Annotated in this window: 50 protein-coding genes and 1 riboswitch (1 of these 51 running past the window's edge); of the genes, 11 read left to right on the top strand and 39 right to left on the bottom strand. The window is 40.4% G+C overall.

Translation table 11 applies throughout. From position 1 onward, the window contains the following. The first annotated feature begins 78 nt into the window (after positions 1-78). The 4 genes from ku (at position 79) to ligD (ending at position 3,877) form a co-directional block, all read left to right on the top strand. The gene (ku, locus tag KJS58_RS13000; RefSeq protein WP_213532914.1) at positions 79-990 is read left to right on the top strand and encodes a non-homologous end joining protein Ku; all 912 of its coding nucleotides are present in this window, start codon (positions 79-81) and stop codon (positions 988-990) included. Positions 991-1,128: 138 nt separating this feature from the next. Further along, positions 1,129-1,998, top strand: coding sequence for a VOC family protein (locus KJS58_RS12995; RefSeq protein WP_213532913.1), 870 nt, complete (start codon positions 1,129-1,131; stop codon positions 1,996-1,998). A 29-nt stretch (positions 1,999-2,027) separates the two neighbouring features. Beyond that, on the top strand, positions 2,028-2,987 hold the full coding sequence (locus KJS58_RS12990) for an ATP-dependent DNA ligase (RefSeq protein ID WP_213532912.1): 960 nt from the start codon (positions 2,028-2,030) through the stop codon (positions 2,985-2,987). Then, on the top strand, positions 2,987-3,877 hold the full coding sequence (gene ligD, locus KJS58_RS12985; RefSeq protein ID WP_213532911.1) for a non-homologous end-joining DNA ligase: 891 nt from the start codon (positions 2,987-2,989) through the stop codon (positions 3,875-3,877). The genes KJS58_RS12990 and ligD overlap by 1 nt, the downstream gene beginning before the upstream one ends. Positions 3,878-4,005: 128 nt before the next feature. On the opposite strand, the gene KJS58_RS12980 is transcribed toward ligD, so the two are convergent. Beyond that, positions 4,006-4,896, bottom strand: a complete 891-nt coding sequence (locus KJS58_RS12980; protein WP_249717256.1) for a YitT family protein — start codon at positions 4,894-4,896, stop codon at positions 4,006-4,008. A 180-nt stretch (positions 4,897-5,076) separates the two neighbouring features. After that, a complete protein-coding gene (gene cls, locus KJS58_RS12975) occupies positions 5,077-6,522 on the bottom strand; it encodes a cardiolipin synthase (RefSeq protein WP_213532909.1) in 1,446 nt (481 codons plus the stop codon). A 306-nt stretch (positions 6,523-6,828) separates the two neighbouring features. Here cls and KJS58_RS12970 point away from each other — a divergent pair, with 306 nt between their 5' ends. Next, positions 6,829-8,181, top strand: coding sequence for a hemolysin family protein (locus tag KJS58_RS12970; protein ID WP_213532908.1), 1,353 nt, complete (start codon positions 6,829-6,831; stop codon positions 8,179-8,181). A 110-nt stretch (positions 8,182-8,291) separates the two neighbouring features. Here KJS58_RS12970 and KJS58_RS12965 read toward each other — a convergent pair whose 3' ends face one another. The 4 genes from KJS58_RS12965 to KJS58_RS12950 all read right to left on the bottom strand — a co-directional run bounded on the left by KJS58_RS12965 (position 8,292) and on the right by KJS58_RS12950 (position 11,512). Continuing rightward, positions 8,292-9,371: an AI-2E family transporter gene (locus KJS58_RS12965; RefSeq protein WP_213532907.1), complete on the bottom strand. Its 1,080-nt coding sequence runs from the start codon at positions 9,369-9,371 to the stop codon at positions 8,292-8,294. Positions 9,372-9,467: 96 nt separating this feature from the next. Further along, positions 9,468-10,253, bottom strand: coding sequence for an ABC transporter permease (locus KJS58_RS12960; protein ID WP_213532906.1), 786 nt, complete (start codon positions 10,251-10,253; stop codon positions 9,468-9,470). Beyond that, positions 10,246-11,130 carry an ABC transporter ATP-binding protein gene (locus KJS58_RS12955; protein ID WP_213532954.1) on the bottom strand — a complete coding sequence of 295 codons (885 nt, stop codon included), beginning with the start codon at positions 11,128-11,130 and terminating at the stop codon, positions 10,246-10,248. The genes KJS58_RS12960 and KJS58_RS12955 overlap by 8 nt, the downstream gene beginning before the upstream one ends. An 88-nt stretch (positions 11,131-11,218) precedes the next feature. After that, on the bottom strand, positions 11,219-11,512 hold the full coding sequence (locus KJS58_RS12950) for a hypothetical protein (protein ID WP_213532905.1): 294 nt from the start codon (positions 11,510-11,512) through the stop codon (positions 11,219-11,221). Positions 11,513-11,805: 293 nt separating this feature from the next. Here KJS58_RS12950 and KJS58_RS25650 point away from each other — a divergent pair, with 293 nt between their 5' ends. Further along, entirely contained in the window at positions 11,806-11,931 is a 126-nt protein-coding gene (locus KJS58_RS25650; RefSeq protein ID WP_283771279.1) for a hypothetical protein, read from the top strand. Positions 11,932-12,041: 110 nt separating this feature from the next. Here KJS58_RS25650 and KJS58_RS12945 read toward each other — a convergent pair whose 3' ends face one another. The 19 genes from KJS58_RS12945 to KJS58_RS12855 all read right to left on the bottom strand — a co-directional run bounded on the left by KJS58_RS12945 (position 12,042) and on the right by KJS58_RS12855 (position 31,467). Further along, positions 12,042-12,533 (bottom strand): hypothetical protein, encoded by a 492-nt coding sequence (locus tag KJS58_RS12945; protein ID WP_213532904.1) that lies wholly within the window; start codon positions 12,531-12,533, stop codon positions 12,042-12,044. A 58-nt stretch (positions 12,534-12,591) separates the two neighbouring features. Then, a complete protein-coding gene (locus tag KJS58_RS12940; protein ID WP_213532903.1) occupies positions 12,592-13,065 on the bottom strand; it encodes a VanZ family protein in 474 nt (157 codons plus the stop codon). A 50-nt stretch (positions 13,066-13,115) separates the two neighbouring features. Further along, positions 13,116-14,060, bottom strand: a complete 945-nt coding sequence (locus KJS58_RS12935) for an LCP family glycopolymer transferase (RefSeq protein WP_213532902.1) — start codon at positions 14,058-14,060, stop codon at positions 13,116-13,118. A 62-nt stretch (positions 14,061-14,122) separates the two neighbouring features. Continuing rightward, entirely contained in the window at positions 14,123-15,448 is a 1,326-nt protein-coding gene (locus KJS58_RS12930) for a UDP-glucose dehydrogenase family protein (protein WP_213532901.1), read from the bottom strand. 14 nt (positions 15,449-15,462) lie between these two features. Beyond that, the gene (locus tag KJS58_RS12925) at positions 15,463-16,833 is read right to left on the bottom strand and encodes a sugar phosphate nucleotidyltransferase (RefSeq protein ID WP_213532900.1); all 1,371 of its coding nucleotides are present in this window, start codon (positions 16,831-16,833) and stop codon (positions 15,463-15,465) included. After that, positions 16,830-18,038, bottom strand: a complete 1,209-nt coding sequence (locus tag KJS58_RS12920; RefSeq protein WP_213532899.1) for a glycosyltransferase family 4 protein — start codon at positions 18,036-18,038, stop codon at positions 16,830-16,832. The genes KJS58_RS12925 and KJS58_RS12920 overlap by 4 nt, the downstream gene beginning before the upstream one ends. A gap of 6 nt (positions 18,039-18,044) precedes the next feature. Next, positions 18,045-19,544, bottom strand: coding sequence for a murein biosynthesis integral membrane protein MurJ (gene murJ / locus KJS58_RS12915; RefSeq protein ID WP_213532898.1), 1,500 nt, complete (start codon positions 19,542-19,544; stop codon positions 18,045-18,047). Continuing rightward, positions 19,528-20,751: a glycosyltransferase gene (locus KJS58_RS12910; RefSeq protein ID WP_213532897.1), complete on the bottom strand. Its 1,224-nt coding sequence runs from the start codon at positions 20,749-20,751 to the stop codon at positions 19,528-19,530. Before KJS58_RS12910 ends, murJ begins: the two co-directional genes overlap by 17 nt. Next, positions 20,741-21,883: a glycosyltransferase family 4 protein gene (locus tag KJS58_RS12905; RefSeq protein WP_213532896.1), complete on the bottom strand. Its 1,143-nt coding sequence runs from the start codon at positions 21,881-21,883 to the stop codon at positions 20,741-20,743. The genes KJS58_RS12910 and KJS58_RS12905 overlap by 11 nt, the downstream gene beginning before the upstream one ends. A 64-nt stretch (positions 21,884-21,947) precedes the next feature. Next, positions 21,948-23,102 carry a glycosyltransferase gene (locus KJS58_RS12900; RefSeq protein ID WP_213532895.1) on the bottom strand — a complete coding sequence of 385 codons (1,155 nt, stop codon included), beginning with the start codon at positions 23,100-23,102 and terminating at the stop codon, positions 21,948-21,950. After that, a complete protein-coding gene (locus tag KJS58_RS12895; protein ID WP_213532894.1) occupies positions 23,083-24,015 on the bottom strand; it encodes an O-antigen ligase family protein in 933 nt (310 codons plus the stop codon). The genes KJS58_RS12900 and KJS58_RS12895 overlap by 20 nt, the downstream gene beginning before the upstream one ends. 609 nt (positions 24,016-24,624) lie before the next feature. Next, positions 24,625-25,818 carry an O-antigen ligase family protein gene (locus KJS58_RS12890; protein WP_213532893.1) on the bottom strand — a complete coding sequence of 398 codons (1,194 nt, stop codon included), beginning with the start codon at positions 25,816-25,818 and terminating at the stop codon, positions 24,625-24,627. 75 nt (positions 25,819-25,893) lie between these two features. Further along, complete coding sequence (locus KJS58_RS12885) at positions 25,894-26,859, bottom strand: GDP-mannose 4,6-dehydratase (protein ID WP_213532892.1); 966 nt, start codon at positions 26,857-26,859, stop codon at positions 25,894-25,896. Between the two features lie 26 nt (positions 26,860-26,885). Then, positions 26,886-27,545, bottom strand: coding sequence for a sugar transferase (locus tag KJS58_RS12880; protein ID WP_213532891.1), 660 nt, complete (start codon positions 27,543-27,545; stop codon positions 26,886-26,888). Then, positions 27,542-28,453: a UTP--glucose-1-phosphate uridylyltransferase GalU gene (gene galU, locus KJS58_RS12875; RefSeq protein WP_213532890.1), complete on the bottom strand. Its 912-nt coding sequence runs from the start codon at positions 28,451-28,453 to the stop codon at positions 27,542-27,544. Before galU ends, KJS58_RS12880 begins: the two co-directional genes overlap by 4 nt. Positions 28,454-28,709: 256 nt before the next feature. After that, positions 28,710-29,399: a CpsD/CapB family tyrosine-protein kinase gene (locus tag KJS58_RS12870; protein ID WP_213532889.1), complete on the bottom strand. Its 690-nt coding sequence runs from the start codon at positions 29,397-29,399 to the stop codon at positions 28,710-28,712. Beyond that, positions 29,380-30,129 (bottom strand): YveK family protein, encoded by a 750-nt coding sequence (locus KJS58_RS12865; protein WP_213532888.1) that lies wholly within the window; start codon positions 30,127-30,129, stop codon positions 29,380-29,382. Before KJS58_RS12865 ends, KJS58_RS12870 begins: the two co-directional genes overlap by 20 nt. Positions 30,130-30,165: 36 nt before the next feature. Next, the gene (locus KJS58_RS12860; RefSeq protein WP_213532887.1) at positions 30,166-30,924 is read right to left on the bottom strand and encodes a tyrosine-protein phosphatase; all 759 of its coding nucleotides are present in this window, start codon (positions 30,922-30,924) and stop codon (positions 30,166-30,168) included. 117 nt (positions 30,925-31,041) lie between these two features. Next, positions 31,042-31,467, bottom strand: a complete 426-nt coding sequence (locus KJS58_RS12855; RefSeq protein WP_213532886.1) for a hypothetical protein — start codon at positions 31,465-31,467, stop codon at positions 31,042-31,044. A 221-nt stretch (positions 31,468-31,688) separates the two neighbouring features. On the opposite strand from KJS58_RS12855, the gene KJS58_RS12850 reads away from it, so the two are divergent. Then, the gene (locus tag KJS58_RS12850; protein WP_213532885.1) at positions 31,689-32,057 is read left to right on the top strand and encodes a helix-turn-helix domain-containing protein; all 369 of its coding nucleotides are present in this window, start codon (positions 31,689-31,691) and stop codon (positions 32,055-32,057) included. Positions 32,058-32,189: 132 nt separating this feature from the next. Here KJS58_RS12850 and KJS58_RS12845 read toward each other — a convergent pair whose 3' ends face one another. The 7 genes from KJS58_RS12845 to thpR form a co-directional block, all read right to left on the bottom strand. Then, on the bottom strand, positions 32,190-32,339 hold the full coding sequence (locus tag KJS58_RS12845) for a hypothetical protein (protein ID WP_213532884.1): 150 nt from the start codon (positions 32,337-32,339) through the stop codon (positions 32,190-32,192). A gap of 252 nt (positions 32,340-32,591) precedes the next feature. Then, positions 32,592-37,190, bottom strand: coding sequence for a glutamate synthase large subunit (gene gltB / locus KJS58_RS12840; protein ID WP_213532883.1), 4,599 nt, complete (start codon positions 37,188-37,190; stop codon positions 32,592-32,594). Between the two features lie 481 nt (positions 37,191-37,671). Further along, a complete protein-coding gene (locus tag KJS58_RS12835; RefSeq protein ID WP_213532882.1) occupies positions 37,672-40,134 on the bottom strand; it encodes a YhgE/Pip domain-containing protein in 2,463 nt (820 codons plus the stop codon). Between the two features lie 331 nt (positions 40,135-40,465). After that, on the bottom strand, positions 40,466-41,053 hold the full coding sequence (locus KJS58_RS12830; RefSeq protein WP_213532881.1) for a TetR/AcrR family transcriptional regulator: 588 nt from the start codon (positions 41,051-41,053) through the stop codon (positions 40,466-40,468). Positions 41,054-41,280: 227 nt separating this feature from the next. After that, entirely contained in the window at positions 41,281-41,964 is a 684-nt protein-coding gene (locus KJS58_RS12825; RefSeq protein WP_213532880.1) for a metal-dependent hydrolase, read from the bottom strand. Positions 41,965-42,041: 77 nt separating this feature from the next. Continuing rightward, positions 42,042-42,941: a cell wall hydrolase gene (locus KJS58_RS12820; protein WP_213532879.1), complete on the bottom strand. Its 900-nt coding sequence runs from the start codon at positions 42,939-42,941 to the stop codon at positions 42,042-42,044. A 324-nt stretch (positions 42,942-43,265) separates the two neighbouring features. Continuing rightward, positions 43,266-43,838, bottom strand: coding sequence for an RNA 2',3'-cyclic phosphodiesterase (thpR, locus tag KJS58_RS12815; RefSeq protein ID WP_213532878.1), 573 nt, complete (start codon positions 43,836-43,838; stop codon positions 43,266-43,268). A gap of 496 nt (positions 43,839-44,334) precedes the next feature. Between thpR and KJS58_RS12810 the strand changes: the two genes are divergently transcribed. Next, positions 44,335-45,291: a D-2-hydroxyacid dehydrogenase gene (locus KJS58_RS12810; protein ID WP_213532877.1), complete on the top strand. Its 957-nt coding sequence runs from the start codon at positions 44,335-44,337 to the stop codon at positions 45,289-45,291. Positions 45,292-45,357: 66 nt separating this feature from the next. Here the strand turns inward: KJS58_RS12810 and KJS58_RS12805 are convergent, their stop codons facing one another. Together KJS58_RS12805 and KJS58_RS12800 are read right to left on the bottom strand one after the other, a co-directional pair. Next, a complete protein-coding gene (locus KJS58_RS12805; RefSeq protein WP_213532876.1) occupies positions 45,358-46,344 on the bottom strand; it encodes a TRM11 family SAM-dependent methyltransferase in 987 nt (328 codons plus the stop codon). Between the two features lie 49 nt (positions 46,345-46,393). Next, positions 46,394-48,103 carry a methyl-accepting chemotaxis protein gene (locus tag KJS58_RS12800; protein WP_213532875.1) on the bottom strand — a complete coding sequence of 570 codons (1,710 nt, stop codon included), beginning with the start codon at positions 48,101-48,103 and terminating at the stop codon, positions 46,394-46,396. 245 nt (positions 48,104-48,348) lie between these two features. Between KJS58_RS12800 and KJS58_RS12795 the strand changes: the two genes are divergently transcribed. Together KJS58_RS12795 and KJS58_RS12790 are read left to right on the top strand one after the other, a co-directional pair. Further along, entirely contained in the window at positions 48,349-49,491 is a 1,143-nt protein-coding gene (locus KJS58_RS12795) for a glycosyltransferase family protein (protein WP_213532874.1), read from the top strand. 73 nt (positions 49,492-49,564) lie between these two features. Then, positions 49,565-50,656: a glycosyltransferase WbsX family protein gene (locus tag KJS58_RS12790; RefSeq protein ID WP_213532873.1), complete on the top strand. Its 1,092-nt coding sequence runs from the start codon at positions 49,565-49,567 to the stop codon at positions 50,654-50,656. 26 nt (positions 50,657-50,682) lie between these two features. On the opposite strand, the gene KJS58_RS12785 is transcribed toward KJS58_RS12790, so the two are convergent. The 5 genes from KJS58_RS12785 to KJS58_RS12765 all read right to left on the bottom strand — a co-directional run bounded on the left by KJS58_RS12785 (position 50,683) and on the right by KJS58_RS12765 (position 57,427). Then, complete coding sequence (locus KJS58_RS12785) at positions 50,683-51,111, bottom strand: hypothetical protein (RefSeq protein WP_213532872.1); 429 nt, start codon at positions 51,109-51,111, stop codon at positions 50,683-50,685. Positions 51,112-51,235: 124 nt separating this feature from the next. Beyond that, positions 51,236-52,186 carry an MsnO8 family LLM class oxidoreductase gene (locus KJS58_RS12780; protein WP_213532871.1) on the bottom strand — a complete coding sequence of 317 codons (951 nt, stop codon included), beginning with the start codon at positions 52,184-52,186 and terminating at the stop codon, positions 51,236-51,238. 195 nt (positions 52,187-52,381) lie between these two features. Next, positions 52,382-54,679, bottom strand: a complete 2,298-nt coding sequence (gene metE / locus KJS58_RS12775) for a 5-methyltetrahydropteroyltriglutamate--homocysteine S-methyltransferase (RefSeq protein WP_213532870.1) — start codon at positions 54,677-54,679, stop codon at positions 52,382-52,384. Between the two features lie 244 nt (positions 54,680-54,923). Continuing rightward, a riboswitch (cobalamin riboswitch) is annotated at positions 54,924-55,125 on the bottom strand. 83 nt (positions 55,126-55,208) lie between these two features. Next, the gene (locus KJS58_RS12770) at positions 55,209-56,621 is read right to left on the bottom strand and encodes a deoxyguanosinetriphosphate triphosphohydrolase family protein (RefSeq protein ID WP_213532869.1); all 1,413 of its coding nucleotides are present in this window, start codon (positions 56,619-56,621) and stop codon (positions 55,209-55,211) included. 365 nt (positions 56,622-56,986) lie between these two features. After that, a complete protein-coding gene (locus KJS58_RS12765) occupies positions 56,987-57,427 on the bottom strand; it encodes a VOC family protein (protein ID WP_213532868.1) in 441 nt (146 codons plus the stop codon). Between the two features lie 199 nt (positions 57,428-57,626). Between KJS58_RS12765 and KJS58_RS12760 the strand changes: the two genes are divergently transcribed. Then, positions 57,627-57,671, top strand: partial view of a 5'-nucleotidase C-terminal domain-containing protein gene (locus KJS58_RS12760; RefSeq protein ID WP_213532867.1) — the 5' portion only. It continues 1,764 nt past the right edge of the window; only the first 45 of its 1,809 coding nucleotides appear in the window; the start codon lies at positions 57,627-57,629; its stop codon lies beyond the right edge, outside the window.

Genomic DNA, 57,671 nt, shown 5'->3' with positions numbered 1-57,671 from the left:
TCGGGCTTTTTTTGACCATAATAGCAGTAAAACAGGATTGATAAATGATGTAATGATGTAGAAGGAGGAGGAGAAATCATGCATACCGTCTGGAAGGGAGCCATCAGCTTCGGACTCGTTCATGTTCCTGTCAAAATGTTCTCAGCTACAGAAGATAAAGATATCTCGATGCGTTACATTCATAACGTGTGCGGAAGTCCGCTTGCCTATATCCGTAAATGTCCTTCGTGTGATATTGAAGTGAAATGGGAGGAAATCACAAAAGGATACGAATACGAGAAAGGCAAATTCGTCCTTTTTGAAAAAGAGGAACTCGAGCAATTATCAGATCAAGCTAATAAAAATATTACCATTCTTGATTTTGTAAATTTAACCGATATTGACCCTATTTATTTTCAGAAAACATATTATCTGTCCCCCGATCAAGCGGGTGCTAATGCCTATCAGCTCTTGATGTCCGCAATGAGGGATACAGGGAAGATTGGTATTGCCAAAATCTCGATTCGCTCGAAAAGCAGTCTCGCTGCCATCCGTGTATTAGATGAATGTCTTGCGATCGAAACGATTTTTTATCCTGACGAAATACGCCCCATCTCTCAGGTTCCGAATCTTCCGGAGAACACCCTAGTGAATGATAAGGAGCTCACGATGGCTAAGATGCTGATTGACCAGCTGTCTACTCCTTTTGAGCCTGAAAAATATACGGATGACTATCGATTGCGCCTGCTTGATGCGATTCAGCATAAAGTGGCGGGAGAAGAATTCAAAGTCGCTCCTGCTAAACCAGAGACCAACGTTGTTGATCTAATGGCCGCTCTTCAGGCAAGCATTGAAGCTACGCAGCCGATACCAACCGACCCAGGGAAACCGCCAGCCAAGAAACGGACGCGGAAAACGGCAGCTGCAGCTAAATCAGAAGAAACGACTCCTGTCATTACGCCAAAACCAAAAAAACGCAAAACTGCAAAAACCAAAGAATCGGGAGCGTAACAAAATAGAATTTATCTATCATAAATTCTTCTTATTGACGTAAATCGGTTAACACTTTATACTTACTTACACAAAGTAATTAAGTATATTTATTTTAGTTAATCTAAATGATTTACTTACATAAGGGGGATTTATCATATGACTTATTCTATTCATCCAAATACCGTACTCGGTGAAGTAAAACTTCGTGTAAGCGACTTGGAACGGTCCATTCTTTTTTATGAACAAGTGGTTGGTCTCACCTTGTTATCCCGTACCGGAGAACATGTTGCAAGCTTTACAGCGAAGGGCGGATCTGCGCCGCTTCTTATTCTGGAAGAGATTCCGAATGCGAAAAAGGTTGCACCAAGAAGCCATGCAGGACTATACCATTTTGCCATTCTACTTCCTGATCGTACTTCCCTGGGGATTGCACTACGACATCTTGCAGAATCGGGTATTGAGATAGGTCAAGGCGATCATACGGTCAGTGAAGCATTATACATTAATGATCCGGATGGACATGGTATTGAGATTTATGCCGATCGTCCAAGAAGCACTTGGAAGAAAGATGAACATAATAACTACATCATGGGAACTGATCCTGTCGATGTACAAGGCCTGCTGCAACTTGCGGGAGTTACACCTTTTACAGGTCTGCCTGCAGGAACGATCATTGGGCATGTACATTTTCATATCTCTGATCTAGAAGAAGCACGTCATTTCTATAATCATCTGCTCGGTTTTGATATTGTGGTAGACGCTTCCCGCTATATGCATGCCCTCTTCGCATCCGCAGGCGGATACCATCACCACATTGGTCTTAATGTATGGGCAGGCAAAGGTGCACCGAAAGTTCCTTCGGATGCTGTTGGAATTGATTATTTTACAATTATCTTTGAGAATCAGGCCGTGTATGAAGAAGCTCTCGTAAGACTTGAGCAGAACGGAGTCTCTGTCAGCCGCAAAGCGGAGGAAGCTAGAGTAATGGATCCCTTCGGTATCCAGATCCGCATCACTCACGCCTGATCTCTCTTACACATAAGGAGAAGCGATATATGAAGCTTACACCCGTCATTCCTTTTGAACCCGTTCGAACCGAACAGTTTCCTTCAGGACATCCCTGGATTGCTCAGGTAAAATGGGACGGTGTTCGAATGCTCACTTACTATGATGGTGAGGAAGTACGCCTCGTGAACCGCAAGCGAAACGATCGAACAATACAATACCCGGAACTCGGTCAGGCGGATGTATATTCATCCGCTTCTTCTTTTATTTTGGATGGAGAACTCATCGCGTTTACGGACGGTAAACCCTCTTTTCATGAGATCATGCGGCGGGACAGTCTTCGGAGCGAGCGAAGTATACGGCAAGGATTACGAAGTGTACCTGTTACCTATATGGTATTTGATCTTCTCTATCTGAATGGAGAATGGATTACTCATCTCCCGCTGTCTGAACGCCAGGAACGGCTAAACCAGATCATTAAACCTCAGTCTCTTGTTCAACTCGTGCAGAATTTCCCGGACGGAAATGCTCTCTTTGAAGCGACCAAAGCGCAGCAGCTAGAAGGGGTTGTGGTCAAAGATCTGACGAGTGCCTATGCGCTGGGCGGAAAAGATAACCGCTGGCAGAAGCGCAAGAAAAACGGTGACCTGTATGCGGTGATTGGCGGCGTTACGCTCCGTGACAATATCGTCAACTCTCTGCTTGTCGGATTATACCGTGAGGATGGAGTACTTTCATACATTGGTCATGCCGGAACCGGAAGATTCACAGCTCAGGAGTGGCGGGATCTTACAGAACGCATCCAGCCCCTTCTCACCCGCGAAATGCCTTTTGATCATTTGCCAGGCCGATATCAAGGGGCTCTGTGGATCCGTCCTGAGATCGTCGTTCGCATCACCTATCTTGAATGGACACCTGGGGGGACGATGCGTCATCCAACTATCGAAAGCTTTGCCCCTCATATCCAGCCAAAGGACTGTACTTTATCACAGAAGGAGGAAAATTCGTAATGGCTAGAACGGTAAAAGGAAGTATTCAGATTCAAGGCCAGACCCTGACTATTACGAATCCCGACAAACCGCTGTGGCCAGAGGCTGGTGTAACAAAGGCGATCTATTTACAGAAACTAGCCGAGCTTTCGCCTTACCTTCTGACTCACTGCAGGGATCGGCTATTAACTACAATTCGTTATCCGCATGGGGTACATGGTGAATTCTTTTATCAGAAAAACGCTCCCGAACCGCTGCCGCCCTTTGTTCAGACAGCTGTACATGAGAAGATCAATTACGTTGTGCTGAACGGCCTGCCAGAACTACTATGGCTTGGCAATCTGGCTGCGTTGGAATTTCATCCCTCTCTTCATGCGGTAGGAAGCAGTCTGCCATGTGAATGGATGATTGACCTTGACCCTACGCTTCAAGAAGAACCAAGAATCATGGAAGCCGCGCATATTGTAGGCCAGGTGCTCTCTTCACTCGGAGTTCAATCTGTTCCCAAAACATCCGGTGCAACCGGTGTTCAAATCATTGTTCCGATCAGCAAAGGGATTACATTTGAACAACTTCGAATGCTCGGCCATTTTGTCGGCAGGTATGTATGTGAGAAACATCCGAAGCTGTTCACCCTAGAGCGACTCAAAAAAGATCGCGGTGACAAAATTTATTTTGACTATTTACAGCATTATGGAGGGAAAACACTTGCTGCCCCCTACACGCCGCGAGCAAGAGAACAGGCAACCGTCTCTACCCCTCTCTTATGGGAAGAAGTAGCACGTGATGTATCGCCCAAAGATTTCACGTTACTAAACATCGGAGCGCGCCTCGCCGAAAAAGGGGATCTGATCGCAGCCCTCCCTGCTCAGCCACTAGAACCTCTCCTCGCTCATTTGGCCAAGACTTGAGATCCTATGTAATGTTCTTATTCTACTAAAAACAAACAGCCCAGCGTTCCTATAAACTTAGGAACAGCCGGGCTGTTATTTATTGAATCCATCTCATACACATGGAAACTGTGAAATGGATTCATATATTAATGAATTCCTTTTTTCTTAAAGCGTCCACCTTTTACATCGTGAATGTTACCGATCGCAAGAAATGCATGCGGGTCCCAATCTTCAACAATACTCTTCAGTTTGGCTTCTTCTAGTCGGGTAATTACTACAAAGATTACTTTCTTCTCTTCTCCGCTAAAACCGCCCTCACCATCGAGGTATGTAACGCCGCGTCCCAATCTGTCGGTAAGTGCTTCACCGATATCTCGGAACTTGTCGCTAATGATCCATACCGATTTGGATTGATCCATACCTTCGATCGTGATGTCGATCATCTTCATCGCAATATAGTAGGCAATGATGGAATACAGTGCATTCGGCCATCCGAATACAAATCCGGCCATAACGAAGATGAATAAGTTAATGAACAGAACAATCTGTCCAACGGAGAAGGGGGATTTTTCACTAAGGAGAATAGCAACGATCTCAGTACCGTCCAGCGATCCGCCAGAACGAATAACAAGACCTACACCAATTCCCAGGATAACACCGCCAAATACAGCACCAAGCAGCGGTTCATTCGGCGTAAGCGCACTTACATGGTGCAGCAATTGTGTGCCGATCGACATCACTACAATGCCGAAGAAGGTACAAATCGCAAATGTCTTGCCGATCTGCTTATAGCCGATGAAGAGAAAAGGCAGGTTAAGTACGGTGAGCAGGATACCCAGCGGCATACCGGTTATTTTGGATAACATGATCGATATCCCCGTAATCCCCCCGTCAATAACGCCATTTGGAACAAGAAAAATTTCAAGACCTACTGCCATTAATGTAGCTCCCACAATGATTAAAAATGCTCGTTGCAGAAGCTTCAGACTTAGCGGAGAACTGCTTGCCTTCGTCTGTTTACTTTGACTTGGCACCATTTCTTTGGTTGTCATCTCTGACATAGAACTCCCCCTTTTCTTTTCACTTTTTCTATGCCATAAGACATACTGGATACCTCTATTATAACATATCAAAGTTACAAAAGTCACAAAAACGACAGCTAAACAGAGATAAACGATTAGAAACTTGTTTTTCTTTTAGAAATCCGGTAAATACAATCAAAGCAGCGGAGATAGTAACCTACATACGACTTCAGCGCACTTGGAGGCCCGAGAACGTTGCTTGAACTCACCCAATTCAATTCGTTTACTATTCTGTAAATCTTGTTCAAAATCAGCTGTCAGCTGGTCTAACGCACTACGAGAATACATTACTGCTGTCAGTTCAAAGTTGCTGTAGAAGCTGCGCATATCGAGGTTTGCTGATCCTACCGCTGCGAGTAATTGATCCACGATCACCACTTTGGCATGAACAAACCCTTTCTGATAACGGTAGAACGTAACCCCCGCTTCCATTAACTCTTCAAGATGAGACAGTGATGCAAGCAGCACAATCTTGTAATCCGCTCTCCCGGGAATAAGCACCCTTACATCCACCCCGCTTCGGGCTGCTGTTTTGATTGCCGTCATCAGCGCTACATCCGGAATAAAATAAGGGGTTGTAATATACACTTTTGAGTTTGCCGTTGCAATGGCATTAAAACACATCTCTTGGATGGGATGCCTAGTCTCATCAGGACCGCTCGCAATCACTTGTATCTGCTCCGTCCCCTTACAATGATGCTCAGGAAATAAAACGGGAACTAATGAAGAGCATAGGGTCTGTCCGCTCACGAGCCTCCAATCTTTAATAAAAGCCATCTGCAAATAGTACACAGCATCTCCGTGCATACGCATATGAGTGTCACGCCAGAATCCCAATTTGAGCGATTCGCCTTTGTACTCATCACCGATATTCATCCCGCCCGTATAGCCAATCTTGCCATCAATCACTACGATTTTTCGATGATTTCGATAATTTATTTTCCTAAGTTTTAAAGCGTGTAGCGGCGGTAAAAAGAAATGAACTTCTACCCCTGCATCCTTCATCCGCTGTATGAAGGGTTTCGACAGACTTTTGCTTCCGAACCCATCACATATGATTCTCACTTGGACCCCTTCCTTCGATTTCTTGATCAGCAGATCTTGAAATATCGTGCCCATAATATCATGCCGAATAATATAGAATTCGAGATGGATATGTTTCTTAGCCTCTTTGATATCTTGAAATAAAACCGTAAATAACGGATCTCCTTCCGCATAATAATCCGTATGATTGCAGTTCGTGATTGAACTATTAGGAATTTCTGATAATAGATTGTATAGGCGCATGTTGTGTGCAAACTCTTTGTTCTCCATGCCCTCTATGGAGGTAACCTGATTTACTTTCCCAGAAATCTGTGAATGCATCTCATTCCATACCATCCGCTCTTCTCTTGTCATAGACGCACTCTTGCCATAAGGTCTTCCTGCAACCCTATACAACCATATACCAATCAGAGGCAGACAGAACGATATGAAGATCCACACAGCGGCTTTTTCTGGACGCTTATACTCCAGCAATAACAGCAGCATCGTCTGAACCAAATACAGCAGGATAAGAAAAAGGATAACCGTCCCTATCATCGCTAAGCTCCTCCTCTGATCTGATAAAACCGACTGAATACAGTCATCTATACAGTTTGACAATCTTTAGTGTATTTCATGCACCCATCTGTATAGAATTCTCTTTTCGGCCACCTATGATCGGTTTCGGAACCCAATAAAATGTTTCAATAATATATATAAGTCTATACATATCGTGTTGGAGAGTTATTTTTCTTAAGAACACTGATTTGGCTTTATGTCAAGTTGGTCATAAGAGGGAAGATGCGATATAATATTCGTTAAACTTTTATATACTTTAAAATCATGAAGGAGAAGAGATGTGAAATGGACGAAGGTAGTAGGTACGCGTTAAATTTAGTAATGGTGGCAGTGCTCATTGGATTCTCTGCTTTTTTTGTAGCCATTGAGTTTGCCATAGTACGTGTAAGAACAAGTCGGCTGGATCAATTAATTGCGGAGGGCAATAAGAAAGCAGCCGCAGTAAGGCAAGTGGTTGCCAATCTGGATGGTTATCTGTCTGCTTGTCAGCTGGGGATTACCATCACTTCACTCGGACTAGGATGGCTCGGTGAACCAACGATTGAGAAAATTCTGCATCCGCTGCTCGTAGAAAGCTGGGGAATACCCGAATCCGTAGGATCGGTGATATCCTTCGTACTTGCTTTCATGCTGATTACTTACTTACATGTCGTTGTAGGGGAACTGGCCCCTAAGACCGTTTCGATTCGCAAAGCTGAAACCGTGGCGATGTGGACTGCGGGACCCATTATCTGGTTTAACAAAGTGATGTACCCATTTATTTTCATCTTAAATAGCTCTGCTAACCAGCTTGTTAAATTATTTGGTGTAAAACCGGCTTCGGAACAAGAAGAAGCTCACTCGGAAGAGGAACTGCAGATCATTATTAATGAGAGTTTCGAAAGCGGCATGATCAACCAAAGTGAGTTTGGATATGTGAGCCGAATCTTTGCTTTTGATGAGATGTTAGCCAAAGAAATTATGGTTCCACGTACGGATATGGTATGTCTATACGCCAGTAAGTCGGTCGAAGAGAATCTCGCAATCATTAAAGAAGAACAGTATACTCGTTTTCCTGTCGTTAATGAGAACAAGGATGATATTATCGGAATCATTCATACGAAACAATTCTTCCTGGACTATTACGGCAACGATTCTAATAAGATTGATATTCAAAGTTTGATTCACCCGATTCCAGCAGTACATGAAACCACACCGGTCAAAGACCTGCTGAAAAAAATGCAGCAAGAAGGCAATCATATTGTAATCTTGGTCGATGAATATGGCGGTACATCAGGTATGGTTACGATTGAAGATGTGCTGGAGCAGATTGTTGGTGAAATAAGAGATGAATTTGACGCCGATGAGGTAGAAGAAATCCAAATCATGGATGAGAATCATATCCTTTTTGACGGCAAAGTGTCTCTCTCGAAAGTAAACGATCTCTTCTCCGCTGCGCTTGATACGGATGAATGGGATACCATTGGAGGATGGCTGTACAGTCATCAGCCAGAAATGGAAGTACAAGAAGAGTTTGAATTTGAAGGACTTACGTTCACTCTTATTGAAAAAGAGAAGAACCGCTTCCTCAAAGTTGCGATTACAACGAAGGCTCCTATTGCCAGTACACTGAATGAACAAACCGTTATGGCTGAGTAATCCTTTTGTTATATAGAATAAGGCCCGCTTCCTCTGTAGTGAGGATGCGGGCCTTATTTTGCTTTATTTTCAAGCAGAGATTGTTGAATTTTAGTTTTCTTACAATTCCTCTATGCTTTTTCCCAGCGATCTTTAAAGAACACGTTATATACACGGCCTACAATGATCTTTACCGTCATGTAGACGGGGATCGCCAGCAGCATACCGATTAGGCCTCCGATATCTCCACCCACGAGTACAACAACAATCGTCGTGATTGGATGGATATCCAGTGTCTTGTTCATAATGTATGGTGCCAGTAGATTATCCTGAATTTGCTGTGCAACAAGGATGATAACCAGCGCCCAGAATGCCATCATAGGTTCCTCTGTGAAGGCAATAATCACAATCGGAATGGAAGATACAATCGCTCCAATGAACGGAATGAAATTCATAATTATGGAGACGACGGTAAGAAGTAACGCATAAGGTAGACCAATAATAAGAAAGCCAATGTACATGAGTACACCTAATGCAATGTTTGCAATGACACGGCCTACAATAAATCCACTGAGTGAGTTATCAATATCATTCAGCAAGTCTGTACCTTCATCCCGAAAACGTCTTGGCAGGAAGCTGACAATGTTCTCCCCAAATTTACCGCCCTCTTTGAGCATGAAGAACAGCATAATCGGTGAGACAAAAAGTACGACCACAAAGGAGGAGAAGAAGGAAACGAGGCCCGACAAATAGTTGGCGGCCACCGTAAATCCCTGATTGATAATATCAGTCACCTTAGATAGTATATTCGTACCTTCCGGGAAAAACTCGGCAAGAACGCCGCTCTGTTCTAATTCCTTCACTTGCTTCCCAAGCATATTGAGCAGATCCGGTGCACTCTCGATGAATGCGAGGAACTGCGCCCGAAGAGACGGCCATACGCCTAGAATAAATCCAACCAGTATAAGAGCGATTGCCAGAAAAATAATTAGAACGGCAATCGTACGATTGAGTTTCCGCTTCGTCATGATTTCTACTAATGGCCGAAGCAGATAATAGAAAAATGCAGCCAGCATCAGCGGAACAAGAATAATACTGACGAACGAGATGATCGGGTCAAAAATAAAGTTTACTTTTGAACCCAGGTAAATCACAAGAAAGACCAGAATAATTCCGATCAAAAATCGGAAAAATCGGTTTGTTTGAGTCAATGCCAGACCCTCCATCCACATAAATTTTGTCTACGATATGCAGCGAAGCTTCTGTATGGATATCTTTAAGCGTAACTACGATCCGGTCATGCTGCTTTACGCAGCCACATCTCTTTTATTAAATACGTACCAGGAGATTCCCATAAAGATGACATAATACACGGCAAGAATCATCATCGAGAAACCAAGACTCATACCTCCGAGGCCATCCCCATACACATACAGATACTGACTAAGATCCATATTCGTAAATAGTATGTACTTCGCCCATCCATAACGTTCAGGATTAAAGATCATTCCGAAGATTCCCTGAGTAAATAGGATAAATAGAGACAAGCCAATCGCAAGCGCACCCGAACGAAATACGGTTGATACCATAAAAGCAATCGCAATCGTAATAAATAGATCTACATATTCAAATACCCAACTAATCACTGCATAACTCGCGGGAGTCATATTTTCAGGTATCATTCCCACATCTGCTGTAGAAGATAGGAGCAGATACGATGTACCAAGAGCAAGCAGAATCATAGTAAGTGTACTGAGTATGCTGAATAGCAGAACAGAAAGATACTTGGAGAAAAGAATCTTACTCCTCGTCCAAGGACGGATCAGCAAGAGCTTAATCGTCCCCCAAGAGAACTCCCCTGCTACGGAATCTGCTGCGATCACGACGGCAAAGATCGTATTCAGGAAGCTGACAAACGTAACGGAGAGCATCGCTCCCTCCCAGAAGGAAGTCGTCTCTCCTCCCCCGTTGCCGGAAAAGAGATAGGGAATGATGATCGACATAAAGGCCAAAATGCCCAGCATGACCCATGTCCGCATACGCCGGTATATCTTCATATTCTCATTATGGACAAGCATCATAAAATTACTCAATCGATTCACCTCCCGTAAGGGCTAGGAACCGATCTTCTAGAGAATTCCTTCTAGCACGAATTCCATATACCTGTATACCACTCTGCACTAGAAGAGCATTCATCGCTGCAGCCTCATCTCTCGTTCCAGACAGATATAACATCCCTTGTTCTACTCTTCCTTCACCCTTAAGGAGCTTGTACGCCATATCCACGTCACTCACCTCAAAGACATATTCCGTAGCCGTTTGTACTCCTTCTTCTTTTACGCTTCTCACATCGATGAGGTTTCCATTTTGTATGACAGCCACCGTATCACACATCAGCTCCATCTCAGATAACAGGTGACTGGATACGAAGACGGTCGTTCCTTCTTCATCACATAGTTTGCGGAGATAGTCGCGCAGTTCACGAATTCCCTGAGGGTCCAGTCCATTCGTCGGCTCATCTAGAATAAGTAACTTGGGACGATGCAATATTGCCTGTGCCACGCCAAGTCGCTGCCGCATTCCTAGAGAGTAATTCTTCACCTTATCATGGATACGCTGCGTAAGTCCGACGAGTTCAATCGCTTCCTGAATTCGTTCTTTGGTTACACCTGGTGACATAAGGGCAAAATGTAACAGGTTCTGGTACCCGGTCATAAACTTGTACATTTCCGGGTTCTCAACGATCGCCCCTACCTCGCGAATCGCATCTTCAAATTCATGTTTTATACTATGCCCCGCAATATGTATATCGCCTTCACTGATCGAAATCAGTCCAACCATCATACGGATCGTCGTCGTTTTTCCCGCACCATTGGGTCCTAAAAAACCAAAGACCTGGCCTGGATGGATATCCAGAGTCAGGTCTCGTACTAGATAGCGGGAAGAAATGACTTTGCTGACCCCTTGCATTCGAACAACCGGTTCTTGATGCACGGACAAGTTCACTCCTTATTTATCAAATATCGTACAGATTCGTACCGAAACTTAAGCTCAGAAGCTAGTGTACCATACAACCTGTACCACATTCGAGAGGTGAAGCACTCTTCTGAGAAGAATACATGGAAGGAAGATGATGACTTTCCTGCTGCACAGCCTGCTCCTGATCTTGCAGATGATGGTGAATTTCACGGCAGTGACCACAATATCCTAGCGGCATTTCATTTCGATAGAATCCCGTCCGGAAGATAAGATCGGCAGTAATGCGATCTGAGTCAAAAGTACGTACAGACTCATTCTCGACCCACATAATTTTCTTGCAGGCCACACAATAAAAACGGCGAGTACCTATCACTAAAAATCCCCTCCCATTCAAGTAACGTGTAACACATTCTTGAACTACAAAAATCGATCTAATTCGATACATTTTGTATCTCGAACATAATGGAGTCCTATATCTTTGTCAAGAATAATCACTCCATATTACAAATATAACCTGTATTTTAGGGGTTAAATCGCGTTTTTTCTGAAAAAAAGGTTAAATCACATCATATTTACGAAAACGAGTCATTTTTCACATTCACACGATCACGGACAAATGATACAATTTGTATTGTAGAAATATGGTTGTTATTAGGAGGAATGATGATGAGAAGAACAGTGAAAAAATGGAGGAGGAATGCATCGAGGCACATCAGCCTCGTACCTGTACTGGTTATTGTAGGCGCACCCATCTTGACCTACTTTATTGTACGCTTACTGCTTGTACGTTAGGACAACTTTGCTTAGAAATCTCGAAAAAAGTAGGAATGAAAAGCAAAAAAAGCCCCTCTATTGCACAGGATTTCTTCGTGCATAGAGGGGCTCTTCATATGTATACAACATTAGAAATCTTCCGATTTCTGAAATGACCATAGTACCCGCCAATCGCCTGACTCTTCAGCAGCATATACGGGCTGGACGATCTTGAAATTACCGAAGGAAGAATGATAGATCTGTGTTACTGTTATGAGGTAAACTTCCTTCAAGGCTTCTGTTCCTTCAACCAATTGTACATCAAATTTCCGCTCTGGTTCGCTCCGTTCATACTGGAAGGTGTTCGTACCGAAGTGCTGCATGAACACATGCGCCCGGGTCTGAACATAGTCGGGTTTCTTATATCGTTCCTTCATAAGCGAATGAAATAGTTCCCATGAACTTCCGAAGTCCCCTTCTTGCTCATAATCATAGAATTGTTCTACGATCTTAACGGCTTCTTCTTCATTTGTTGATTTAACCATCCCACGTACACTGAAGAACAAAAGAATAATCAAGCCCACCACCAGGACGGCAGTGAGCAATTTGATAAGTCCATTCCCTCGGCGTCTGCGCAGCATGATGCTCCCTCCCTCTTGTCCTTTGTATCTTTCTCAGGTTATGAGCGAGGAGTAATCTTTAGACCTTTCGTCTACGTGAGAAACTTTCAATCAGGATCATGAGTAGTAGAGCGATGCATCCACCGGTGAAGTCTAGGAGAACGTCATAGGGAGATGACGTTCGATCCACTGAATATTTCTGCAAGGTCTCATCAATACTTGCCACAATAACAACAAAAACGAGCGGGATAATATAGCTGTATAGACTTCTCCCCCACTTTTTCCGAATCAGATAATGGGCTAGTAGTGTGAGTACAGCATATACAAATACATGGGCACTTTTGCGAAAAGTAAATTCAATGAAACCATAGGGATTTGACTGAAGATCGTAGTTATTTCCCGCATAATGAACCTTAACATTAGGTAAAGGGATATCTATATTAATCTGATTTGCGATTTTAATAAGAAGAGGGCGAATGGTCTGTTGTTGATAAGATCGAGTGGACATAAACAAGATGAATACTGCCCATACAAGAAGGATGCCAATAAGCAAATAAATCCATTGCTTCTTTTTTCTATTCGCCCTTTTTCTCTCAAGTCTACTCAAGGAGTATCAACCCTTTGCAAATGTTCCTTCATTAAGTTCTGTGCTCGTTCCCGTTCTTGTTCGTCTACAATGTAATAGTAGATTCCATTAATACGCTGACCGTGACCTTGTATTTCTATCGTCTCGATGTTTTTTAGATCTGAACGATAATCCTTAATAAATTGCTTCATTTCATCAAACGTAATATCCGTCTTTACATTATTGCCTACTTCACCTAAGATATTTTGGATTTTGGTTACGCTAGAAACCTGGAGTGCATTATTCATCAACTCTTGGATAATCTCACGTTGTCTTGCGTTACGTCCGAGATCGCCGCGAGGATCGTCATATCTCATACGGGAAAATAATAGTGCCTCTTCCCCCGTTAATTGTATCGGACCTTTAGCAAATAATTCTCCATCAATAGTAAATTCAAATGGGTTATCTACTTCAACACCACCCAATAAGTCTATGATTGATGTGAATCCCTCCATATTAACCTTTACATAGTAATCAATTGGAGAACCTAGAAATTTTTCAACTGTTTGTACAGACATGTTTACACCACCAAAAGCATAGGCGTGATTAATTTTGTCTTCTGTTCCTCTTCCTACGATTTCTGTACGAGTATCTCTAGGAATATTAAACATGAGAATAGAATGTTTAGCAGGGTTCACGGTAAGAACAACCATCGTATCCGAGCGTCCCACATCGTTCGCTCTCTCATCCACTCCTAATAGTAGTACGGAAAAGGGCTCTTGATCTGCTATTTTCTCAGATATGGCATCTGTATCTGTTTGTTGTCCACCATCTATATTAGTGACTGCAGGAATAGGATCTCTAGGTTCATATATACTTTCCGCAGTCGATTCAATAGATTTGTATAAATAAACACCGTATCCAACACCAAGAACTATAAATAACGAAGCTATGCTAAGTGTGACCTTCGCCCATCTTTTCATCTATAATATTCCCCGATCTGTTATAGGGTAGTTTTGGAACCTAAAAAAAGAAGCTATGTCCATTAGGACATAGCCTCAGTATAAGTATTAGCTGTATGAGGACGACCAACTGAATAATAAGTGAACGATGCATCCTTTACTTTCTCTGGATCATAAACGTTTCTTCCATCAATTAATACTGGATGAGCCATGGTTGATGCTAAATCAAACAAATCAATCTCTGCGAATTCAGACCATTCAGTCAAGAGACATAGAGCATCACTATCTTTTGCTGCCTCGAGTGCAGTTTCACACCAAGAAATAGATTCATGATTAAGTTCTTTTTGAAAGTTAGCAGTAGCAATTGGATCGTATGCTTTCACATTAGCTCCCAACTTAATTAACTCCTGAATAATACTGTGTGCAGGAGCGTCTCGAATATCGTCTGTATTTGGTTTAAAAGCCAACCCCCAAATTGCAATGTTCTTATTTTTAAGAGATCCTAGTGCCATTTCAAGTTTTCTAATAATATTAAAGCGTTGATCCTTATTAACTTCAACGACTGATTTTAACAATCTAAATTCATAATCCACATTCTCCGCGATTTGAATTAATGCTTCTGTATCTTTAGGGAAGCAAGAACCCCCATAACCGATACCAGCTTGAAGGAACGAACTTCCTATCCGTTGATCATATCCCATTCCTTCTGCTACTCTAGTTACATCAGCGCCTACTTTCTCGCAAATATTAGCAATTTCGTTTATAAATGAAATTTTTGTTGCCAAGAATGCATTAGATGCGTATTTAATCATTTCTGCTGATCGAAGATCAGTTGTAATGATATTAGTAGTTAACGGCAAGTGTAGTTCTACAAGAGTTCGTTGTGTTTCATAATCATTAGAACCGATTACAATGCGGTTTGGATTGAGGGTATCATAAATTGCTGAACCTTCTCTAAGAAATTCAGGTAATGAAGCAACCGAGAATGGATAATGACTGTTTGACTTAATAATACTAGCTACATATTCATTTGTACCCACAGGAACAGTACTCTTTGTCGCTATAATTTTGTACCCATCCATTGCTTTCGCTACATCTATTGCTGCTTGTTTTATATAGCTTAGATCAGCTTCTCCACTTGGTAGAGGCGGTGTCCCTACAGCTAATATAACTAGATCAGAACTCTGCACTGCACTAGTTACATCAAAAGTAAAAGACAGCCTTCCGGCTGCCTTGTTTTTTATGATTAACTCATCAAGTCCTGGTTCGTAGATTGGAACTTCACCCTTTTCCAACATCTCTACCTTTAATGGATTATTATCTACACAAATAACTTCGTTACCTATCTCAGAAAAACATACTCCTGAAACCAATCCAACATAACCTGTACCTATGACAGCAATTTTCATTATAAATTTCCTCCTTATTTTATACAGAACTTAATGATTTCGGACCAATCAGTACTAAGCCTAATAATGTCTTCTTCTATCAGATTTGATCCCATTTGTACTTCAATGATCTCAAGATCTGAAATTGCCTTTACACTATGCATTGTTTTAGGAGGAATTCTTATTAAATCACCTTTTTTCAAAGTTTGGATTGAATTATTTAACACTAACTCTCCCTCTCCAGATACAATAGTCCATAGTTCCTCACGGAATATATGATACTGATAGCTAAGGTTATTTCCGGCTGTTATACATATTTTCTTAGTTAGAATTTGATCTTTCTCTTTATTTTGAGAATAATCAACAACCTGATAATATCCCCATCTTCTTTCTTCAAACATTGGTCTGGATGTATCCGACTTTAAAATCTCTTTGATCCGTGGACTTTCATCCTTATCACTCACCAAAATTCCGTCAGGACTTACGGCTACTACAATGTTAGAAAGGCCTAACACTGTTACAGGAAGATTCAGTTCGTTAATAAGATGAGAATTAATAGAATCTTCAGAGATGTAGCCTTTACCAACAATAGGGTTAGTCATTTCATCCGTTAATGTATTCCAAGTTCCTAGGTCTTTCCAGTACCCATGATATGGGCTAACTACAATATTCTTAGCATTCTCGACTACTTTATAATCAAAGCTAGTGGAAGGCATTTGTCCATATTGACTCAACATAGTTTCATACTGGATAGGTAAACCCAATTCAATAAGCAAATCAATTAAATAGTTTAGTTTAAATGCAAAAACCCCACAATTCCAAAGAGCGCCTTGAGAAATCATTGACACTGCTTCAGAATGATGAGGTTTTTCAACGAATGTATTAACATTTGTATAGAATTGATTGTTATCAATTTGTTCTGGAATAATATACCCGTATTTCTCAGAAGGATAAGTTGGCTTAACACCAATAAGCGCGATATCTGCTCCTGAATCATTTAATACTTGATCAAGATTTTTGACATTTTCAAAAAATTGGTCTTCTACATATGGATCAACCGGTAAAATTACAATTGTTTCATCTAGACTCACACTTGACATACTATATAAGTAAGATGCTGCTAAAGATATTGCAGGGAATGTATCCCTTCTTTCAGGCTCAACTACTAATCTTATTTCATTTTCCAATTGATTATTTAGAATCTCGACCTGACTCTGACTTGTCGAAATATAAGAATCATCTGATAAACCGTTTTTTTTCAGCTGTTCCCATACTCTCTGTACCATAGATACTTTTTCATCTTGACCATCCATATCTAATATTCTAAGAAACTGTTTAGATCTTGCGTCATTAGATAGTGGCCAAAGTCTTTTCCCTGATCCACCAGATAGCAATATTAATTTCATATTACACCTCTTTTCTCAGGACGCTCAACCATCAATTCTTCTCTATATTCAGTTTGTATTTCATTTAAATTAGATTCAGTACTACTGTTAAACAGATAGCTTTGTACTAATTGGTTAAATTCCTCACGAAAACGTTCATTAGAAAATTTCAATGCGTGTTCTCTGCAGTTCTGAGGGAGAATTCCATTCATGATACTTTCAAATCTTTCAACCGCATCTATTAAGGATTCTGTAGTCTGTTCATAAAAAAACAACCCAGTAAGTTCCTTTTCTATCTCCGGATTTCCTATAACCGTCTCAAGAGCTCCACCTTTACCAAAAGCAATAACTGGTGTACCGCATGCCTGAGCCTCTACTGGAGTAATTCCAAAGTCTTCTTCCGCTGCAAATACAAATGCCTTGGCATTCTGCATGTATTTTCTTAAATCTTCAGTAGATTGATAACCTAATAATTTCACATTGCTTGATTGAAAGGATTTAACTTTTTCCATATCAGGGCCATCACCAATTACGTAAAGCGTTTTGTCTGGCATTTTTGAGAATGCTTCAACTATTAGGTCCACTTTTTTATATGGTACTAATCGAGAAGCAGTTAGATAATAATCTTGTTTAATCTCTTGATATTGAAACATAGAAACGTCTACTGGAGGATATATCGTTATTGCATTTTTGTTATAGACTTTTTGAATTCTTTTTCTAATAAAGTTGGAGTTGGATACCATGAGATCTACACCTGCTGAAGTCCTATAATCCCATAAACGAATGTAATGAAGTATTGCCCTTGTTATATGAGATTTGAGCCCTCTATTCAATCCAGATTCTCTCAAATATTGATGTTGTAAATCCCATGCGTACCTAATCGGAGTATGAATATAAGATATATGAAATTGATCAGGTCCTGTTATAACTCCTTTGGCGACCGCATGCGAAGATGAAATAATTAAATCATAAGAAGAAAGATCGAATTGTTCTATCGCAATCGGCATTAGCGGAAGATAGTTTCTATATTTCTTTTTGGCAAAAGGCATTTTTTGAATAAAAGAGGTAGTAACTTTAACCCCATTTAGAAAAGTTCGATCATTTTCTTTTAAAAAATCAACTAAAGTAAATAAATCGGCATCAGGATAAATTTCAAGAATTTGTTCTACAACTTTCTCAGCCCCGGTATACGTTGTCAGCCAATCATGCACTATGGCAACTTTCAACTCTTCTCACTCTCCAATTGACGTGACTTTTTTTTGTTTCTTCAATCTGTTCATTAATACTGGCATAACTGCATTTCTTAAACTTTTAATAGATAGAAGGTATAGCAACCAAAAAATAAAAAATACCAATGCTGAAATGATTAAATTAAAAATCGAGTTCCCAGTTATTATTGTAGCAATAGGGATATAGACAATAGATCCTGCACCCACTAAAAGTATGTTTTTCACCACAAACTTCAATATCCCTAATTTATATGAAGCTAAAATAAGATAAATAATTCCATACAGAGATGCTCCCACACCAAGTGTTAAGGGACCAAGAATCTTATATAAAAATATATTGGTTGCAATATTAGCAACTACCGAAACAGCCATAATTTTCACGACTACCTTATTTTTCATTTGTGCATTTAAAACTTTTTGTAAGATATACGCTGTAATTGTTGCCCATAATCCGATTGAAATACCAATAAAGATATTTTGAGTTAATTGTACTGATTCACTGTCGAATGCTCCTCTAGCATAAAACAATGATATTATTCCTTCACTATTACAAATAAAAAAAAGAGATAACGGAATAGTTATCATCATAAGTACTGGTATGATTTTATGTAGCAAATTCTCCACATGTTCTTGAGTAGCATTACTTAATTCAGAAAGAAATATGGTTCCTATTGGTACTGCAATAAGCAGCAAACCAGTTTCAGAAATAAATCTAGCATAATCTAAAGAGGCAACTACTCCAACCCCTAATAATGAAGCAACTACTTTCTCAGTGAAAATATTTCCTTGCAGTATAAATGGAATTAATAACAATGGTTTTAATAACTTCCAAAAATCACGAGTAATAATTTTAATTTCAGGTAGATTGAAGGAAGGTAAAATGATCAAATCTTTTCTATATAGATTAAATAACCCATGAAGTAACAAATAAATATAAGCTCCAGAAAAACCCCAGGCAAGATAACTTAAACTATCAAAATAAAAAGACGCAACAGCACCAACAATTAGTCCTACACTTTGTACTGATGCTCTGATAGAACTCATTATATAAATTTTATTACTTATCTCATAGTATGAAATTACAGATGTCATTAAATAAAATGGTATTCCAATACTCATTATTTCAACAAATTTCACTGTCAGAGTTACTACATCTTCAGTGAACCCTGGTGCAAGCAATGATACCCACACTCTCGCACCTAAAAATAAAATGACTGAAAGTACTATAGAAATACTACCAATCAGAATAAACATGCACCAGGCAAAATTATTTGCTCTTTTCTCATCCTCAAGCTTATATTTTGTGAACAAGGGTACAAATACTGCGTTTAAACTCTCCGCAGTAAAAAAATTGACTGGAATCAACGTTGCACTTTGGGAGATTCTCAGAGCTGCTGCAGGCGCTGAAGTCCCATAAAATGCAGCAATGATCACTTCTCGAATTGCACCCAATATTTTACCTATGAGATTACCACTGAATAAAATGCTAAATGCCTTTAGCATCGTAAATTCCTATCTTTCCATTTATATTATGAGTACTCATTTGACTCACCTTATCTAACATGTTATCGATTCTAGATTCCCAATCGTGTAATTGGGCCTCTGAAATACGAGAATTGACCAACTCGTTAAAATTCTGCCCGTTTTTTTCATTCAAAGCGTCGTTAATACTTTCCGAGAATTCTTTTGGATTCTTTGCAACATAACAAAGATGATAATATTCTTGCAAAGCATGAAGGGGTGTCATAACCACAGGTTTACCGGCAGCTAAATATTCGAAAAATTTCATTGGAAACATATTTTTCGTATACTCGTTAAGATTATTAGGTAATAGGCATACATCAAAATGACGTAAATACCTTGGAAGTTCTTCATAAGGCTTTGGACCAATTAAATATACATTCTTTAACTGTTGGATTAGACTTACATTTGTTTTAGGATCACCTTCACCAACTTGACCAATGAACACAAAATTTTTATCAGGGTTAGATTGGGCTATCTCATATATAAGTTGGTAATCTAATTTATATCCACTGATTGCTCCAATAAATCCGATAATTGGTCCTTGTAATTTTTTGAGTTCCATGGGGATTTCATATTTTTTTGTTCTTGCTTGAGAAAAATGATCAAAATCTGCAACGTTAGCGCTATAATAAGTTGCTGTATTTATGCTTTTCCTCTTCTCATATAAACTTTGTGAAGTCGCAAAAACAATGTCAACATTCTTCACTAACAAAAGTTCTTGCTCTCTTATAACTTCTTCCGGCATACCTGGTTGTACAGACACTTCATCCACACAATGATATACAGAAGTAACCTCTCCTTTGTTTAAGAGAGGCTGACTGATCGGATTATATGTCCAAAGAATATAGTTAGTGAAATTTAACTTTTTAACATAGTGCTTAATAAAATATTTAGAAATCAGAAAATTCAGTTTACGGACAAATGAACTTTTTTGATAGGGAATAACTATAGGAGACCATACCCAAAGATTATCATGTCTTTGTTGAAGACCCTTAAACATTAACTTAAACCTTCTCAAAATTCTTTTTAAATCTTTACTATTCCCGCTAGGAGCTCTTAGCCCCATTGAATTTAAGTAGAGAACTTTATATCCCCGATCCGCTAACCTTTTCGCAATATGTTGTTTATTAGTCCAAAATGGATTATCCCAATCAGCAGTTGAAATAATTATAAATTCATTCTGCATGAACCTTCTCCTTATCTATTAAATTGTCGAATACAGTAATATAATCTGATATCCACTTCTCCCTGGAATAATTATTTGAAATAAACTTCTGGCCAGTTGATAACAGAAGAGTAGATTGTGCAGAATTCACTACTTCTTCGATAATTCTTGCAGATTCTTCATATTGTTTTGAGAATATTTGAACTAGAGGAGTTCCAGGCTCAAATTTAATTTTGTCAGATACAAAACATATTAGTGAACTCGATATCGCCTCTAAAACCGTAAGTGGAAGACCAGCTTCTTCTCTTAATGTCGAAAACAATAAGTAATCTGCAGCTGAATAGTACATAGCTAGTTCTTCTCTATCAAGCTTTCCTACAAAAAGAACACTGTTCGCCAAATTAGTTTCTTTGCAATATGTTTTCAACAATTCTTCTTGTGGTCCATCACCTATAACAAAAAAAACAGTGTTTTCATCACTAAGATGTACATGCTGAAATATCTTAATTGAATCCAAGATTCCTTTTTCTGCATGTAATCTAGAACTTGAGATGAAAACTTTACTGTTTTCTGCAATTCCCCATTTACTTCTTATTACTGATCTATCGGTATCATTACGTAAGAATAGCTTATCATCTACACAATTGGTAATGTTTAACTTAGGGATGGCTTTAAAATACATTTGTGATTCAAGATCATTAAATACTTTTTGCCCTACTGTAATAATTAAATCAAACTTTTTAAGATAGACAATATCCTTAATTAGTCCTTGAAAATTTTTTAAAGATTTCACCTTCGATTTCCAATCCAATCTTATTTTCGTCTTTATCTCACCTAATGCTGTTCCGTGTGCTTGAAATACAAGAGGTGGTTTATCAGTCAACTTTGAAACAGCATAGCCAGCTGCACTAACACTAAACACCACATCAACAGGTTCAATAGTGTTTAATTCGCGAAAAAAACTCGCGCTTTTATTCCACCAACTTGAAGAATACTTCATTGGAGGCATATTGGCTAAGCTAATGAGTCTCATATTTTCTCGTTTTTTTGTAACAATCTCATTTTGATTTTGTTTTAGTGAAGTAGTAATTATTGTTACATATACTCCTTTTTCAGCTAAGGAACAAGCTAAATCATCAGCGACTATTTCCATTCCTCCATAATGTTCATGAAATACAGTCGATCTAACCAACATGCAAACATGCATTAAGTTCCCCTCATTTTCTTAAGTATTTCTTATATAATATTTCTAATTTCTTAGTTTGTTTACTGATATCGAAATTTTCCTCCATATATACTCTTCCTTTCTTCCCCATTTCAACTCTAAGATGATCGTTTTCAACAAGATGTTTAAGCTTTAAATATAATTCATCAACATTTTTCTCTTCAACTAAATATCCAGTTTCATTATCAATAACGGCATCTACAATTCCACCACTTCTTGAAGCAACAATTGGAAGTCCGGTGGCAGATGCCTCTAATATCACCATACCTAGTCCTTCCTGGTCACCGTCTGTTGCAGTTACGCTCGGTAAAGAAAATATATGGCTCCTTCTAAGATTTTCAATAACCATATCATGTGGTATGTTCCCCAAAAACTCTATATTATCTTTAGATCTACCTAATTTAGATAAAGATAATAAGCTGTTTTTTAGATATCCATCACCTATAATTCTTAACCTTACATTTTCACAATCCTCAAAGATCTTATCAAATGCACGTATTAAATATTCGATGCCTTTTTTTTCAGTTAATCTTCCCACGGTGGTAATAATAATTTCATTAGTATTAACAGAAATCTCTTCTCTATAAAATATTTTTTTTAAGTCAATACCAATATAGTGAATAATTATTTTTTCTTCTGGGAATCCTTTTTCAATCAATTTGCTTCTTATGTGGGAAGATACAGCTAAGAACAAATCAGCTTTTTCAGATAATTTTTTGTAGTTAAAATAATACATCAAATACGAAAATGGATAAATTTTAAACTTTGGAAGGCGTGTAATATCATAACCATGAAAAGTGACAAAAAGAGGTATGTTATGTTTTTCGCATGCTTTAATTGCGTAAATTGCATCTACGCCGAAATGAGCATGGATAACATCTATATCTTTATACTCAATAATTTTCGATATCTTTGAAGTGGAATTAATCTTCAAAGTATATAATAATTTTATAAATAACTTGTAAAATTTTGACTTTGCATTTTTTTGAATAGAGTTAATATTCCATTGATTTGATCTAAATTGATCTTGATTGATAACCTCTCTTGTTATAACTTCTACCTGCCATCCAGAATATTGATTTAGCTGCTCATAAATGAAGGTTTCTGATGAAGGCAAAAATGTATTTCTAAGTAATCCTAGTTTCACTAGTCAAATTCACCTCTGCTTCTTCTCTATATAATAATAATCCCATTATGAAGAAAAATAATGTTGAGACGCTATAATTGTGCAGGAAAAAATTATCAAACATTCCCTCGACTATAACAAATAGAATACATCCAAGGCCACATAGATAAATAACTTCTTTATCCTTACTAATATATATGGTATATAAATTAGATATTAAATTTATAAAAAATAATACAAATAATATAAGACAAGGTATGCCTGCCCAGGTCCAAATTATAACGAAAATGTTATGAGGTGGAAATGAAGGATCTGTGCCTACTTTAAAAGCATATTCTGGGAATTCTGTCTCCCATCCTCCAAATCCTAATCCCAAAAATGGGTGTTCTTTTATTTTATCAAAAGTAAAATTCCAAATTAGCACTCTCGGATCGTTTCCAACCACATCAACATTTAATCTCTTTGTTAGGTTATAAATAATTGATTGCGGAGTAACTGAGAAGACAAATACTGCAATTGTTATTGTTAGTAAGACAATTTTCATTAGAGTTCTGTATGAAAACTTAAGAATGAGAAACAACAATACAACGCTTGTTAATGCGAGTAATCCTGTTCTTGATTGAGTCGCCAGTATAGCACCAATAAATAAAATGGTGCTTAAAATATACCTAAACTTCCATTTATCTATCATTTGAGAAAATGATATGCAAAATAGAAGTCCAAAATATACTGAGGCGACATTGGCATTAATAAAAAAGGTTCCCGCCTTATATGGATCTAAGATATTATTCAACATTTCACCATTATTCAACATCCTTAAAGTCGAAGGATCGATAAATAACTGTGCTAATCTGGATTTTAGAAACTCCAATTCCCACTCAGAAAATACCAGAAAAAAGATATTCAAGATTGCTATAGGTAAACCTAATATCATAATACTATTTAAAACTCTAGTTACAGATAACTCTTTCCTCTTATAATAGAAGCCTAAACATAACGAAATCAAACCAACAAAACTAAAAAAAATAAGTTTTAATCCTAATAATTGATTTGGAGAATATATAATAGCAAGAGTCATTATAAGAAGCATAAAAATGTATATCTTCATTGAATTATGCATCTTATAATATATAAGTAAATTCCTGTTAAAATACTCATTAGCGAATAAAACCAGTGATATCAAAACCATTAAAGTTATCGAGAGATCCAAAGGAAGATATAACTGATAAATAAGTATAGTAGGAACAACAATATACCAAAAAGAATTATTAATAAATATGATCAAGGTTAATCCTAATAATAATACCAAGATGACAACTACATAACTTAAAGAGAGTGAAGTAGCAGCTATCGCAACAGTTATTATAAATAAACTCAATATTCCAGTGCTAAGTTTATTATTAAATGTGGATTGCATGGTTTTCCTTTCATAACGGTATATTATTTAGCTATTTTGAATGAAAGACACTGATGAAAAGAAATGTATTTCTAAACGATTCTAGTTTCATTATCGAACATTTTATTATATGCAAAAACTAAATTATTAACTATTCAAAGGTATGGATACTTGTTGAATATTACTTGTCATATCTGCTTCAAAAACATTGATAGAAGTTTTATTAAATATATCTTTATCAATATTCAATAAATAAATGTATAACCCTAGAAATATATTAAGTCCTGTGTTATAGATATTTGTTTCTAGAAATCCATTTAAAACAAATAATAATAGTGATAAGTTTGATATTAAATATAAATTAGATAATGAAATACAACTACTATATTTCTTTTTGAGCCCAATTAATATATGGAAAATAAGGATGCAATAAAGTAGTAAACCTACAAATCCAGCATCAACTAGCAAATTGAAATAAGTACCATCAAGAATCAATCCACCATTACCATTTCCTAAGCCAAATCCTTTCATATTATCAAAAAAACTTGTAATTGTAATGTTTAGACTGTTGTATCGTATATCATTTGAACCCCTATCTATAAATAGAAGATCAATTGTACCCCAGTTACTATAAACAACATATACTGCTGTTGAAATTATAATAGGAATTAATATTATCCATCTAGGTAGTTTCTTAAATTTTAACGAGTTTATAATTGTTCTTATTCCAAACAAAACATACACTATTAGTAAGCATATAATTGCCCATCTTGAAAACGATAAGTAAATAGCAATATGAGTAATAAGAATAAGCAATGAATGAATCAATTTATTTTTTTGAGATTCAGCATGAGAAAATTTATAAATCATAAATGGAAGAATCAATATAAGATAGCTTCCGTACACATTGGCATGTTGAAACGTCCCTGTCGCTCTATATAATAACTCTCCATTAATAGCAACTAGCCTGTAATCTGTTAAACCAAAGAAGTATTGTACGCATCCATATATTGCTGATATATAACCAGAGGATATCAATAAACCTAGGAAAAATTCCATTTTTCTAAGAGTTGTTATTGTGTTCATTAATACAACACTAAAAAGTATTGGAGTTATTATTTTTACATAAGTAATAATAGAAACTAATTGATCTATCGAATAAATTATAGTTGTGGATAAATATACATATAAAAGTATAATGAGCATAACGTTTGTTTTTTTGTAATGAAACATTTTAGTTTTCACATTTCTCACTAGTAGTATATATATAAAGCCTATTATTAGAATAATATTTGAAAGATTTAACCCAAATATTACTGGATTGTATGCTGCAATCGACATAAAAAAAGATATTAAAAATAACATGGTTTTATCTCCATCATTTTTCTTAATAGTGAAAACTAAATGATCCACCCGTTATGGGTGGATCTGTACCAAAGTTTCATTGTATTTATTTATTGTAATTTGTAATCCTTCTGCTAAAGAAATAACAGGATCCCAACCTAATATGTTTTGAGCCTTATTAATATCTGGTCTCCTTACTTTTGGGTCGTCTTTTGGTAGCGGATAGAAAACAATTTTACTTTCAGATTGTGTCATCTGTTTAATCATATAAGCTACATTCAATACACTATATTCCACTGGATTACCAATATTAATAATTTCTCCATTTGCTTCATCATATTTCATCATTAACTGCAAACCCCGAATATTATCATCTACATAACAAAAGGATCTAGTTTGAGAACCATCACCATAAACAGTAATATCCTCTCCTGCTAAAGCTTGAGTCACAAAATTAGAAATGACCCTTCCATCATCATTACGTAAGCCTGCAGAGTAGGTATTGAAAATTCTAGCAACTTTCACTGCAACACCGTAACGTTCATAAAATTCATAGCAAATAACTTCACCAAGCCGTTTTGCTTCATCGTAGCATGCTCTCGGTCCCCAAGTATTTACATTCCCACGATAGGATTCAGGCTGAGGATGTACTTCTGGATCACCGTAAGCTTCACTAGTACTGGTATAAAGAAATTTAGCTTCTTTATCTCTTGCTAACTCCAAGAGATTAAAAGTACCTTGTGTATTTACCTTCATTGTTTCAAATGGATTTGCTTGATAAAATTTCGGTGATGCCTGTGAAGCTAAATGGTAGATCTCTTTCACTTTTTCTTGGTATAAATCAGTAATAGCTTCTTTATCGGATACATCTGCTAGAAGGAAATTAAATCTTGGATGATTCAAGACTTCTGATAGGTTGGACATTAACCCACTTGAAAGGTTATCTATTCCGATAACCTCTTCACCTTGTTGTATTAATTGTTTCACTAAGTAAGAGCCAAGAAACCCAGCTGCTCCCGACACAATTACTTTTCTCATTAATTCACATCCCCTAGTAATATAAATTAAAATGTATTACTTTTAACTAGAATTTTTAGTGTTCTAAAAATAATCATGAGATCCGATTTCATTGAAACATTTTCAATGTATCCAAAATCATATTGCAGATTGTGATGAATCGGTTGTTTTCGAGCATTACTAACTTGCCAACTGCCTGTAATGCCTGGTTTTACAACTAATCGCTTGAATTCCAGATCACTGTATACTTCTTCGACTACATTTCTTAATTCAGGCCGAGGACCAATAAAACTCATATCCCCTTTTAGAATATTTAATAATTGAGGTAATTCATCCATACTTGTTTTTCTAAGAAACTTACCAACCCGAGTAATACGAGGATCTTCACTACTCGTTGGCGATAAAGCGTATTTAGGGGCATCTATATACATTGTTCGAAATTTATATATTCTGAAAATTTTCTTTCCCTTACCATAGCGCTCTTGTTTAAATATAACAGGGCCCTTGGAATCAAGTTTAATCATGACAGATACTAGAAGCATTAAGGGACTCAAGCAAATTAAACATATAATAGAAACAAAATAATCAATGAATGGTTTAGTAAATAAACTATATAGGTTTTTTCCACTAGCTTCCGGAGTATATATCAAGCTTTCATTTTCTTTTTGATAACCAGCCGATATTTCATTGAGTTGATTATCACTCATAGACTTTCTCCACCAGCTACCAATAATTTTCCAGCGACCTCTTCACGATTTAAGATATCAGTTAGTCCAGAAAGCACTGATTTTCTTAATTTCTCATCTCGTAATGCAAAATCAATGGTTGTTAGAATAAAACCAAGTTTTTCTCCTACATCATATCGTGTTCCTTCAAAGTTATAGGCATATGAACCATACTCAGAATTGAGTTTTTGGATAGCATCTGTTAATTGGATTTCACCGCCAGCTCCAATTTCTTGTTCTTCTAGATAATTAAATATTTCGGGCGTTAAAATATATCTTCCCATAATTGCAAGATTCGATGGTGCTGTGCCAATCGGTGGTTTCTCTATTAATGAATTGATCGATGTTAGTCGTCCATCAGTAAATAATGGATCAATGATACCATACCGATCGGTCTCATTATTACTTACGTTTTTCACACCTAATATAGATTTCCCAAACTTTTCATATTGATCTATCAACTGACGTGTACATGGGGTTTCAGAGACAACAATATCATCGCCTAACAAAACAGCAAACGGTTCATTACCGATAAAATTACGTGCACACCATACGGCATGCCCGAGTCCCTTTGGTTCTTTTTGTCTTATGTAATGGATTTCTACGTTGGAAGGTTTACGAACTGCTTCAAGAAGATCAAATTTCCCTTTTGACATTAATGTCTGTTCCAATTCAAATGCATTGTCAAAATGATCTTCAATTGCTCTCTTTCCTTTACCTGTAACGATAATAATATCTTCGATTCCTGATGCTATTGCTTCTTCGATGATGTACTGAATGGTCGGCTTGTCAACAATCGGCAACATTTCTTTTGGCATTGCCTTTGTCGCTGGGAGAAATCTTGTTCCAAGGCCTGCTGCAGGTATAATAGCTTTCCTTACTTTTTTCATACATCATCACCTTATCCTTCTTCATTATTTTATGATTTCTGTATTACAACTTGAAAGCACGAGTTGTACCGTTTAGCTGAAACTATGAATGTAAGCGGTACAATTCTTACTTTCAATTTCATAAATGGGCATTTAACCCCCCCTCACATCACACCCTTGACGATTAACGTCTAAGGTTACGAACCCACAGTGTGACCGAGTACCTACAGTGATAAAGGTTCAGTAGGCATTACCTGAAAACAAGAAGGTTAACGAGTTACCGTTCACCGTAGTAATAGTAGTTAGATGATTGATTCTTATCGAGCTGTAAATTATTGAGTACAACCCCAAGGATCCGGGCATTCACATGTTCCAGTTGTGCCTTCGCTTTCTTAACGAGATCCTTCTTCACTTTTCCGGAATTCACTACAAGGATGACTCCGTCACATAAGGAACTAATGATCATCGCGTCCGTAACCGCTAGTACCGGCGGCGTATCAAAAAGCAAGATATCGTAACGTTCACCGAGTTCTTCGAGTAAACTGATCATCTTGCGTGATCCGAGCATCTCGGATGGGTTCGGTGGCACTGGTCCAGAGGATAGAACATCGAGATTATCAATCGAAGTCTTTTGCAATACCTCACCCACTGGGTATCTCCCTGCCAGTACACTCGACAAACCTGCATGATTGGATATGGCAAACACTTGATGTAACGATGGTTTTCGTAGATCGGTGTCGATAATTAGAACTTTTTTGCCTTCTTGCGCATATGTAACGGCTAAATTACTGACTGTCGTAGTCTTTCCTTCCCCTGCCTGTGCCGAGGCAACCATCAGTATTTTGATCTGATCATCAATCGCAGAGAACTGAACATTGGTTCTCAGAGTACGGTACGCTTCCGAGATCGGAGCTTTGGGATTCACTGCTGTAACCAGCTGCTGGCGATCATTGGTTGATCGTGGCATAAGAGCTTTCACCTACCTGTTGTTGAGTTGTTATTGAAGGTTGCGAGGATTTCACATCATCCTTCTTGATTCTTGCAATGACGGCAAGCACGGGTAAACCGAGTTCTCTCTCAAGTTCTGCTTCACTCTTATACGTGTCATCCAGATATTCAAGCAAGAATACAAGACCCACAGCTAGCATCAGACCAACGACAAAACTAATCAATATGCTCATGACTAGATTGATATTGATGGGAGCTGCATTTACTTCAAGTGGAGCCTCGCTTAGGATCGTTACATTATCCACGTTCATAATCGAAGGGATTTGTCTCTCGAATATCTTCGCAACCGCATTGACGGTCTTCGCTGCTTGCTCATATGAAGTATCCTGTACACTTAGATTCATTACCTGTGAATCGTTCGCAGAAGATACGGAAATCATCGATGCAAGCTGCTGAGAAGTTAAACCTAAATCTGGATAGGCAGCAACCACTTTGTCGAGAATCGCTGAGGATTTTATTACCTCAGTATAGGAACTGATAACCATGACGTTAGTCTGAATTAAACTATAATCTAACATCGCTGTTCCTTGACGATCATAGGTCTGATTGACGATAAGCTTTGCTTCCGCGTTATAAAGCGGGGTAGTCATAAAGGTCTTCAGTCCTGCCCCTAGGCAGGCTACAATCACAATCGCAGCAATGAGCCATAACCTCTTACGGATGATATTTAGATATTCTTTCAGTTCCAATTTCAATTCCTCCCTAATTTGTTAGCTCTCCTGCTGCTACCATAATAGTAATCGGCGCCTTACATGAGCCGGTTCTGCGAGCTCTACCATTCGATCATCCCAGACTCTGCGGGTGTTGATCTGGAGCTGTTCCACCATTGCTGTACCAAAGCGTTCTTCCAATCGTTCATAAGCAGTTGCTAACGCAAAATTTCGATGTTTCAGGTCATGGGCATCTGATGAAATGAAATGTAACCCATTTTGTTTGCAAAAATGAAAACACCACTTCTGAACTTTTCGACCGAAAAGTCCAATGATGGATTGGGCAGTGATCTGACATAGTGCACCTTCTGCCATGAATTCCCGAAGTTTCTCTGGTTCTCTGAGCAACACAGCATTCCGCTCTGGATGAGCAAGAATTGGAATGATATTTCGTAGGCTAAGTTCATATAGTAAATCTCCAAAATAAGCGGGTATCTCGTGATACGGAAGTTCCAAAAGTATGTACTTGCTTGATGCCAGTGTCAGTAACTCCTCATTCATCCATAGTTCCATGAGCCTTGGATGCAGGCGAATTTCTTGACCAGCACGTACCTGAAGCGGAATATCATGCTCTTGCAGCAGGTGTTCAAATCGCTTCGTTGCTTCCTCAACTTCTTGCCGGGGGTTATCATAACTTTCATTCAAATGATGCGGTGTAGCTATGATCTTCGTTATGCCTGAGTCAACAGCAGCCTGGGCAAGCAAGAGTGCTTCTTCTGTAGAAGCAGGTCCATCATCAAGACCCGGTAGAATGTGACTGTGAATTTCAATCATATGACGAACACCTTCAATCTTATGTCCCCCTCAAGCCAATTATGTTGCACACTAAGATATTGGGGTCAAACAACTAATGCAGTAACTATTGAAATATAGTAAAATGGCGATATGTATCTAGATAAACAGGTCTATTTTGTTGTAAATCTTGTCTTGAATTAAGGTCCACTCTTCCATCCGATCTAACGGACGTAATTCATACAGATGCGGCATACGGTGAATCATCCAGTTCAGTTGTCCGTTTATGTATAGTCTGTGTTTCTCTGGATTATGTAGGAATCCATGATATAACGTAAAACTCTCAAATTCTTGCTTCCATTTCAACGTACATAATGAGTGCATATTACCACCATGTCCATCCTCGACATCCAGTCCAATCTCAAGATCAGGTGTAACGGGGATATACAGGTCACTTATGAAGGTTATCGATTGCTGGCCCATTCCCATTACGATGATGGGTCTTGATTTACTATGAATGACTCGATCTTGATACTTATGGATATACATAAAAGCTTTGGAATCGCTGTCTTTGACCTGGTTCATTAGATTCATTCCCTTTGCGAGCATATTTCGAGGTATGAATGACACAATTGGGGTCAAGGCTAGAAAAGTGTGACAAAATGATACAATTTGTAACCTTGCTGTATCAAATTTACGATACATTGCGTATCGTGTCAAGCCATAATTAGCTAAGTTTGTATTATCAGTCTATTAATTCAATTGATATTTGGAGCATTTATTAGAAACCAGGAGGAAAGATATAGATGGATTACGGACACCGCATTGCGGAACTCAGGGAAAAAAGAGGCCTGACTCAAGAGGAATTATCCAATATGCTTGATATTACAAGAGCATCCCTCTCACATTATGAAAAAAACCGCAGAAAACCGGATTTTGAAACACTCACAAGACTTGCTGATACTTTTCATGTGTCGGTAGATTACTTACTTGGACGGACGAATAATCCAGACATGGTACTTGATGAAGAGGTGCGAGGTTTTGTTGATTCCTTAGAATTGTCAGATCGTGAAGTACTCGGTAAATTCGAACTTATGATTGATGGAAAGCCCTTGTCAGAGGAAGAAGCGAAGCGATTCATTGCATTTGTAAGAATGGAACGAGACATGAAATAACTTGCTTCTGATGAATAAAGGTATATAAAGAATAGCTGCAAAACATTGCTGACCCCAGCGATATTTTGCAGCTATTCTTTTTGTGTATGATTTCTCTTTTGTAGTTGACTAGAATCCGTTCTTAACGGGCTCTTATGAATCTTTCTCAGGAAGCACGAGGGATTCCCAATGATTTGGATCAATACCGCATTGTTTAAGTACATCCATGATATCCACTTGTTTGCGCGGGTTGTCCTGCTCTAAGTTCTGATCATTGTTCCCACTTGGATACTCCATGTTCATGCCGACAACCACTCCATTTATTTAAGATTTATAAAGTATATGTATTTTTTATTCATCTGCAACACTAGACCTATTATACGTAAATAAGCCTATATTTGTTGTCGTCTCATGGCAGAATCTAAGGCGATTTTGCTTCTATTTTTGTCGAAAACATAAAAAGACCTTAAAACCAACCTAACAAGAGGTCCTAGTTTTAAGGTCTTTTTCTAAATCTGTCTGTAATGAATATTACCTTATTAAAATAATGTTGAATTACTGTCCTGCTCTAGTTAATTCACGCATGTTTGCTTCAAAAGCAGCAAGTAGTGCATCGTCTCCAGTAAGTCCATTCGCTTGTACTTTATCAATCTGTTCCATCATACGTTTAAAGTCTTTTGGAATGACTCGAACAAAATATCCAATCTCCTGTTTCCAGTAATCTAGAATGTGCTGTCCTACTGTACTTCCCGTATACTCTACGTGACGGCTTATCATACCATGCAGAACCGCAGCTTCGGACGTGTCTTCGATTCGCTCCAGAAGGACCATCTCGAGGTTACAACGGTTTAGGAACGTACCGTCTGAGTCGTAGACGTAAGCAATACCGCCTGACATCCCTGCTCCGAAGTTACGACCTGTATCCCCAAGGATAACTACACGGCCCCCGGTCATATACTCACAGCCGTGATCTCCTACCCCTTCAACCACTACACGGGCACCTGAGTTACGAACCGCAAAACGTTCTCCTGCAATGCCGCGGATATATGCTTCACCACTTGTTGAACCGTAGAGTGCGGTATTCCCGATAATGATGTTCTCTTCCGCAGGGAAAGTAGACTGAGGCGACGGCTTTACAATCAGCTTACCGCCAGACAGACCTTTCCCTACGTAGTCATTACAATCCCCTTCGACCGTAAGCGTCATCCCTTTCGGTACAAAGGCACCGAAACTTTGACCTGCCGATCCAATAAACGTGAACTTAATCGTATCTTCCGGAAGACCTGCAGCGCCATATTTACGTGTCATTTCACTGCCAAGGATGGTTCCGACTGCACGGTTCACATTCGTAATACCGAGCACACCTTCTACTAATTGGCCAGACTCCAGTGCTGGAGCAGCCATCGGAAGAAGTTTCTGTATATCCAGGGTCTCTTCTAGACCATGATTCTGTCTTTGGGTACGTACACGGTTCGTTCCTTCGGCTTGTTCTGGCACATGGAGGAGCAGCGAAAGATCAATCCCGCTCTTCTTCCAATGACCATCAGCATGTTCCGCATCCAGACAATCCGTCCGGCCTACCATCTCTTCAATGGTACGGAAACCAAGCTCCGCCATAATCTCTCTTGTATCTTCCGCAACAAAACGCATAAAGTTCACGACGTGTGCTGGATCACCCATATAGTTCTTACGAAGTTCCGGATTCTGAGTTGCCACCCCTACCGGGCAGGTATCCATCTGGCAGACACGCATCATAATACAGCCCAGTGCAACTAGTGGAGCCGTAGAGAATCCATACTCTTCCGCACCAAGTAAGGCTGCCACAGCTAAGTCACGGCCGTTCAGCATCTTCCCATCTGTCTCCAGAACAACACGGTCACGCAGATTATTGATCATTAGGGTCTGATGCGTCTCTGCGAGTCCCAGCTCCCAAGGCATACCGGCATGACGAATGGAACCTTGCGGGGAAGCCCCTGTTCCTCCATCATATCCGCTGACCAGAATAATATCAGCGCGTCCTTTTGCCACACCTGCTGCAATGGTACCTACTCCTGCTTCAGATACTAGTTTTACGTTAATATCCGCACGAGGGTTCGCATTCTTAAGGTCATAGATCAGTTCCGCTAAATCTTCAATCGAGTAAATATCATGATGCGGCGGAGGCGAAATAAGACCTACGCCCGGCGTTGAGCCGCGAACTTCAGCTACCCATGGATATACTTTACGTCCTGGAAGCTGACCGCCTTCTCCTGGTTTCGCTCCTTGCGCCATTTTGATCTGGATCTCATCGGCATTTACCAAATAATTCGATGTTACCCCAAAACGTCCAGAAGCCACCTGCTTAATCGCACTACGGCGAGAATCACCATTACTGTCTTTTACAAAACGAGCGGGATCTTCTCCACCTTCTCCGGTATTACTCTTACCGCCAACCCGGTTCATTGCGATCGCTAAATCCTCATGTGCTTCTTTACTAATGGAACCAAAAGACATAGCTCCTGTCTTAAATCGTCTCATAATGGATTCAGCTGACTCCACTTCCTCAAGAGGAACTTTTGGACCCGCCGGTTTTAATTTCAATAGCGAACGAATGGTAAGTCTCTTCTCGTTCTCGCCTTGGACAAGCTTTGCATATTTCTTATAAAGCGCGTAATCTCCCGTTCTAACCGCGTGCTGGAGCGTATGAATCGTCTGCGGTGTAAATAGATGGTCTTCTCCATCGCTCCGCCACTGATATTCTCCTCCTGAATCCAGCACTTTATCGTTACCGTCTTTATCTGTAAATGCGCGTTCATGATGCACTAGGGTCTCTGCTGTCACTTCTTCTAAGCCAATACCGCCGATGCGGGAAGGTGTCCAAGTGAAGTATTCATCGACAAAATCACTCTTGAGTCCTACAGCCTCAAAAATCTGTGCACCTCGGTAGGATTGAATCGTAGAGATTCCCATCTTGGATAAGATCTTCACTACCCCTTTTGTCGCTGCCTTAATGTAATTCTTCACTGCTTTCTCATGCGTAATCCCGCGCAGCATACCTTGCTGAATCATAACATCCATGGTTTCGAATGCTAAATATGGATTCACAGCACTCACGCCGTACCCTAATAGCACCGCATAATGATGGACATCACGGGGTTCACCGGATTCCAGCAATATGCTAACTTTTGTACGGGTTTTTTGACGAATTAGATGATGGTGAAGTCCAGAAACAGCGAGTAACGCAGGAATGGCCGCATTCTCAGCATCTACACCGCGATCTGAGAGAATCAGAATATTATGCCCCTTCTCAATGACACGATCTGCTGCTTCAAAAAGTACATCCATCGCCTTCTTCATTCCCTCTGCACCCTCTTTAGCAGGGAAGAAGATCGGGATCGTCATTGAACGAAAACCAGGTCTACGTATATGACGGAGTTTTGCAAACTCTTCATTAGAGAGAATAGGTGAAGATACACGAATCTGTCTTGCACTTTCTGGTTCCGGCAGCAGTAAGTTACGTTCGGGGCCAATCGTAGTCAGTGTCGAAGTGACAATCTCTTCGCGCAAAGCATCAATCGGCGGATTTGTAACCTGCGCAAACATCTGTTTAAAATAGTTATAAAGCCGCTGAGGGCGATCCGATAATATCGCCAGGGGTGCGTCGTATCCCATCGAACCAGTTGCTTCCATCCCTGTAGAACCCATCGGCTCCAGGACTTTACGCAGCTCTTCAAAAGTATATCCGAATGCCAGCTGAAGCTGGTTGATATTCTCATGTTTTGGTTCTGGGAGTTCCGGTGCATCAGGCAGCTCATGAAGATCGACGAGATGCTCATCCAGCCATTCTTTATAGGGTTGTTCGGATGCAATCTGCGATTTTACTTCATCGTCCGAAATAATACGCCCTTCCTTTGTATCCACGAGAAGCATACGGCCTGGGCGTAATCTGTCCTTGTACAGAATGTTCTCTGGTGCAATATCAAGGACTCCCACTTCCGAAGACAGCACAATACGGTCATCTTTCGTTACATAATACCTTGCAGGACGCAGCCCGTTACGATCTAGTATGGCTCCAATTTGGATTCCATCTGTAAATGCCATCGCAGCCGGTCCATCCCATGGTTCCATTAAGGTACTGTGATATTCATAGAAAGCCTTCTTATCTTCATCCATACCCGCATCGTTGTTCCAAGGTTCAGGCACCATCATCATGGCGACATGCGGCAGGGAACGTCCGCTTAAGTACAGAAATTCAAGCGTGTTATCAAACATCGCTGTATCCGATCCATCCGGATTAATGACAGGTTTAACTTTGGACAAGTCTTCTCCGAATAGTTCGCTCTCAAACAGAGACTGACGTGCGTGCATCCAGTTGACGTTACCTCGCATCGTATTGATCTCACCGTTGTGGATCATGAAACGATACGGATGCGCCCGCTCCCAGCTTGGAAATGTATTGGTACTAAAACGAGAGTGCAGCAGTGCCATTGCTGATTCTACCCGTTCATCTTGCAGATCAAGATAAAATTGACCCACCTGCTCAGTGGTCAGCATGCCTTTATATACAATCTTACGGCAAGACATACTTGGAATATAAAATGTATCCGCGCCTCTTACCTGATCAGCGTACCGAATCTGCTGCTCTGCGCGGCGGCGAATAATATACAGCTTCCGTTCTAGTTCGAGTCCGCTCAGCTTCTCCTCGTTCGTGCCAATGAACACCTGACATACATAAGGCTTCGCAGCAAGCGCTGATCTGCCTAACATACCATCGTATGTTGGGACTTCACGAACACCAAGATACTGCTGTCCCTCGTCTTCTACAATCTTGCGAAGGATATTCAAATGCTCCTCGCGAACCTCTTCGTTACGTGAGGTGAAAATCATCCCTACACCATAATGATCTGGCTCTGGAAGTTGGTATCCAAGTCGCTGTGCTTCTTCTGCAAAAAACCGATGAGGGATCTGAATTAAAATTCCGGCGCCGTCACCTGAATTCGGCTCACTCCCTTGTCCTCCACGATGCTCCATGTTACTCAGCATCGTCAAAGCTTGACTAACAATATCGTGAGAGGCAGCCCCTTTAATATTAGCTACAAACCCCATACCACAAGCGTCTTTCTCGAACTGCGGGTCATAAAGCCCCTGTTTTGGAGGTAATCCAGTCTGTCTCATGGAACGCAACCTTTCTATGATCATGAATTTTAGGAACATCCGTAATAAGCGAAAAATGACGAAGGGACAAAGGGAATGAGGAAGGGTAATAAATAGTCCGTACTTGACGATCAAAGGTCGTATAGTTCTCTCATTTTAACATCGAGTGTAAACTCGGTGCAATTTAAAATTTCTATGGTCGTCATAAGGAAAATTTCGTTTTTATACCACTATATACCGATGTTTTTCCCGGTATTTGTTTGGATATTTTATTCCTGCTCATTCCCTGTTAACTCTTTATATTGTTCTTAATTATTTGCCATAACGGTGTTATATTTGAATGGACCAATACTCTGAAAATTTGTACAATCTTTCAGAAAATAGAAAGCCCCGCCTTCTTATGGAAGGCGGGGCTTTCGTGTGACAAGATACACTTTCAAACAAGTCTATCTATGATAGGCTGTATTATGGGTGCATTCATTATTTTTTTGATATTGCTTAATCATGCGGTCAGTGCTTCACCACTGTGCGTATGATTTTGATCTTCTGATTGATCATTTCTTTTTTTAGAACCACTCCATAAGAAGTATCCGAGTGTTAATAACATGCCCACTACAGCATAAACACCTAGGATTTCAGCTTGTTTCCACATTAGATCATAGTTTCCGCTCATTACTACAGCACGATAACCAACAACGCTGTGGTACATCGGCAACAAATGACTAATCGGCTGCAGCCAACTTGGAAGTGTTTCAAGCGGGAATGTACCACCACTTGTCGCAAGTTGAAGTACGAGTAGAACGATCGCAAGATAACGTCCCACTAGATCCAGCCAAGTTACGAGTGCCTGAACAATCATCATGGAAGCAATACCTGTAATGATTGAGAACAGATAGAAATAAGGAACACTCTGTACTTCAAGGTGTAATCCATAAATCATGAACGTAGCGATTGCAATAGCTTGAATAATACTCATTCCTGCAAAAGCAAAGAATCGGCTCACAAAGCGTGCCCAAGGCGTTGCACCTGGTACACTTGTTTCACGCATGCTCATAACGATGGTTGAGATCAATGCACCAACGAACAAACCAATCGACATGAAGTAAGGTGTGAGTCCTGTTCCGTAATTCGAAACCGTTCTTGACTCATCTTCTACTGTTTGAACCGGCTCCGCGAACATATCAACAAAGCTGTCGTCTTTGCCTTTCATCTCTGCAGTCTCATCAGCCGCATCGTTAAGCTTGTCTGCCAGTTCTTCTGATCCATCTTTTAACTCTGTCAGTCCTTCATGAAGTTCGCCAGCACCATCCGTAAGTTTCACAGAACCGTCTGCAAGAGTATCTACCCCGCCGGTAAGTTCGCCTACACCGCCAGCCAGCGTACTTGTTCCCGATTTAAGATCAGCTGCACCTGAGCTGAGTGTCTCACTGCCCGTCGCTGCCTCACTTAATTTTTCTCCGAACAAGTTCATATTACTAGCAAGTTCTCCCTGGCCGCTGTATAACTGATCTGCCCCTGCGAGAAGTTGATCTTGACCTGCTGCGAGCGTATTTGCACCTTCTGCTAATTGTTTCTGAGCATCAGCAAGCTGCTGTGCACCGCTTAATAACTGCCCGTGTCCGTCATTCAGAGACTGTGCTCCACTAAGTAATTGCTGCTGAGCAGCGAGAAGTTCGTCCGCACCTGAAGATAACTGTGAATTCCCCTCATGTAGAGACTGTGCTCCACTTAGCAGTTTACTTTGTCCTTCACTAAGTTCACTGCTTCCTGCTGCAACAGCCTGACTCGCTGCAAGCAGCTTTTGTACCTCAGGAAGTGCTGCGAGTTCTGGACTCTGTTCAGTCAGCTGTTTAATCCCGTCTGCTACGCCTTGTGCACCCTCAGCTATTTGCTTACTAGCTGCTTGAGATGCAGTGAGACCACCTACAAGTTGCTCACTTCCTCCAGCTGCACTTTTTAGTCCATCTGAAAGTTTGCTGGCACCTGCTTCGGTAGAAGTCAGTCCGGCTACTAGTTTTTCACTTCCTGCTGATGCATCCTCAAGACCCGATACTAATGAGTCCGCACCTTCCGATGCAGCAGAAAGACCCATGCTAAGCTTGCCTGCACCTTCACGAGAACTTACAATACCGTCTTTCAACTTACCCGCACCATCCTGAAGCTGTCCGATTCCGCCAGCCAGCTGGCCTTCTGCATCAACGAGTTGAGATAGTCCAGTGGAAAGGTCACTGGCACCTGAGCTTAATTGACTCGCTCCATCATCCAAGGTTTTGACCCCGTCTGCAAGTGGAGCAATACCTTCTTTTAGTTCCAGCGTTCCGTCTGTCAGTTTCTGAAGATTTTCTTGAAGGGTCAGCGCTCCATCATTCAGTTCGCCGGCACCGTCATTAATTTTGGTTGCGCCATCTCCTGCTTCTTCGAATCCATCCGCTACTTCTGTGAATTTATCAAGCAGCGTTTCTGTATAGGATTCGGTTACCGCAGCAGATATCTTCTTGCTGATTTCTTTCATCGCCGTGTCACCGATCTGAGCACCAATAAAGTTATAGCTCGCATTCGGTTCATAGATCAGTTCAGAAGGATTCGGTTCATCATCCATTAATGTCGTTGCTTTTTGCGAAAAATCTTCTGGAATGGTGATCATCATATAATACTCGTTATTATCCATTCCTTGTCTTGCCTCATCGAGATCTACAAACTGCCAATTGAAATCTTGCCCTTCTTTCAGCTCATCGATGAGATCTTCCCCGATCTGAAGCTGCTTGCCTTCAAATTCAGCACCCTGATCCTGATTCACCACCGCTATAGGCAGTGTGTCCAGTTTGCCGTAAGGATCCCAAAAGGCGGTAAGATATACGCCTGTATACAGAATAGGAATCAGCATCACTGCGATGAGCGGAATAAGAACTTTGGGGTTCTTCAGTGCTCGCCATACATCTTGAAAAAATACGGATAATGTCTTCATTTACTTCTTTCTCTCCCTTTACGCTATCTCACTTCGAACTTTCTAGTTGTCATTTCATTTCATAAGCGCAGTATGAAAAATGAAAGCGCGAACTTCATGACTGTTTTCCCCAAATAGTCATATGAGATGAAAAAAAATAACCTTTCTCCTATGCTTTTTCAAAGATACAACCTAAGTACTGCATTATTTATATAATCCTCTACCTGAGCAATGAAACATTTTTTTGTTTTATCGCATACTTTCTACTTTGTCTCAGGGAAGTTTTTTTAAAAGCCGGCTATTTCTATCTATCTAACTACTATATATCGCAGCCGGCTTTCCGTAAGTATTTTTATGCTGGAAGATCTGGCACTAGTCCATGCACCAAAAACAACTCAATATACTGCTTAATTTCTTCTTTGCTGAGAGGTTCATTCCCATGACTCCAATCCGAAGTAAGTGCAATGTAGATCTTAAACATAATGAAAGACGCTACTTTGGGATCACAAGGTTTTATCTCTCCCTTTTCTTGCGCTAAGCGAAGTTCTTTCTCGAGATAACCTGTGATTACACCTTCTACCTTGGCATTGCCCGTTTTTGCTTGCAGTGTTCCAAACTCCCTCACTTCTTGAGAAAGCTTAATGAGCAGATCATGCTGCTCTCTGAACTCAAGTAAGGAATCTAATATTCGAAACAAGTTATTAAAAAACGTCTGCTCATGATCTAATTCTCTCTCTGCCACATTTTTCATTTCTATAATGACTTCATGCAAAATCTCATCGAACAATTCTTCCTTATTAGTAAAAAAGGTGTAGATTGTTCCCTTACCTACATTCGCAATCTTCGCCACCTGATCCATCGTCGTTGCTTTATAACCAAACAAAGCAAAGGACTTCGCTGCTGCTTTGAGTATTTGTTTGCGACGATCTATCGGAGCCATTGCCTCTCCTCCTCTAACTTCTGTTTGACTAAAAATCCAATTCAGTCATTCGGTCAAAAATCACTTTACCACTTTTCTGTTCTATTGGCAAGAAAAAAATTACATAATCAAAAAAAAGAAAGAGCAGCTCACCATCCGGCTTACCCAGCAAGATCATAAGCAGCTCTTTCTTATCTATTTAATCCATATCATAACTCATGAAAATGGTGAAATTGATTCAGTAAGAACTAAATTTCTGTACTAGCCCCCGGCTCTAAAGCCACTCCTACTATCCCTTTGGACTCTAGAAGCTCAGTAAACGAATTTGCATCCTGTTTAATAAACGGGAAGGTGTTGTAATGAACTGGAATGACCTTTCTTGCTCTCAGCCATTCAGCGGCGATTGCAGCATCCTCAGGACCCATTGTCAGCACATCACCGATTGGCAGGATCGCTGTATCAATATCGTTCATTTCACCGATGATTTTCATATCACCGAAAAGTGCTGTATCTCCTGCATGGTAGATCGTTTTGTCACCCATCGTTAACAGGATTCCCGCAGGCTGTCCCATATATACGGTTGTCCCGTTCACTTCAAGAGAGGAACTATGGAAGGCGAGCGTATACTTCACTTTAAATCCATCAAACTGGCAGCTCCCGCCAATATTCATATGTTGTACTTGTACTCCTTGACTCTGGCAATACTCTGCTAATTCATAGACCGCCACAACGGGGCAATCATTCTGTTTTGCGATCGTGAGTGTATCACCGAAGTGATCCGAGTGACCATGTGTTAGCAGCACTGCATCTACTTTGACGTCTTCAGCAGCTATTTTAGCGGTAGGATTCCCTGTTAAAAAAGGATCAATAATAACGCGTTTGCCTGCTTCTTCAACAAGGATACATGAGTGTCCATAATATGTGATTTTCATAGAGTGATACGCCTCCTAGTCAGTAGAAATGAACATTTCTTAAAGGAACTATCTTTCTAGTATATCACTTTTGGAGCTTATTTATAAAATGTATGATTTCCGATTCTCTTAACTTTTATTTGTGAATGATGTACTGTTAAGTCGTCAGCTAGGGTAATAGATAAGAAGTAGAGTGTTTCGTCAGGCACTTCTTTCCGTCCGTTGAGCGCTTCATTGACAGCACGAATGGTATCCTCGTTCGGCGTCACACGGTCCATTCGGCCGTTCGCCACGGGACTAAATTGATACTTTTGATAGATAACGCCTTTAATGGTATCGGGATAATTGGCTGACCGTAGCCGGTTTAAGACAACGTTAGCTACTGCAACTTTGCCTTCGTACGGTTCACCTTCTGCTTCTGCCATGACAATTTTTTGTAGCATAAGCAGCTCTTTATCCGAGACGTTGTAGTTCCAGGTGGCCTTGTCTTTTTCCTCCTGGGTTAGTAATTCCGTCTTGGTAAAGTATAGAGTTTTTGGGGGAGTAGTTTGTTTTTCTTTTTCTTTTGCTAACGCAATTGCTTTTTGTTGTTCACGTAGTTTTCGTTGAGCTTCTTTTTGGGCTTCTAAAGCCTTACGCTCTGCTTCTTTCTCATTCTCGGCATTCGTTTCTGCCGAAAGAGCAGCTGTTTTGAGCAAGACATGGTCTTCCGAAGAAGAAGGTCCTGATTCTTGTGTCAGCTGTGCCGTTGTTACAGTGGTTACTCCTGTTAAATCCGTCACGGAAGTAAGCATAGCGACTCCGTCCCGATCAGAGTACATCCTGCTGTTATGATTTACTGCTATTTGATTCATAGGAGTTCCGGATTCCGTACTATCCTGAGTTGTACTTTCCCCATATACTTCAACAGCCTTCGTAATCAGGCTTGCCCCCAATATAAACACAAGCAGCACATACATGAGCGGTGCTACCCAGCGAGTCTCTCTATTTGTATTCATAATAACCTCCTGTTATATCGGCACAATTCTACTTAACTGTAACCAAAAATGCAAGGTTTGAATACATAGAGTAAACTATTTTATGCGTCAGATATCCCTGTAAGCCCCTCAAGTGAGGGTAATGTTAAACTCAAAATTTCGTTGATACATCAGGATTTTTAACACACGAACACCTGCTCTGCATCATAAAATAAAAAAATTTGAATAATTTTTGTGAATTTTTTTAACTCTATTAATTCCTTTAATATATTTGGATTGATTGTATATTTTTAGGATAATAAACAATTAACCCATTTTGAAGCGAAGTTAAGAGAATAGAGACAATCAAAAATCAAATTTCTCGATTATTTTATACATCGGTTTTTGACCAAGTATCGTCTGAAATAATACAAAGTCTTTGACAAGCCACGGTTCAATTTTTTTCTGTGTTGACAATTCCTCTAAGTTCCAATTTTGCTTCTTAGAATCATCAAATTTGCGAGCAATCGTAATATGGGGTCGATAAGGACGATCCTCAGGAATATATCCTAACGGAGCAGTTGCATCTAAAATATGCTGGAAAAGCACAGCGAGCTCATCAATCTCTCCTTCGACTCCTCTCCATAAAACCCTAGGACGTAATGGCGAACCAAAAACACCTGCATCTCCAACACTTAGAGGAAACTGTTGCATCTTAACAGCAGCTTCTCGAAGAGCTTCACAAAGTGCGTTAATGGAACCTATTTCCGTATCCCCTAAAAATTGAAGTGTAATATGGTAATCTTCTTTATGTGTAAAATTACGGAAGGGAAGTTTATCTTTGTTATCGACTGTCCAACGCTGTATTTCTTCTTTCACATGATCTGGTAGAGAAACAGCTGTGAAGATACGTACTTTATCTTGTGTTGTTTGCGTCATTCGAAGCTTCCTTTCTATTTTCAATTTTATCTCTATATCTTTACCTAGTATTAACCAAATTATAATACTAACATCCTAGTGCTAGTACCAGGTACTAAATTATTATAAAAGGTTTAAATTCCCATATTGTATGTTTACTCCCAAAAATACAAAGAGGAATTGAATAAGGTAACAAGCATAAGTTACTTGTCACTCACTCCATAAAATATGGTAACAAAAACAAATTTTTATTACTCCTGTTTTCTGGGTAAATAACCTATAATTAGATGTCAATTTTCCGCTTAATCAACGTTAAAATTTTTTTATTTCTATAATAATAGGTTTCTATATAAGAGTACAGCTGTTCTAATACAACAATAAAGATGGGTTTCTTCTATTATAAGTGTTAGGAAATAGATGGTATACATGACGGGGTACTCTCCCCTGCTTCAATTGCTCGTCTGCCCAATCATCTGCTACACTGTAACTATACATAAAACGAGGAGGATCTACGCGAATGAGCAAAATTGTAAGTTTAATTTCTTTTACAGAGACAGAGCAAAAGCGTATCCAGGATATAGCACCTCATTATACGATAACTACAGGCAAAGCAAAGGAGCTTGATCCCTCCGTCCTGCGAGAAGCAGAGATCTTGGTGGGTTGGCCAAAAAGTAAACCAGATGAATTATTACATCCAGACAGCAAATTAAAATGGGTACAGACTTGGTCTGCCGGCGTAGACTATCTTCCTCAAGAAACTTTTGAAGAACGAAATATACTGCTCACTAATACAAGCGGAATTCATGCGATTCCGATCTCAGAAATGATTCTTGGTATGATGCTGTCTTTATCCCGTAATCTTAAAAGAGCTGCAGTTAATCAGGCTAACGGCACATGGGATGCAAGTGAAGATAACATGAGCGAACTTCATGGAAAAACGATGGTCATCGTTGGCGTAGGTGAGATTGGGAAGGCCACAGCTAAACTTGCCGAAGCTTTTGGCATGAACGTAATTGGTGTTCGCAGATCGGGTAAAGAAGTAGAGCATGTCAGCAAAATGGTCTCCATGGAACGTTTTGAAGAAGTACTGACTGACGGAGATTATGTGGTTAACATTCTTCCGCTTACGGATGATACCCGCCATCTATTTAATGAACAGGCTTTTGCAGCGATGAAAAAAGAAGCATGCTTCATCAATGTTGGCCGCGGCGCAACCGTAGATACTTCTGCACTGCTGAAAGCTTTACAAGAAAAACAGATTGCATCTGCTGCGCTCGATGTATTTGAAGAAGAACCCTTGCCGAACGATCATCCCTTATGGTCGATGGATAATGTACTAATTACACCTCATATTACTGGAAGCACTCCTTATTATAAGGAACGTGCTTTTGAAATATTTATAGAGAACTTGAAAGCTTATGTGAAGAATGAGACTCTTCCACGTAATCTAGTCGATTACAGTCGTTCTTATTAGAATGATAAAAACCCGCTCAAGACATATATCTTGAAGCGGGTTCTTCTTATTTTTAACTAAAGAGCTTTATTCTCTGAGGTGATTCCCCGTTTGCCTTTTACAGTACCAAATTTCCCGAACAAAAGAACCTTTTGATGTAGTTACGTGGTCCTCGATTTGCCATCCCGTCTGCCGTAGCTGCTCCGCAATGGGCTGTGTACTTACAATGACTGCTTCCCCGGCTAGTTTTCCAAGGTGACTCAGCAGCTGCAGCTGTTCTTCTACCGGCAACACGGAACACACATTATATGGTAGATCTAATATAGCGCGATCGGCCTTTTCTTCGAGATTCGTCATATCTCCAAGCGTAACAAGAGTATCATCATAACCATAATGACGAAGATTCTTACGAGCCCCTTGTACGGCAAGCGGGTTGATATCATTACCGCGGATGGATATTCCCATGGATAAAGCTTCAATCAGGACATTTCCCATCCCGCAGCAAGGATCAATCATCGTTACCCCTGCGGCTTCAGGCGCTGCTATATTAACGAGCGCTCTGGCAACCCTGGAACTGAGGCCAGTGGAATAATTATGCGGTTTATTTTTGTGATTCAGCCACACACTCTCTGCTTCATGACATCGTCCAAGCATCCATCCTGATTCCAAGTGAATGAGACCCAGTGTAACATCTGGTTTTTTCATTCTCGCTGTACCTTTAATCCGGCTCCCTACCGAACGTTCAAGTGTTCTTTGCTCGTCATAGGTGTAAGGAATCCCTTCTTTCAGATACAACACTTTAAAAGTGGAACCCTCTTCAAGTTCTATGGATTCGGCAAGCACTAACAATTCATCTAGGCCAGAAGCCGAGAATAATACATCTACTCTCATGTTAAGAAAGGGACTCCGCGAAGGATCGATGCAGTGATTCGTTATATAAAATGAATGGTCCAAAGCCTTCTGCATTCCAAGCAGTCGTTTCAGCTCTAAATGACAAAGAGCCTGCTCACTTTCGTGACAGGCAAAGGTATATAAAAAGGTATCGTTCGTTCTATTTTTATTGTGAATGATCATGAGTAACCGTAAATCCCTTCTCATCTCGTATTGTTCATACTCGCTTCTATTATACCCGAAGCTGAGAGATGGAAGCGAGTAGTTCCTCTGACAACGTTCTGAGCTTCCCAATTCGATCCGCGACCACTTCAAGCGATCCGACTTGCTGCTCTGCCGATGCAGACACTTCTTCTACACCCGCTGCTGACTGCTGTGAAATCGCAGAAATCTGCTGGCTGAAATCGTTCATTTCGCCGCTTAGTTGTTGCATCCCTCCAAGACCTGATGTCACCTCATTAATGACAGCCACCATTTCAACGACCGAAGACGTAATCTGTTCAAATGCATCATTTACCTCTTCCATTTGGTGGGTTCCTCGCGTCGTTTCCTGTACTCCGCTTTCGAGGGACTCCACAACCGATCTCGTACCTTGCTGAATTTGAGCAGTCAGTTCACTAATCTGACCCACCGTATGCTGAACGGCGTCTGATAATGATCTTACTTCTTCCGCGACGACAGCAAATCCGCGTCCATGCTCGCCTGCTCTCGCTGCTTCAATCGATGCATTCAAAGATAACAGATTGGTTTGTCTTGCAATTTCGCGGATCACATGAACAAGTTCGTATATACTCTCGTTGCTCTTATCCAGTTGGTTCACTTGATTCATAGAGGAGGATACTCGGTCCGCAATTTGGTTCATCTGTTCAATTGACTTCTGCATAATTTCTTTTCCGCGAGTTCCTCGTTCAAGAACAAGTTCAGACATGCCTTTAAGCTGCTCTCCTTTCGAAGCATGATCCTGGATATGCTCATTCAGCACCTCAACCGTTCTAGCGGCGGAAGTAGCGGTTTCTGCCTGACTTTCGGTTGCTTTTGCGGATTCCTCCATCGAGATCGCAATTTGCTGGCTTCCAAGTTTCACTTCTTCGGATGTAACTGCGAGATCGCTGCTATGCGATTCTACTAGCTTGGATGAGGCGCTGATCTGTCTCACGATCTCAACCAGATTTGCCTTCATTTGATTAACTCCTCTACCGAGCGATGTAAGTTCATCTTCTTTCTTCCGGTAAATATCTTCTATAGTTAAGTCTCCATCCGCGATGGATTGTACATTCTTCTCAATATCCTTAATTGGTTTCACCAGCGCACGAATTAATGCGAAATTACTGACAAGTGTTGCAATTAGGATTAAGCTGATACCAAAAATCAAGACCCCTACAGCTCTAAACGAACTTTTTTCTAGCATATTGGTCGATTGATCTGCCTCTTGTTGATTCAGTTCAGCCAAGGATGTTAATTGGACCAGCATCTTCCGGTAGGAACTCTCTGATTTGAGCAATACTTCATAAGCCAAATCGTGATCATTCAAATCTACTTTCTCAATGGCTTTCGTATTCACTTTACTATAGGCATTCCATTCCGCTGTAAAAGCATCATATTGATTTTGAATATCCTCATTTGTAATATTTGCTTCATATGCTGTTTTCGACTCGCTAAGATAGCGAATGGTCTGTAATCGTTCCTCTCCGATCGCCTTTCTCTTTCCCTCATCATCCGCTGCTAAGTAATAATCATAACTCAGCTTCTGAATATGCTCGGAAGCAAATGTGATATTATTAATTTGGTTCATGGCAGGCATTACTTTTTGAGTAATGTCCTTCGCATTTGTTTCCATAGATTTGGTCTGTAATATGGAAACAGATCCAACCACGATCACATAGATGAGCAGCATCACCATTACAAACGTAATTCGCCGCCCTATTGTTTTCCTCTTAAACAATGGTTCTCCCCCTACCGAAAGCCTCTAACACACTTCTCTCTATGAGTTTCTCTGTGATAAAGCTTCATGATTGATTAACTTCTTTCTAATATGTCGGTAAGTGAAAGTGAAAATGTGAGTTACTCACTATATATCTAGCCTAAATAATCACCTTTTTCACTTATTTTGGGTATGTGTCATGAAACAAAGCAGTCATTCATCATAAACTACCTTAAAATGCGAAATACAAAGGAACGAAACCAGTCATGAAAAAAAATGAAAAGTCGGCATCTTCTTTGCATAAAAAAACAGCTGTACCTAGAAGGAAACGTACTGTCACCAAAAAGCGAAAACCAGCGAATTTAACTACCGCTTCTAAAGTTCTCTCTTTTCCGCAAAAGATTTCTAATCCAGGTGTGCAGCTGAACCATCCTCTTCCTGAGAATCGGAGCTCGGCTGCTCCCTTTACTCCCTCTAATAAACCATCTCTTTCTATTCGAGATGCTAAGAAACTTCGACTTCTATTACTCTGGGAAAACGAAGCAGGATTACCTTCAACAGAGATCCTGTTTAGACAATCTTTACGTATGCTTTTTAAAGAGGTACTCCCGCTGAAGGTGGAAGATAACTTAGTCAATGTAATAGCACTATATCAACCCGATGTCCTCCTTGTCGTTGGAAACCGAACAAATCTGCCTCTTGCTGTTCAGGTATCTAACCTTAAAGACCTTAAGACAGTCCTTTGGCTACATGATGTCCACGATCCTCTTCCTCACCTAAATACGTCTCCTGATTCTCTAGTCTGGGATTATGTTATTACACAAAATCCGAAGTACATCCACAGGTATCAAAAGATGACGAGCTCAAAGGTGGTCTATATCCCCTTCGGTTCTGATCCGGAGCTATTCGCTCCTGAAAAAGCACCTGCACATGTACAGTCCGATCTACTCCTTCTTGGAGATTATGAACCTCGTTTAGATCCCTATCTTGAAGCGATTCATGGAAGCAGCCCGGATGGACGCATACTCACCATAGGTGATAACTGGGGAGACATTCCTGGTGTAGAACCTTGGATCCCCGAGACAAGTAATGATCTAAAGCAGCTCTATAATGGAGCAGATATCATCATAAGTTTTGGTGAGAATGACCGAAGAGGATTAGATATAGCGGCGTGCGGAGGCTTTTTGCTTGCGGAATATGATGTGAATTGGGATAAGTATATGAAAACGGGAGAAGACTTTGTTTCTTTTCATCGTCCTGAAGAACTTGGCTCGCATGTGATGTACTATAGGGAACATCCAGAGGAGAAAAGAAAAATTAGCTCCAGAGCTCTGGTACGAAGCGAATATGACTATTCCTTTTTTCATCTGATGATGGATTTTACGAATACCCTTCTTGAGGGCAAGTGATTTATGTATTCCGAAAGGGGCCTTTACCTCTTTATATGAACGTCTTAGATAGAGGAAAGGAGATGAGTTCCATATGAAACTGATTGCTTATTTTCTTCCTCAGTTCCATCAGATTGATGAAAACGATGCCTGGTGGGGAGAGGGATTCACCGAATGGACTAATACGCGAAAAAACAAACCATTATATAAGAAGCATGCTCAGCCGAAAGAACCGCTAAAAGATTTGTATTATAACTTAATGGATGCTTCGATTCGAAAATGGCAGGCGGACGCGGCTAGATCTCACGGCATTTACGGGTTTTGCTACTACCATTACTGGTTTAAGGGAAAGCGTCTGCTCGAAAAGCCGTTCCAGTCTGTTCTGAAATCAGGGGAACCGGATTTTCCTTTCTGTCTATCCTGGGCTAATGAACCTTGGACACGGAAATGGGATGGCGGAAATAATGAAATCCTCATGCCCCAAGACTATGGCGATGAAAATGACTGGGCAGAGCATTTTGATGAACTCCTGACTGCATTTCAAGATCCGAGATATATCCGGGTTCAGAATAAACCTCTATTTGTTATCTATCGCCCGGGCGCGATTCCCCGCTGTGAAGAAATGCTTCGGTTTTGGAATCAACTTGCCCTAAGAAGTGGGCTCGAAGGTATCTATTTTGCAAGAACATTAGGAGGATTCGAGATCCCCCCGCAGTCTGGTTTTGAAGCAAGTATTGAATTTGAACCGCATTATACGTTTGCTCATGGATATAATGCAAATCTTTGGAGTTATATTAGCACCAAGGATGGAGATCATCTCGTATTTGACTATGACGGAGTATGGGAAATGATACTGAACCGATCTCCGCACCGAAGCGGTGAAACGATTTTCCCAGGTGCCTATGTCAATTGGGATAACACCCCTCGAATTGGAGCCCGTGGACAAAGCTGTATCGGGTCTACTCCCGAGAAATTCAGCTATTATTTAACGAAACAGATGAACCGAGCTGCTTCTATATATCAATCTGAGTTTCTATTTATCAATGCTTGGAATGAATGGGCGGAGGGGACTTATCTGGAACCAGATAAAAAACATCATTTTTCCTATTTGGAGGCCGTTCAAGAAGCCGTTACACGTCATGAAAAGTACATGGAGGCAAACGCAAATCATGCAAAAAAGAGGTAATATACCAAACCTTTCCGCTTAATTCTTTAAACCCGATGAATACCGATGGTTGGTGTACCCGAAGACAAATCAATAAATAGAACATAGTTGTTCCCGTCTGTCCCTTTCAGTACCAAACCAGGCTGACCGCTGTTCGTTGCATTATAGAAATTAACACCACTTGGAGCAGCGCTGACGGGCGGCACGGCGGGAACCCCTAAAGACAGGAGTTTGGATCCAGCTACCACATTCTCGTTCGCACTGAGGCTTTGTCCTGCACCCAAATGTTGCAAAACGGTTGCACTACCATTTACCTGCAGATGCCCGGCAATGGTTTGGCTGCCATTTACATTAAGGCTCTGCTGAATCGTTTGGTTCTGGGTATTCAAATCTTGTAAAGTTGTACCCCCAAGCACCTGAAGATGACCATTAATTGCTGCATCTCCCGTTACACTGATACTATCGAATGTTGGCATACACTTCACTCCCTTCCTTATTACTCTATTCTATGTAATAAAAAGAGATTTGCTCTATAGCAAAAGTACAATTATCTATCTTTTAAATTAAAGATCAATAATATAGGAAGAGAGTGAAAATCTATTACCCTTTGCTCATTTCTTCCCCTAACAATCCATAGGATAATAAACGTTGTTCATAGGATGCCACACGGGTAGAGATTAGGATCTCGTTACAACCTGTTTCATGAGCAAGTGCGAGCAGTTCTTCTTTGACCTCTTTTGGATTTCCGATAATGACGGGATAAGGTGGCACCTCTACAATCCCGCCCGTCGCTTTCCGGTGTAAGATGAGCGCTTCCTCTTTCCAGGAGAGGGCTTCATCTGCAGAAGGAGCACAGATCACATTGACCGCAATACTCGCTTTTGGTTTCGCAAGATTCTCGGAAGGGATAAACTGCTCCCTATATTTTTGCAGCATCTCGGCAGCATCCTGCTCACTCATAAACTGACCGAATACATAACCCGTTCCAAACTGAGCGGCATACTCCGCGCTTTTCACATTGGTCCCTAACAGCCACAGAGTAGGAGGAATCTCCGGTACTGGCTTAGCCACAATCGGCTCCCCATCAAAACTATATCTGCCGTGAAGCAAATCTTGAAGCTGTTTAATGAGTTCAGGATATTTGGCTACTTTCTCTAAATAATTGCCGGCAAGAGCCATCGATAAATGTGCCGATCCCCCTGGAGCGCGTCCGATTCCCAGCTCAACACGTCCGGGATAGAGTGAAGCCAGCATATGATAATTTTCTGCTACCCGAATCGGATGATGATAAGGAAGCAGTACGGCTCCTGATCCAAGTTTGATTCGATTGGTTTTTGCTCCGATGTGAGATAGTAATACTTCTGGACTCGCAGATTCTGTACCTGGAAGATTATGATGTTCTGAGGTCCAGTATCTTGTATATCCCCACTCTTCTCCTTTGATCGCAAGATGGATAGACTGGCGGATTGCCTCTTCGGCAGATACATCCATTAATTTGGGAACGAGATCTAAAATTCCTAATTCTAATGATGGTGAACCCAATTGGTTCATATATTCTCAACTCCCTGATTATCATAATTCTGCTTATCATCCTGCCTATAACAAAATAACAATTAATTAATTTAGTATAGCAACCTCATTTCTACAAAATCAAATTTCACCTATAAGAAGCGAAACGACTGAGCATCAAAAAAAAGCCGTCTGCCTCACCACGATATGGTGAGACAAAACGGCCAGGATCATTTTTTATAAGGAAGGGACTTGAATTTGGTTCCGTGCTTCTCCAGCTGCTGCCACCATGTTTCGAAGGGCTGCTACCGTTTCTTCTTTCCCTCTTGTTTTAAGACCACAATCCGGGTTAATCCAGAACAGTTCAGGATCCAGCACATCCAGCGCAGATACGACAACCTCTTTCATCTCTTCTACGGAAGGGACACGAGGACTGTGAATATCGTAAACGCCAAGACCAATTCCTTTGTCATACGTCTGTGTCTTAAAGTTCTCAATTAATTCTCCGTGGCTGCGGGAAGTTTCCAGAGAAATAACATCCGCGTCCATCGCCTCGATTGAATCAATAACATCATGGAACTCGCAATAACACATATGCGTATGAATTTGCGTTGTATCGTTAACGGATGAAGTTGATAATTTAAATGCTTTTACGGAATCTGTCAGGTAAGATTCATGATCCGCTTTCTTCAGCGGAAGTCCTTCACGAAGTGCCGGCTCATCCACTTGAATCATCTCAATGCCAGCGGACTCGAGTGCTTCAACTTCTTCACGAAGTGCAAGTCCAATCTGGTAAGCAACTTCACTGCGCGGAATATCTGTACGAACGAACGACCAATTCAGAATCGTCACTGGTCCTGTTAACATCCCTTTTACTGGTTTTTTCGTAAGGGACTGAGCGTATACTGTTTCTCTCAGTGTCATTGGCTCTTGGTATACAACATCTCCAAAAATAATCGGCGGCTTCACACAGCGTGAGCCATAAGACTGAACCCAGCCTCCTGATGTGAAGGCAAATCCACCCAATTTTTCTCCGAAAAACTCCACCATATCTGTCCGTTCAAATTCACCATGAACCAGCACATCAAGGCCCAGTTCTTCTTGAATGTCGATCCATTCCTTCGTTTGCTCATCTACAAAAGCTTCATACTGCTGGTTGTCCAGCTGTCCATTTCTCCAATGTCTTCTCGCCTTACGAACTTCAGCAGTTTGCGGGAAACTTCCGATTGTCGTTGTAGGGAGAATAGGAAGATTAAATCTCTTTTGCTGAGCAGCATGTCTTGTTGAAAAATCAGATTTTCTCACGAATGAAGATTCATCCAGATTATTTACGGCTTCTCTTACCGTACCGTTACTGCGGAATACGGATGTGTTCAGTTCAGTGAGTGCCTTGCGGTTCTCAGCCAAAGCTTCTTGAATGACATTCTCATCTTCTGCCGCCCATTTCACCAGCAGCTGAATTTCATCCAATTTCTCTTCTGCAAAAGCTAACGAATTACGCAGAACAGGTAGCAGCGCATCCTCTTTTGCAAGAGATACCGGTGTATGAAGCAAACTGCTGGATGGTTGAATGATCAATCGATCTGGGGATACGATCTTACCGAGCTCTTTTATCACCTGAATGCGCTCCGTCAGATCACTTCTCCATATATTACGACCATCAATCAGACCTGCAGCAAGAACTTTGTCCTCTGGGAATCCATACTCACGAATATGTACAAGATTCGCTTCCCCACCGTGAACAAGATCTAGACCAATCCCTTGAACAGGCAAACTTACCACTTTCTCATAATCTCCCACTGCTTCGAAATACGTCTGTAAAATGATCTTAAGCTCAGGCGCTACCTTATTCAGTTCTTCATAAATACGCTCAATCTGTTTCCAATCTTCTGCTGGAATATCAGTAACGAGGCTAGGCTCATCGATTTGTACCCATTCTACTCCCGCTTGCTGCAGTTCAGAAAGCACTTCACAATACAGCGGAAGGAAACGTTCTACAAGGGAAGGAAGTTCAGTGTCCGCATACCCTTTTGATAATTTAAGAAATGTATAAAGTCCAAGAAGAACTGGTTTTCCTTCAATGCCGAGTTCCTGTTTTGCTTCCAAATAAGCATGAAGTGGACGATTCACTGTTAGTGAAGGATTCGCATCAGCGAGTTCAGGAACGATATAGTGATAATTGGTATTGAACCATTTTGTCATCTCGGAAGCGGCTGCCTGATCGTTACCGCGAGCCATTGCGTAATAAGTATCCAAAGATACCTCTCCACCTTCGTACCCATAGCGCTTTGGAACAATGCCAAACATTGTACTTGTATCAAGGACATGATCATAAAGTGAGAAATCGCCTACTGGAATCAGATCGATTCCTTTCTCTTGTTGAAGTCGCAAATGTCCAAGACGAATTCCTTTTAATTCTGCAAGAAAATCAGATTCACTTACTTTCCCTGCCCAAAAAGATTCGAGTGCTTTCTTCCATTCACGATTGGCACCAATTCTCGGATACCCTAGATTACTACTGATCCATTGACTCATTTCCTTACCTCCGTATAGGTATAATATGAATAACTTGGTTCATCTTCGGTTGGGTTACGAATGGCAAAAAGAGACGTCTTCACCTAGAGAACGGTTCCGTCTTTATTTACGAAATGCAGAACTCGGATGTCTACATTTGTAACGTAAAACGTTGCTGTTTCCTTACTTACCTAGGGTAAAGACGCCCCTTGTTCTTGATCAGACAGGTAGCCATCTTAACACCTTCCTATCTCCCGTAGGTACAGCAGTGTTGTCAAAACAGGCAGGTCTCCTGGCTCCAGAGGAAGATCCATAAGCTATGCGCCTTCCCAGTTCACCTCATGAACCAGTGGCATATGGCAAGCTACATCTCTGTTACAGTGGCGGGACCGCGCCGGTATCTCACCGGTCTTCCCTATTAAGTACGGCTGCATCTAGCACCGTACACCTGTTTCCGTTATATTTAGTTCGTCCCTCTATTTTTCATAAATGGAGGTTGTATCCAATATACACCAAGTATATCTCTATGAATAGTGATTTTTAATATTATTTAATCAAGATCATAGATTGAGCCAACTTTTAGACCATATAATTCATTGTATATTTTCTCAGCGAAGGCATCCGTCATCCCCGCGATATAGTCTATAATCATGTGTTCCCACGTCCATATTGGATTAGGGCGAGCCTGGTCTTTTTCATACCTTTGCAGCCAATCCGAAGGAATGATCGATTTTGAAGTCGCGGGATCGTTAAATGCATACCATAAACGCCGGAGAATCCATTCACTTCTTTTTTGCAGACGCTGAACTCTAAGATCTTTGATCATCGTTACCCATGCGAAACTTTTGAGCACACTCACTGTACGGAGCAGATCAAGATCCTCTTTCCCTTCCTTGACAAAAGTAACCTTTTTCCAGTCTCCGGTATCAATAATCCCCAAGGAACTGACAAACAAACTCACCCAATACGCTTTTACTTCCCGGCGGGTACGAGAAAAATCATGGTCACAGCCAGGGATCTTCTCTTCCCAAATGCGGAGAAAACTATTCAGTACCTCTTCTACCTTTGGTTCAATGGCTTCTTTCGTCCACCCCAACCAGAATGCATCATCGAGCGTCATGATCTTATCAACAATAAGCCGTTTAATGTGCGGGTCATGCAAAAAGTGTTCATGAACTTCGATTTTCCCTGCCTTAATGCCATCTTCTAAATCATGAGCTGAGTAAGCAATATCATCACAGAGGTCCATAAGCTGGGCTTCTAGTGTCTTTTGCCCTTTCGGAATTTTCCACTCGCTGCGAATATCGCTGATGTATTGCCACTCATGTTGGTACATCCCCTTCTTGTTCTCTGTGCCGGGATAAGGGTATTTATTAACTCCAAGAAGCACCGCATCCGAAAGATTTAATCCGTCTATGTTTTCTCGCTTTTCAAGGAACATCATGAGTCTAAAATTGTGTGCATTCCCTTCAAAATGTTCATACTTTCTGCGCATAGCTTCAGTTACTTTTTGTACTTGGTTTGGTGATGCCTTGCCTGTTTTATTTACATCCACAATGGACTGCGTTTTCTCCTGAACCAAGTTCGTCAAAATGTTATCGAGAACTTCTTCTCCTTTATGCCCAAAAGGCGGATGGCCGAAATCATGAGCAATGGAAGCACATTCTACGACTTCAGGGTCAATAACGAGCCCTGGGTTATCTGCCCTGCCAAGCTCCGCATCGGGATATTTTCGCAGCAGACTTCGGGCCGCTTCCCTTGCAATCTGCGCCACCTCAAGCGAATGAGTAAGCCTTGTGCGATAATAGTCCCCTGTGCCTGCACCGAACACCTGGGATTTCCCCTGTAACCGGCGAAACGTCGGTGAATGAATTAAGCGGGAATAGTCTCTTTCGTAAGTAGCCCGCGAACCTTCGAGTTTATCTATTTCTGCATATTGTCTGTGTTCACGTAATTTGTCCATATGATTTCCTCCGTTATTTCAGGGCATCCAATCCACTGGTTTATCTTTTCTTTTTACCCACTCTACTGAAATCATTTGCACTCGTCTATCCCTTGTGGAAGATTTTCATAGATATTTTTAATTTTTCAGTTTTATCACTAAAAACCACATTTTATTTCTCGAAAAAAATCATGTTTCTTCTATTATATAAGTTTAACTTATAAGTGATTTATCTTCGTGGCTAGCAACTTGAAAAGAGCTGTCCTATGACAGCATTACTACAGAGCTCACTTCTATATTGAAAAAAGCACCCGTCTCAAAAAATGGACGCGCGCTCTTATTTATTTTATCTGTATGTTCATGAGAGTTTTCATACTGTTTTTAAATTATAATTTATCCCAGTCTTCCCATGGAATCACCCCAAGTTCTGGCTTCGCTTCTCCAGGAAGCATGGACAGCCACTCGATTAAATGACCATCCGGATCTTCTGCAAACATAGAGACAGCAGGCATCCATCCAAAAACGTAGGGCCTGCCGGTTTTGTCACCGACAAAATTATCAAGAAGCACTCCTTTTTGAGCAAGCGTGTCTATTGTCTCTGTAAATTCAGACAGCGGTATTTCGAAAGCAAAGTGCTGCCTGGAAATTTCATGCGGTTCCTTTTTCCATAAACCGAGCATGGCATTTCCTTTTCCGCCAATCCAGTAAAACCGGGCACCCCGGCTATCGGTATGGGCGAGTTCAAGTCCAACCTGGTCTTCATAAAATGCAGCAGAGCGTGCCAGATCCAGTACATCTAGATGTGTTTCAAACAATCCTCTAATCATTTGTAATTCCTCCTCTCATGAAAATAAGAGCTTTACGTTAATTCGTACGCAAAACAGACCATACTATATTTATTCTACTTCATATCTTTTATGGTGTAACCTTCCATCTGTTCAAGAAAGTGATTAAAAAAATGAACTATTCTTCATAGTTATTTGGTAAAATGTGCTTGAGATAAAAATTGGGAGGGTTGAAACTTATATGTTTAAATGGAAAAAGACATTATCGACGATTGCCGTTTCCGCA

Source organism: Paenibacillus sp. J45TS6, assembly GCF_018403285.1.
GTDB lineage: Bacteria > Bacillota > Bacilli > Paenibacillales > Paenibacillaceae > Paenibacillus.
This window is presented reverse-complemented; position numbering and strand designations above follow the sequence as displayed.

What these genes read in the sequence shown, in the direction of transcription:
- KJS58_RS12770 (WP_213532869.1), bottom strand. Translation starts at nt 56,621, where the DNA reads ATGGACAAATTACGTGAACACAGACAATATGCAGAAATAGATAAACTC.
- KJS58_RS12925 (WP_213532900.1), bottom strand. Translation starts at nt 16,833, where the DNA reads ATGAAATTAATATTGCTATCTGGTGGATCAGGGAAAAGACTTTGGCCA.
- KJS58_RS12820 (WP_213532879.1), bottom strand. Translation starts at nt 42,941, where the DNA reads ATGAATACAAATAGAGAGACTCGCTGGGTAGCACCGCTCATGTATGTG.
- KJS58_RS12855 (WP_213532886.1), bottom strand. Translation starts at nt 31,467, where the DNA reads ATGAACCAGGTCAAAGACAGCGATTCCAAAGCTTTTATGTATATCCAT.
- KJS58_RS12930 (WP_213532901.1), bottom strand. Translation starts at nt 15,448, where the DNA reads ATGAAAATTGCTGTCATAGGTACAGGTTATGTTGGATTGGTTTCAGGA.
- thpR (WP_213532878.1), bottom strand. Translation starts at nt 43,838, where the DNA reads ATGACGCAAACAACACAAGATAAAGTACGTATCTTCACAGCTGTTTCT.
- KJS58_RS12905 (WP_213532896.1), bottom strand. Translation starts at nt 21,883, where the DNA reads ATGGAAATAGTCGCTGATGATTTAGCTTGTTCCTTAGCTGAAAAAGGA.
- KJS58_RS12785 (WP_213532872.1), bottom strand. Translation starts at nt 51,111, where the DNA reads ATGCCAACATTCGATAGTATCAGTGTAACGGGAGATGCAGCAATTAAT.
- KJS58_RS12945 (WP_213532904.1), bottom strand. Translation starts at nt 12,533, where the DNA reads ATGCTGCGCAGACGCCGAGGGAATGGACTTATCAAATTGCTCACTGCC.
- murJ (WP_213532898.1), bottom strand. Translation starts at nt 19,544, where the DNA reads ATGCTAAAGGCATTTAGCATTTTATTCAGTGGTAATCTCATAGGTAAA.
- KJS58_RS12880 (WP_213532891.1), bottom strand. Translation starts at nt 27,545, where the DNA reads ATGAGTGATAATCAACTCAATGAAATATCGGCTGGTTATCAAAAAGAA.
- KJS58_RS12935 (WP_213532902.1), bottom strand. Translation starts at nt 14,060, where the DNA reads ATGAAAAGATGGGCGAAGGTCACACTTAGCATAGCTTCGTTATTTATA.
- KJS58_RS12790 (WP_213532873.1), top strand. Translation starts at nt 49,565, where the DNA reads ATGAAACTGATTGCTTATTTTCTTCCTCAGTTCCATCAGATTGATGAA.
- KJS58_RS12885 (WP_213532892.1), bottom strand. Translation starts at nt 26,859, where the DNA reads ATGAGAAAAGTAATTGTGTCGGGAGCAGCTGGGTTTCTTGGCTCTTAC.
- KJS58_RS12810 (WP_213532877.1), top strand. Translation starts at nt 44,335, where the DNA reads ATGAGCAAAATTGTAAGTTTAATTTCTTTTACAGAGACAGAGCAAAAG.
- cls (WP_213532909.1), bottom strand. Translation starts at nt 6,522, where the DNA reads ATGATAGGGACGGTTATCCTTTTTCTTATCCTGCTGTATTTGGTTCAG.
- KJS58_RS12870 (WP_213532889.1), bottom strand. Translation starts at nt 29,399, where the DNA reads ATGCCACGATCAACCAATGATCGCCAGCAGCTGGTTACAGCAGTGAAT.
- KJS58_RS12860 (WP_213532887.1), bottom strand. Translation starts at nt 30,924, where the DNA reads ATGATTGAAATTCACAGTCACATTCTACCGGGTCTTGATGATGGACCT.
- KJS58_RS12830 (WP_213532881.1), bottom strand. Translation starts at nt 41,053, where the DNA reads ATGGCTCCGATAGATCGTCGCAAACAAATACTCAAAGCAGCAGCGAAG.
- KJS58_RS12805 (WP_213532876.1), bottom strand. Translation starts at nt 46,344, where the DNA reads ATGATCATTCACAATAAAAATAGAACGAACGATACCTTTTTATATACC.
- galU (WP_213532890.1), bottom strand. Translation starts at nt 28,453, where the DNA reads ATGAAAAAAGTAAGGAAAGCTATTATACCTGCAGCAGGCCTTGGAACA.
- KJS58_RS12780 (WP_213532871.1), bottom strand. Translation starts at nt 52,186, where the DNA reads ATGAACCAATTGGGTTCACCATCATTAGAATTAGGAATTTTAGATCTC.
- KJS58_RS12980 (WP_249717256.1), bottom strand. Translation starts at nt 4,896, where the DNA reads ATGGTGCCAAGTCAAAGTAAACAGACGAAGGCAAGCAGTTCTCCGCTA.
- KJS58_RS12845 (WP_213532884.1), bottom strand. Translation starts at nt 32,339, where the DNA reads ATGAACATGGAGTATCCAAGTGGGAACAATGATCAGAACTTAGAGCAG.
- KJS58_RS12835 (WP_213532882.1), bottom strand. Translation starts at nt 40,134, where the DNA reads ATGAAGACATTATCCGTATTTTTTCAAGATGTATGGCGAGCACTGAAG.
- metE (WP_213532870.1), bottom strand. Translation starts at nt 54,679, where the DNA reads ATGAGTCAATGGATCAGTAGTAATCTAGGGTATCCGAGAATTGGTGCC.
- KJS58_RS12850 (WP_213532885.1), top strand. Translation starts at nt 31,689, where the DNA reads ATGGATTACGGACACCGCATTGCGGAACTCAGGGAAAAAAGAGGCCTG.
- KJS58_RS12895 (WP_213532894.1), bottom strand. Translation starts at nt 24,015, where the DNA reads ATGATATTAGGTTTACCTATAGCAATCTTGAATATCTTTTTTCTGGTA.
- ligD (WP_213532911.1), top strand. Translation starts at nt 2,987, where the DNA reads ATGGCTAGAACGGTAAAAGGAAGTATTCAGATTCAAGGCCAGACCCTG.
- KJS58_RS12910 (WP_213532897.1), bottom strand. Translation starts at nt 20,751, where the DNA reads ATGCAGAATGAATTTATAATTATTTCAACTGCTGATTGGGATAATCCA.
- ku (WP_213532914.1), top strand. Translation starts at nt 79, where the DNA reads ATGCATACCGTCTGGAAGGGAGCCATCAGCTTCGGACTCGTTCATGTT.
- KJS58_RS12970 (WP_213532908.1), top strand. Translation starts at nt 6,829, where the DNA reads ATGGACGAAGGTAGTAGGTACGCGTTAAATTTAGTAATGGTGGCAGTG.
- KJS58_RS12955 (WP_213532954.1), bottom strand. Translation starts at nt 11,130, where the DNA reads ATGCAAGGGGTCAGCAAAGTCATTTCTTCCCGCTATCTAGTACGAGAC.
- KJS58_RS12995 (WP_213532913.1), top strand. Translation starts at nt 1,129, where the DNA reads ATGACTTATTCTATTCATCCAAATACCGTACTCGGTGAAGTAAAACTT.
- KJS58_RS12890 (WP_213532893.1), bottom strand. Translation starts at nt 25,818, where the DNA reads ATGTCGATTGCAGCATACAATCCAGTAATATTTGGGTTAAATCTTTCA.
- KJS58_RS25650 (WP_283771279.1), top strand. Translation starts at nt 11,806, where the DNA reads ATGAGAAGAACAGTGAAAAAATGGAGGAGGAATGCATCGAGGCACATC.
- KJS58_RS12990 (WP_213532912.1), top strand. Translation starts at nt 2,028, where the DNA reads ATGAAGCTTACACCCGTCATTCCTTTTGAACCCGTTCGAACCGAACAG.
- KJS58_RS12765 (WP_213532868.1), bottom strand. Translation starts at nt 57,427, where the DNA reads ATGATTAGAGGATTGTTTGAAACACATCTAGATGTACTGGATCTGGCA.
- KJS58_RS12825 (WP_213532880.1), bottom strand. Translation starts at nt 41,964, where the DNA reads ATGAAAATCACATATTATGGACACTCATGTATCCTTGTTGAAGAAGCA.
- KJS58_RS12795 (WP_213532874.1), top strand. Translation starts at nt 48,349, where the DNA reads ATGAAAAAAAATGAAAAGTCGGCATCTTCTTTGCATAAAAAAACAGCT.
- gltB (WP_213532883.1), bottom strand. Translation starts at nt 37,190, where the DNA reads ATGAGACAGACTGGATTACCTCCAAAACAGGGGCTTTATGACCCGCAG.